This is a genomic window from Caballeronia glebae, from assembly GCF_001545035.1.
Lineage (GTDB): Bacteria > Pseudomonadota > Gammaproteobacteria > Burkholderiales > Burkholderiaceae > Caballeronia > Caballeronia glebae.
On record NZ_FCOJ02000060.1, the window covers coordinates 1 to 44,790 of the forward strand.

Genomic DNA, 44,790 nt, shown 5'->3' on the forward strand with positions numbered 1-44,790 from the left:
GCTGGTATGAAGTAGTTTTGTCGGGCATTGCAACACCTTATACGAGATAAGTGTTGCACCTCGCTTTTGAGGCCGCCCATCGTTATGCTGCAAGTCGATGCTCGTAGTACGGCCTGTCTCTATCATCTAAAATTGCATACATCGCTTCTAAGTCCGATACACCGGGATTCAGCCACGATTCGATATTCTCCACCTTGATGGGCACAATGCAACGGTCGTGGCCTGCGGCCTCAACCTCCGGTGGGGGCTCATCTGTGATTGCGGCAAAAGAAAGTAAGTCGGGTTCTCCAGGCGCGCGCCAGCGCGACCATAAGCAGGCGACGTGCATCAGCTGACCGTTGCTTGGCCGGAATTCCAGAACGACGTTTTCGTCATCGTCGTGTCTCTCGAGCAGCGTATTCTCGTACTTCGCTTTCTTGACGTTTTCGTAAAACACATCAACGAGCATCACTGCATGCGTGTAACCGAAGCATGGCTTCCAGAAGCCCTCAAGGTTGTCGCGTCGCGCGTTATGGGTCCCCGGATACTTGACATCATAGTTGGCTGGCTTCCCAGCGATTCTGCACTGATAGCGCATCGGCTTGACCACATATTCGCCGTTTTCCATGACGAGCACAGGCGCATAGGCGCCAGGGAAAATCCGAGAGTCGCGTGGTTGGGGGTCCGTTCGGTTGATGTCCTCAAGGCGACGCAGCGAGGCTTCGATTTTGTCCGTCGCGATGCGCTTGCTTTCAGTTGCGGCCTTGGTCACCTTTGATTGCAGCGTACGCTCGGCATCCGAGAGACGAGTGCGTTGTTTGAAAAGCTCTTGCTCGAGCTTCGTCGCCTGTTCCGCGTTGAATCGGTCGATGGACGCCTTTATCTGCCGCTCAGTGTCAGTCTGCGGGTCGCGGAAACTGTCGTCGACGGCCTTCGGAATCTTCGCTTTGCTGCCGTCGGCTCGTTCGAAGTAGAGTCGTGCAAATTCCTCGATGTCCATGTGCGCACCGAAGGTTTTCACGTACTTGCGATAGTCCGCCTGGATTTGCGCCGAGTAGCACATGCAATGTCTCCGTTCATCTTTCGGTGGATGGACAGGTCAGAGCGATTCCTTGCACAACTTCATCATCTTCTGGACCACGGTGCTCGCGTGGTTCAGCGTCATCTCGCCAGTGAAGAGAGCTTGCACATCGCTCTGCCGAACGGCGATGCCGGCGTCTTTCAGCTCGCGCTTCGCAATCTTCAGCGCAAGCTGCCCGAGGAGCACTCGGTCGAGCCAGTCCATCGAAACGGCGTTTCGCGCGAGCCAGATTCGAAAGCTCTCAACGAGATGGTCAACCCGCCACTCGTATGTGAGTGTATGAGACGCAACGACAGTCGCGACCAGGAAACACAGCAGGTCGGCGCGTGAGCCCGGGACTTTGTCAATATCGAGTTTGTGCATCGTTATGGCTGCTCGTTCCGCTTGATTATTTCAGGCTTCATTCCATCTGAACGGAGGTGCGGACGAGGCGGCGAGAATCAACCGTCGGGGCCGTCCAATCACGTTCGCTGGCTGCAGCGCATGCCCGTTCCAACACATGAGCCATCGCATCCCTTGCAATAATGCCGGTTGCGCACGGGGCGGTCGGCGACCCAGCGGTTGAAATCGTCATTCGACCTCGTGCCGACCGTTCGGTCGCTTTCCTGCGCGAAAAAGGTCTGCTCTCCGGCCCTGCCGCGCGCGATAGCCTCGTCAATGGTCGCATCGCCGAATGCGTCACGCAGCTTTGCGACGAAATCCGCAATCTCCGGCATCGGATGCTTCCGCACAAGCATATCCATTCGCATCTCCAGTAGCCACCTAAAAGGGGCAATTCACTGCTTCAGATTTTGAGTTACGATACTGTACATCCATACAGTATTTTGCGAAATGACCGCCTTGCCTCACCACATCGAGTCGATTCATCCGAGCCTCTGGCGCGGGTCTCAGCTCGCCCGAGCCTATGGAAAGACAGTCGACACGGGATATGCGGCGCTGAGCGCCGAGCTGCCTGGCGGGGGCTGGCCATTGGGAACACTGGTGGAGTTGCTCGTCCAGCAACCAGGGATTGGCGAGATGCGACTTTTGAGGCCCGCGCTCTCGGAATTGAGTGCGCGACCAGTGGTGCTTTTGCAGGCGCCGCACGTTCCCAACGCGTTGGCGTTTTCGTATCTCGGGCTGCCGATGAACAAACTGCTGAGGCTGCGGGCGCCGAAGACAGCGGACGCCCTCTGGTGCGCCGAGCGCGTACTTCAGGCCAAAACCTGCGGCGCCCTCGTGTTCTGGCAACAGCACATCCGGGCTGAGGCACTGCGACGGCTTCACCTTGCCGCGCAGGCGACGGAAACGCTACTGGTGCTTATCAGACCACTGGCCAGTGCCCAAGATGCTTCGCCTGCGGTTCTCCGACTGGGAGTCAGACCGGCTGACGGCGGCCTCGTCGTCGATGTTTTAAAGCGACGAGGCCCGACACGAACCGAAACATTGTCCGTCGCCCTGCAACCGTCACCAATTTTGCTCAGCCCTTATGGCCGTGTTCGTCGCCATCTTCCTGCCCCGGCTTTCGCTGGAGGTATTCCGTCCGCGGTGGTCACCGCCGACTGAGCACGGGTGCGTTGTGCTGGAGCGCGACAAGGTGATTGTGATGGACGCAGTAGCGCGGGAAGCTGGTGTCCTGCCGGAAATGAAGCGGGGCGGCGTGACGACGCTGTTGCCTGACGCGGCGGTCTATGACCGTAGTTTGGAACGCGAGCGGGAGGTGCAGCGCGAGGTCGCCTTCGGCTTACTGCGCTTCTCGCCGCAGGTTGCTGTCTGCGACGAAGAGACCATCGTCGTGGACGTGACCGCAAGTCTGCGTCTGTTCGGCGGCGTCCGTTGTATCTGTTCGCAGTTGCGAGGCGTCGTCAACTCGATAGGCGTGACGGCCCGCATGAGCGTTGCACCAACCGGGCAAGGCGCATGGCTGCTGGCCAAGCGAGGCCGATGCCGCGTACTGAAGATGCGTTCGCTCGAACGAAATCTCGATGCTCTTCCTTTCATGGTCGTGCAAGAGGTCCGAGCGTTCGCGGATTGGTTTCAAGGTCTCGGTTGCCGAGCATTGAGTGACATCCGGCGCCTCCCGCGTGCTGGGCTGAAGAAGAGGTGCGGTGTGGATTTGCTTGACTCTCTTGACCGTGCCTATGGCCTCTCGCCCGAGCTCTATCAGTGGCTCGAGGTACCGCCAACCTTCAGCGCCCGAACTGAACTGCCTGACCGCGTCGAACACGCCGAAGCCGTGCTTTTCTCTGCCCGACGCCTCATCGTGCAGCTTTGCGGTTGGTTAAGCGCGCAGCAACTCGCGCTGACTCACGCCACCATATCCCTCGAGCACGAACGCGGCCGACAAGCCGTCGAGCCCACCGTCCTTGAAATCGCTCTTGCCGAGCCGAGCTGGCATGAGGAACACCTCGTGCGTTTGCTCAAGGAGCGGCTCGGACGCACGGAACTGCCGGCTGCAGTGCTTGCCGTTCGACTGACGGCTTCCAAAGTCGAGCCGGCCGAGCCGCCGAGCGACTCGCTGTTTCCCGACCCTGGCGGGTCTACCGAAGACCACAATCGCCTCATCGAACTCCTCGTTGCGCGACTTGGTGCGGAGAACGTGTTGCGGCCGGCGCCGACCTCTGACCACAGGCCTGAACAGGCGAATCGATGGGTACCGGTGCAGGACGAGGCGAAGCCGACGGTCCCGCCGGCGGGTTTGCCGCGGCCGACCTGGTTGCTCGACGAGCCCGTTCGCCTCATGGTGAAGAACCATCGACCGTTCTACGGTTCGCCGCTCAAGCTGGTTTCAACTGGCGAGCGCATCGAGGCTGGTTGGCATGACGGCGATGTAGTCACGCGCGATTACTACGTCGCGGAGGCAACCGACAAAAGCTGCTATTGGATTTACCGTGAACGCCCGAGCGTGAAGACGGAGGAAGTACGGTGGTTCCTCCACGGCCTCTTCGGATAACAAGGTGTCGTCGTGGACTTCCCCTCGTCGGCGTTGCCGGATTACGCGGAGCTATTCGCGTTCACAAACTTCTCTTTTCTCCGCGGCGCCTCCCATGGCGAGGAACTGGTGTTGCGTGCTTCGCAGCTTGGATATTCGGGACTTGCCGTCGCCGATGAGTGTTCGTTGGCCGGCGTAGTCCGCGCTCATGTACAGGCGAAAGAGGAGAAGCTTCCGCTCATCATCGGGTCGTTCTTTCAACTCGTAAATGCGGACAAGAGTCCGGCGTTCGGTCTTATTCTGCTCGCTCAAAATCGCAACGGGTACGGCAACCTATCCGAGTTCATCACGTTGGGACGCATGCGGGCGGCGAAGGGCGAATACCTGCTGACGCCGCATGACATCTCAAAGCCCGAGAGAGGCTACGCGCATCTCAGAGGCATGCCCGACTGCCTTGCCATTCTAGTACCAAATTTCCCTGCGAAAGAAGACGCCCTGGCTGCCCAGCTCGAGTGGATGAATGATGTGTTTGCGGAGCGCGCATGGGTGGGACTGACCTTGCACCAGCGCGCGATGGATGACATTCATCGCGGGGCTGTCGAATACGTAGCTGACCGGTATCGCGTCCCAGTTGTGGCGACCGGAAACGTCGTCATGCATGTACGGTCAAGAAAGCCACTACAAGATACGATGACCGCCATTCGCCTTGGAAAACCGGTCGCGGAATGTGGCTATGACCTCGCACCCAACGCGGAAGGCCATCTACGTTCGCGACTGCGGCTGGCGAACCTGTACCCTGCGCATACGCTGTCCGAGACGCTCAATATCCTCGAGCGCTGCAACTTCTCCTTGGACGAGCTTCGATACGAGTACCCGGACGAGCTGGTGCCGGACGGCTTCACACACGAGGCGTATTTAAGACAGGAGACTTATATCGGCGCGCATCGACGTTTCCCGACCGGCATCCCACACGCGGTTCAGGAGCAAATCGAGCACGAGTTGCACCTCATTCGTGAGCTCCGATACGAAGCTTACTTTCTGACGGTGTACGACATCGTGCGCTTCGCACGCAGTCAGCACATTCTGTGTCAAGGCCGAGGCTCAGCCGCGAATAGCGCGGTGTGCTACTGCCTCGGCGTTACGGAGGTCGACCCGTCTCGAGGAAATATGCTGTTCGAGCGTTTCATTTCAAAGGAGCGCGGCGAACCGCCCGACATCGACGTTGACTTCGAGCACCAGCGACGCGAAGAGGTCATCCAATACATCTATCGCAAGTACGGGCGAGACCGGGCTGCCATCGCCGCTGCGGTCTCAACCTATCGTCCGCGTGGCGCGCTTCGAGAGACTGGGAAAGCGCTCGGCATTGACCCGCAAATCGTCGATAAGGTTGCGAAGTCGCACCAGTGGTTCGACCATTCGCAGGACCTGTTGCGTCGGTTCGCCGAATCGGGCCTGGACCCTGAGAATCCACTTATCGATTTGTGGGCAAAGTTGGCGGCTCAAATTCTTAACTTTCCCCGACACCTGTCGCAGCACTCCGGTGGCTTCGTTATCAGTCGAGGCAAGCTGACGCGCTTGGTGCCCGTCGAGAACGCAGCTATGGTCGACCGAAGTGCAATCCAGTGGGACAAGGATGACCTCGAGGCCTTAGGCCTATTGAAGATAGATGTACTTGCTCTCGGCATGCTGTCCGCTATCCGTCGCACGCTGGACATCGTTTCTGAACAGCGCGGCGAGCGGTTTGAGATGCAGGACATTCCCGCGGAGGACAATGCGACATACGACATGATTTCGCGCGCCGATACAGTCGGCGTCTTTCAAATCGAGTCGCGCGCGCAGATGAGCATGCTGCCTCGCATGAAGCCGCGCGAGTTCTACGACCTGGTCATCGAGGTGGCCATCGTACGGCCAGGGCCAATTCAAGGTGGCGCTGTCCATCCGTATTTGAGGCGGCGGCAAGGCTTCGAGCCGGTGACTTACCCCAGCGATGCCTTGAAGACTGCACTCGGGCGAACGCTTGGCGTGCCAATCTTTCAAGAGCAGGTCATGCAGGTCGCCATCCTGGCTGCTGGTTTTACGCCAGGCGAAGCGGACCAACTCCGTCGCGCCATGGCCGCATGGAAGCGCAAAGGCGGACTCGAGAAATACTACGACCGCATCGTCCTCGGAATGCAGGAGCGTGGATATGAGAAGGACTTCGCAGAAGCCATTTTTGAGCAAATCAAAGGCTTCGGCGAGTACGGCTTTCCGGAGAGCCACGCGGCGAGTTTCGCGCTGCTCGTGTATGCAAGCAGTTGGCTCAAATGCCACGAGCCGGCCGCATTCCTCGCTGCGATGCTGAATAGTCAGCCGATGGGCTTCTATTCACCGTCGCAGCTGTTGCAGGACGCGACGCGTCACGGAGTGAAGGTCGTTCCCGTAGATGTCACCATCAGCGGATGGGATTCGGTGCTCGAGAAGCAAACAAATTCAGAGATGGCGGTTCGCCTTGGCCTGTCACTGCTGAAAGGGATGAAGGACGGCGCGGCAGAACGTATTGAAGCAGCTCGAGCCGTCAAGCCATTCTCGAGTGTCAGTGACCTCGCGAGACGCGCGCAACTCGACCGTCGCGACTTGCAGGTCCTTGCTGCAGCAAATGCGCTTTCGTCGCTGGCGGGAAATCGGCGGGAAGCGCTTTGGCAATCCGTTGCGGCGGTCCCGGACCGCGACATCCTTGCCGAAGCTCGTATTGACGACGAGACGCCGGTGCTCGGCGCGCCGTTGGAGGCTGAGACTATCGTTGCTGACTACAACTCGACGGGACTCACGCTTGGGCGCCATCCGCTTTCTTTGCTGCGCCCGGCACTGCTCGAGCAACGACTGATGCCAGCCTCAACGCTGATGACCTATCGAAATGGTCGACTCGCTCGCGGATGCGGACTGGTTACGGTGCGTCAGCGACCAGGCACTGCGAAAGGCGTCATGTTCGTCACCATCGAAGATGAGACCGGGAACGTGAACGTCATCATATGGCCGTCATTGCTGGAACGGCAGCGACGGGAAGCACTTGGAGCAGCCTTGTTGGGCGTCTATGGGACGTGGCAGTGCGAAGGCGAAGTTCGCCATCTGGTTGCACAACGGCTGGTCGATATGTCGCACCTACTGGGCGGACTGAACACAGTAAGTCGTAACTTCTGCTGAGACACGTGGTGATGGCCGAACGAGGTGCGGCCGACCGCTGCCTGCGGCCCATCAACGTTACAGTTCGGTCCTGCGCGAATCACCGGGTCTTTTGTAGCATCATTGAGAACATGTTGCGACGAACGACGCGCATCTATTTGAGCAGAACAATGAATCGAAGCGAAGGAAAGCGTGACGAGACTGCAGACGCAGCACGGGTGGGGGAGGCCGCTCGCGAGGTGCAGTCCGCTTCCGTTGCTCTTGAAGAGCATTACAACAGGGAGCCGGGCGACGCTCCGCCTACCTTGCTGCTAGCCCGTTTCGCGGTTGCGATGTCGGAGCTTCAGCAAGCTAGGGAGTCGTTCGACAAAATACTCGGCTCAGCAGGAACCAGCTTGCCGCGCTGAGCATTGCGAGGAAGTCGATGAGGTCCGACGCCCATATCCGAAGCAAAAAGGGCTAACCTTCCTTCAACCAAGTGGGCGCGCGATTCCCGATTCCGGTCGGCGGTTGGGTGGCTGTAATTCTGTCCCGAGGATTGAAACTCTGCCGCGCTGCCTAGGTCCGAGAGGTAGTCACTTCTGGAGGCCATATGCTCGAACTCTCTGGCGATGCCGTGCTAATAGTAGTCGAAGTGGACACTCAGGAAGAGGAGCGCATTGTCTTGACGGCAAAGGACTTCCATACAGAGAAGCGCTCGATGCTGGACGATGACCTTATGCGCGACGACGACGGTGAATACGTCGCCGACGTGAGTGCCCTCGGGTACGATTTCAGGGTTGTCGCTACGCCACCGAATACTCTTGAATTCGAGGACGACCCAGAAGAAATCCGCGTCGAGATTGCTGAGAATCACATGGAGTTTGTCGAACCAGCCGACGACGAACACGAAATCGAAGACTGAGCCCTAGCTCCATGTGAGGGCTGTCGTCTACCAGCTGCGGAACTCTATATTGCCCGTTGTTCTGTGCACGGAATGCGTCCTCATCTAGGCCCGTCGCACGCGACGGGCCTAGATGGGTGGCCTCCGCTCAGGTCGGCGGACGCGCGAAGGGGTTGATTGGCTGAACCTTGTCTCGGTCATCGACGCGCTCGAGCATCTGGACCTTGCCCCAGATGGCGCGAAGGCGGACGCACCGTCGCGACGGCGGACTCATTTCCACCGACGCCCGAGTTCGGGCTACAAGGGAAGCGGTCGATTCTCAAAGATGCTCTTCGGGCCGATTTACGCTCGCCGGCGTCAACTTCGACAGATGGACCGGAGCGACTGCGCCTGAGTTCTGAATGGTATCGCCTAAAGACCTCTGAGGTTTTTCGCGAGCTCTGTGATGAAGTCGCGCTCGGACGTCGAAATCTGCCCGCCGGCCATCGTGTTCGGTACGGCCTGCCTGTTATCTCTGCCGACCCTTGTCTTGGCGTTACTCTGGGTTTTCGTCGGGGCGGTCCATGGGGCACCGCGACCTGAAGAGCTTTCCGACCGAGGGAGTTCCTCGGCGTTGCCAGACCGGTGCCTGCGGCTGGTTTCTTTGGTTTTACCACTTCGCGTGGTGGTCGTGGTACATGCGAGTGGAGCCGGCCCATCTCGTCCGGACCGCAACGGCGCGCCGGTCGAAGTCCTCGCGGCGCACGAAGTCCGAAATGGCGCCCGGCGACAACCGAGTCGCGCTAGGGAAGCAACCGTGACATCCATTCAATCGTGCATGGCGGTCGGCGTCAGTGTGCTCGGCTGAATTCGCCGCCGCGCTCTCCACCGCTTATCCAAAAAGGGTCATCAGCGATGCTTCCTTATGCGCCAGCATCGCGGTTGCCTTTGGGATTCCGGATGTTGCGCCAGGCGAAGGGTTAAATTCTTAGAAGCGCGTCCAGCGTCTCGAAACCGTTGTAACTGACCCGCCCCTGCCACGCTCGGGCCGGATGTCCCAAATGAGAGCGCCGCGTCTCATTTGCCATCTCATCTCCGTTGATTGCGCAGCTTCGCAGAGGCTGCCTTCAGTTCGACCGATAGGCTCGGCTAATGCTTCGCGGTCTTGTCGACGGCAGGGTCTCGTGCACGATTGGGTTTCAGCTTCTTTTTCATGCAGACAGCGGTACTTGGACAGAGTTGAGCAAACTGCGTGCTGGACTGAAGTCCGGTCGGCGCGCTCGGGCGAGCGACTGGTAAGTAGCCAGCCCGCCGAAAAAAGTCTGTGGCCGTCGTCGTGACCAGCCATAAATCCGATACGCCCAAGGTCAGCGCCATGTATTCCGCATGGAGGAGCAGTTTGGTTCCCAGCCCGGCGCTGCGTTCAGGCTTTGCAACCGCCAGTGACCGCAGCAACGCCTCAGCTCCAAACCCCTCTAGGCCAACGCTGCCGACTACTGGCCCGTGGGCATCTTCTGCGACGGCAAAATCGCGCAACTGGTCGGGGGTTACATCGGAAGCCGACAACCCGTTCTCTGCGAGCAATGCCGCAATGGCATCGAGGTCTTCGGTTCGCGCGGCACGTATGTTCATAGTCGGTGTTGTCTTTTACGATTTGGAAGCGGCATCAGGCGGTTCTAGTTGCCGTGTGACGGCTGACCCGAACTGCCACGAAGAATGCGATTGCTGACAGCATCGAAACAAGGAACACGGTCTACTCAACAGCTCGATAACCGTGGGTAAAGCTCCAGATGCTGGCCGCGGCAATCGGGGCTATTCCCTTGGCGACATTCGACGGAAACGAAAGCATGCCGCTGACTGCACCGTAGCCTTCGGTCCACATCAGGTCCTGCACGATGGTGCCGCGGAGGATGGCATCATGCCATTCGCAGCGCCGTAGCAAAGCGCGAATAACCAAAGCATTGCGGCCGAATGACCTGCACCTATCAGAATAACGGTCGAGAGCGGGAATAGCGTCACGATGATGATGCCCACGGTACTAACATGAACCGTGCGACCGAAGGTGAACCAGACGGCCCGTGCGGCAACCTGTGCGGGTCCGATGAGCGCCATTGTGGTTACCAGCACGGCGTTCGATACGCCGCGCTCGACCATGAGCGGCACCAGATGAAATGTGAGTGCCGCGAACGTCGCGTAGTAGGCAGTGAAGCAGACAGCGAGCGCCCAGAAAATTGGCGAACGAAGCGCGCGGCGCGTAGCCGCATCATTCGCCAGTTTGACCTCGGCACTGGTCCGCCGTACTCCCGCGTCAGCTTTCGAAGAACGGATTGCCACCACGTGGATAGGAAGGCAGACGAGGAGGTCCAATGCAGCCAGGACAACAAGCGACGTGCGCCACCCGACTGAGCCAACGAGGAACTGGGTCAACGGAATAAAAACCGTACTGGCGAACCCAGCCACCAGCGCAATGAGCGTGATTTTGTTTCGGAAGCTTCGTGGATACCGGTGCGTTACAACGGCAAAGACGGGGTCGTAGAAGGTGGCAGCCATTGAAATCCCGAGGCCTATCCATACAACGAAGAGGACCGTCAGCGAATGCGCGCCTGCCCAGAGCAACAACATGGCCGCGGCGATTACCGACCCGACGGACATGATGCGGCGCCCCAATCCATGGTCAATCCAGCGCCCGATGGGATAGGCAGCGAATCCTGAAACCAGTAACCCTACCGAGAGCGCGGCGTTCATTGCCGTCCGGCTCCAGCCCATGGTCTGCTCCATGGGCACAACCAATAGGGAAAAGGAATAGTAGACAGAACCCCAGGAAACAAGTTGAGCCACCGCCAAGGCCCACGTCACAAGCGTGTCCTGACTTTCCGTTGGTGCGGTCTCACCACTTGCGGTCTCGTCCTGACTCGAAATCGTGCTCAATTTCTTCAGCCTCTCATCTCGCTCAGTGTGTTGCCGCCGGCAGCGCCGGTGCGAAACGCGTCGCAGCAAAAGAATGTAGTTGAAGCGAGCCTGTGGGCGATTACAGTGCCGACGCGCTCTTGGAGGGGGCCGCTACGGTGCGTCGCAGCCAGTGGCGGAATCGTCAGGACGGCGCCGAGAAAGCCGATTCCTTCCCGTTCGCAATACCGCTGAACGCGTAGCGCGATGAGCCCGTCTCTCAGGCGCGCAATCGTCGCAGTGACATCGCCTTTCTCATGACGCGTGGTCAATGCGACAAAAAACTTAGACCCTTCGTCGGCGAGGCGATTGCGGACCCGCAGCAACGGTGTCTTCCAGTCACACAGCGGCCACACACGGCTCAAGACTTGTGCATCCATGACAAGGACAGCAGCGGCCGAGCCATTCGCAGACAGGAATCGCGCAAGCTCGAGCTTGCCATCAACCGCCGCTGGCAGTGCAATCGCTGAGGTCGCGTATCCGGTCTGCAACTCAAACGCCATTGCCACGTCTGTTGAGAGCGACTCGCACCATGACTTGGCCGTGCCGCGACCGCCGGCAGGATGTGTCGTTGCGCGAGCGGTTCGCCCGTGGGCCATCAACATGATGAATCCCTGCATGGAACGGCAATGCCATCCTCCCGATGCTGGCAAGAGCGAACCGGTCGATACCTGGTCTACGCAGTCCATGGCTGCCTCCCAAGATTTCATATTTCTAGAATACCGGAAATGTTGTAGAATGCAAGCAACGAAGCGAGGAAGGTCGTATTGGCTAAGCGCCGCAAAGCGCCCTGAATGGGCCGAATGCCTCCATATAATTGGAAATGTCAAATAGCAGAGTGATGAGATGACAGTTCATGCAATCAATGGCGACCGGAGCTTTCCGGCCGCCAAGACAGATTTTTTCGACACGGATATTGCTGCACGCCTTGATATGGAGGGGCAACCGCCGGTCAGGATTTTGCTGCTCTACGGTTCGCTCCGTGAGCGCTCGTACTCGCGATTGCTCGTCGAGGAAGCCGCTCGCCTGTTGCAGACGTTCGGCGCGGAAACGCGAATTTTCGACCCGCGGGGTCTGCCCCACGCGGACGACATCGACGTGAAGAACCATCCCAAGGTGAAGGAACTGCTCGAGCTGTCGCTCTGGTCAGAGGGGCACGTTTGGTGCAGCCCGGAGCGCCACGGCACCATCACCGGTCTGATAAAGACGCAGATTGACCATCTGCCGCTGGTCAGCGGCGGCATCCGTCCGACGCAGGGACGCACGCTTGCCGTCATGCAGGTTAGTGGCGGTTCGCAGTCGTTCAACTCTGTCAATCAACTGCGGCAGCTCGGACGATGGATGCGTATGTTCACCATCCCCAATCAGTCGTCGGTTGCCAAGGCGTTCGAAGAGTTCGAAGAGGATGGCCGCATGAAACCGTCGTCCTACTACGACCGCCTGGTCGACGTGATGGAAGAACTCGTGAAGTTCACGCTGCTGCTTCGCGGTCGTGCCGACTATCTCGTAGACCGGTACAGCGAACGCGTGAAGGAAGACCGTCCGCTCGACCCTGCGACAGACTTGGCTTCCCGGGCAATCGCTGACCGTTCCCGCAAAGAAGTGCAGACGAGCAACCAATAAAGGCACGTCATGACAACCCTCGATTCGAAGCTCGCAGTCAAGGCGCTGGCAGCGCTCGCACATGAAACCCGTCTCGCGGTCTTCCGCCTTCTGGTCACAGCGGGACGCTCGGGTATGAGTCCGGGCGCCATTGCCGAAAAGCTGGGGCTCCCCGCGCCGACGCTGTCATTCCATCTGAAGGAGCTGGCACACGCGGAGCTCATCGAGGGCAAGAGCCAGGGCCGGTTCATCATCTATTGCGCCAGCTATGACCACATGCAGACGCTCATGGATTTCCTGATGGAAAACTGCTGCGCGGCGGAGCAAGCAGAACAATGCGGCTGCGCGACCAACGAAACGGAGGCGTAAATGAAGCGATTTCACGTGCACGTTGTTGTCCCGAGGCTTGACGAAAGCGTGCGTTTCTATAGCAGCATGTTCGGCGCGGAACCGTCAGTGCTCAAGGACGATTACGCGAAGTGGATGCTTGAGGACCCGCGCATGAACTTCGCCATTTCGGCGCGTGGCGGAGAAGTAGGTGTCAATCACTTGGGGTTTCAAGTCGACAGCGACGAGGAGTTGACCGCTCTTCGCGAGCAGGTTGTCGCCGGCAGCGTCGTGGTACAGGACCAGCCCGGCGCGCAGTGCTGCTACGCAAATTCGAACAAATACTGGGCGCAGGACCCGGCGGGCGTGCCGTGGGAAACGTATCACACGCTCGGCGGCATCCCGATGTTCGGAGCGGACAGCCGGGAGTCGGCCGCTCCTGACGCTGGCGGGGCCTGCTGTGCCCCGGTTACGTCGATTCCAGCTGTGATTGAGAAAAAAGTCGGCTGCTGCTGATTCGCGGCGACAAAAGCAAACGGCCGCCCGAGGTTACGAGGCGGCCGTTGCAGTTGGATATTGTTGCGGATGATGGAAGTGTATTCCTGCCCGGCCTACCGTATTAAGCGCCTGTTCATGCGGTCACGGGCTTGCACTTCACTCTCTTGGCGGACTTGCATGCAACCGAGTCTACTCCCTGGCAGCAGTTCTCGGTCAGGAAGCCAACCAGGTCGTTCATGTGCTCGATTTCGGGTCCGTAGTACACGAAGCGCCCCTCCTGGCGAGACGTTACGAGGCCAGCGTGCGTCAGCTCCTTCAGATGGAAGGAGAGCGTCGCGCTAGCCAGGTCCAAGTGCTCTTGGATGACTCCGACGTTGAGACCCTCCGGCCCGGCGGTGACCAGCAGGCGAAAAATAGCCAGGCGCGTCGGCTGTGCGAGCGCGGCCAAAGCTTTGATGGCGTCTTTTTCCTTCATAAGGCTCTGTCTTTCAAGGTTATGTGCCGATTCTAACGCGGCGCCGCCGGCGCCGGGCGGTACCGCAGTCGACGGATGGCACGGCTGCTTGTGACGAACGCACATTGCACCCGCGCTTGCTGCGTTACAACGGTTCCATTATATTGGAGATATAGAGCTAACAATCCCACCGCGGCCACGCGTCGTCAGGAGAAGTCTGTGACAGAACACCGCAAGTACAACGTCTTATTCCTCTGTACTCACAATTCCGCACGCTCCATTCTGGCGGAAGCGGCACTGAATGAACTCGCGAGCGACCGCTTCGTGGGCTATAGCGCCGGCAGCCATCCCGGGACGGCTCCGAACCCTTTTGCGCTTGACCTGCTGCGTTCACAGGGGATTTCGACCGAAGGGCTGCGCAGCAAGAGCTGGGACGAATTCGCTGAAGACGGCGCACCGCAAGTCGATTTCATTTTTACTGTCTGCGACAACGCAGCCGGCGAGGTATGCCCGATTTGGCCCGGTCACCCTGCGAAAGCACACTGGGGCGTACCCGACCCCTCGACGGTCGAAGGCTCTGACGACGCCAAGCGCAAGGCATTCCTGCAGGCCTACGTGCAGATGAAGAAGCGCATCGACCTCTTCGCGAATCTGCCACTCGAAAAACTGGACCGTGTTGCCGTCCAGCAGGAAATGCAGAACATCGGGACGTCGCTGCGCGAGAAGGGAGAGTACCAATGGCAGACAGTCAAACGGCCGCGAAGGCCGCTCGCCGGGCACCGAGCGGCATCGGTTTTTTCGAGCGCTATCTGTCCGTGTGGGTCGCGCTGTGCATTGTGGTCGGCATCGTTCTCGGCAAGTTGTTGCCCGGCGCTGTCCACACCGTATCTACGCTGGAATTCGCCCACGTCAACATCCCCGTCGGGATTCTGATTTGGGTCATGATTATTCCGATGCTGTTGCGCATTGACTTCGCATCGCTCGGCAAGGTTCGAACGCAGCTGAAAGGCATTGGCGTAACGCTGGTCATCAACTGGGCGGTCAAGCCGTTCACGATGGCGTTTCTGGCATGGGTCTTCGTGCGGCACGTATTCGCGTCGCTGCTGCCTGCTGACCAGCTCGACAGCTACGTCGCCGGCCTGATTCTTTTGGCTGCAGCGCCTTGCACAGCGATGGTCTTCGTCTGGAGTCAACTGACGAAAGGCGACCCGTACTTCACGCTGTCCCAAGTTGCGTTGAACGACCTGATTATGGTGTTCGCGTTTGACCCGGTCGTGGGTCTGCTGCTCGGCATCTCGAACATTGTGGTGCCTTGGGATACATTGCTGACCTCGGTGGTGCTCTACATCGTCATCCCCGTCATCATTGCCCAGATTGTCCGCAAGGCTCTGCTGCGTCAGGGCGAGCAGGCCTTCCAGCAGGCCCTGTCGAAGATTGGCCCGTTCTCCATCGCCGCGCTCCTGTTGACGCTCGTGCTGCTCTTTGCGTTCCAGGGCGAGCAAATCATTGCGCAGCCGGTGGTCATCCTGCTTCTCGCTGTGCCCATCCTGATTCAGGTGGTCGTCAACTCGACGCTCGCGTACTTGGCGAACCGGAGATTGGGCGTCCCCCATGACGTTGCTGCTCCATCATGTCTGATTGGCGCGTCGAATTTCTTCGAGCTCGCAGTCGCGACCGCGATAAGCTTGTTTGGCCTGAAGTCGGGCGCGGCCCTGGCCACAGTGGTGGGTGTGCTCATCGAAGTGCCGGTGATGCTAGCCGTGGTGAAGGTCGTCAACTCGTCTCGGCGCTGGTACCAACGAGAGACGTAAATATTCCTCAGATGACCGCCTCGGGACGGCCGACTTCCTTCGCGAGAGGATGCACACTCTGGCATTCGACAGCGTGTGTTGCACTCATAGCTGTGCTGCCCGGAAATATTTGCTCGAGAATCTTTCTAGCCGACAGGCAGTTTTTCGAAATGCCCACCTCGCTGCCAAGTCATGGCCGTTCACGCAACGTATACTCAAGGCAGGCCACTTCCTTGGTGGACTGCCGCATGACTGTTCGGACATCAATGGCAGCGGTCATGGGACAACCGGTACTGTGGGATAGTCTTGAGATACCGGACAGGGTGGCGAAGTTAGCGCCCTGAGACGAACGGCTGACGGGCGACGCTGGCTCCGAGGGGCATCTCACGATGCTTTGGAACGTGTCTGAAGGCCCCGCATAGGATAAGGCGAGGCTCAACTTCACCGAAGGGCATTCACAAGAACAAGGCAAGTACGCGAACGAGAGGTGCTTAACCTGAAGAAGAAGCAAGAGTGTCTCGGCCCGCGCACCTATGGCAGGCGCTTGATTGCCGCTGCGAGCGAATGCCCGGTAGACCAGAATTCCATCCATGGGTCGGTCGACTGAAAGCTCAAATACTCACGCGCAGTCTGAACGTTCCACTGAGCACCGCTTTTAAGGTCGCTAAGCTGCTCCCAAGCGACCGGCATCGAAACGCCCATTCCAGGCCGAGCCCGAGCAGAGAACGCCGAAGCGGTTGTTTGTCCTTTCCCATTGCGCAGGTAGTCGACAAAGATTTTGCCGATTCGATTGGATGGCCCAGACACCGCCGAAAAGCGTTCAGGAATAGTCTTGGCAAGATGTCGAACGAACGATTGCGAGAAAGCCTTCACCTTCGCATAGTCCATTCGCGGAGCCAGCGGGACGACGACATGCAACCCTTTGCCGCCACTTGTCTTGAGCCAAGCCTTGATACCTAACTCGAACAGCAGGGTGCGAACGAGCATTGCCGCCTCCTGGACGTGATTCCACTTCACGCCTTCACCGGGGTCTAAGTCGAAGATGACCCTGTCAGGCGCATCAAGCCGACGGACCACCGAGTTCCAAGTATGGAATTCGACAGTGTTCATCTGAGCCGCGCTCAGCAATGCCTCCGCCGTATCGACCGTCAGTAACGGCGGATGCTTTGGCCACAAATCGCGACTGTGAGCAGTCAGGCCAGGCATCGCTGTGCGCTCGGCATGCTTTTGGAAAAAGAGGTTACCAGCAACACCGTCCGGCGCGCGAACAAGCGCGACAGGCCGGTCTTTGAGGTGAGGTAGCATCCGCTCCGCAACACTCGCGTAATATCGAACAAGGTCGGCCTTTGTGATAGACGCCGACGAATCGATAACGCGCTCGGGATGGGTAATCTTCGGTTGCGGCGGCGGCTCGGGGGCTTGTGTCTTTCCACCCTCACGGACGACGCTACGAGCAGTCTTGTCTAGACGTAACCCGATAAATGATGCTTGCCTTACTACACCTTCCGCCGTCCATTCTGCAAACTCTACCTCTGCGACCAAAGTTGGTTGAACCCACCTCTCGCTGCCGGCTGCACGCCTAGACCATCGTCCGGGCTTCTTGACACGTGTGTCAAACGGCGTCGCGTCAACCTCGAGAGGCGCGAGGCGGTGCCAAAGGTCTCGTGCGGTTTTAGAATTCCATCCAGTCCCGACGCTTCCTGCATCATGAAGCTTGCTGCCGACGTAATAACCGAGCAACAAGCTGCCGACTTCCCCATCGTTGCCGCCACGTGCGGTCATGCCGCAAATAACGAGCTCCTGTCTCAAGCGTGTCTTCGCTTTGAGCCACGTTTGCGTCCGTCCCGACTCATAGAGCGCATCGCGCCTTTTGAGCATCAGGCCCTCCAAGCCCAGTCCTGCAGCAGCCTGAAAGACCTGTGCGGGCGGCGCGTCGAAATTTTGACTGAACAACAGGTGTTCGCCCGAGTCTTCAAGAAGCTGTGCTAGTCGTGCTCGCCTTGCCCAGAGCGGCACTTTTCTAAGGTCGTCCCCGTCGATATACATCAGGTCAAAAAGGAAGAAGATAATTTCCTGATTCTTGGCGCCGTCAATGGCATCCTGGAGTGCTGAGAAGCTGGGAATGCCATCCTTGAGCACGACAATCTCGCCGTCAATCCAGGCACTTGAAAGCGGGAGCTCCAACAGCTCGGCAGCGAGCGTCGCAAACTTTGCAGTCCAGTCGTGGCCGTTTCGCGTGAACATTTTCACGCGCTTCTTATCAATCCGGGCAAGGAGGCGATAGCCGTCCAGCTTCGTTTCAGTTATCCAGTCGCCCACGGCAGGGAGAGAGTCAGCAAGCGTGGCCAGCTGTGGCTCCAGCTTTGCAGGCAGCGGCGCTCGTATTGCGGCAGACAGGTCAATCTCGGATTCGGCCGCGCGCGAGCGTCGCGCTGCCCTCGGCTCACGTACTTCAATGAGCCCGAGCGGATTCGCGATTACGCTATCCGGAAGCGCCTTAATGACGTCGTATTCTGCGAGTGGCCGAGCCCACTCGTCGCGCTTTTTGAAGAGCATCCACTGGTCTTGCTTGTCGCCGGCCTTCGATATGCGCACCAGCTCCCATAGGCCGGCGAGCTTTTCACCGTGCAGGCGAAAGACTAGCTTGCCTGTTTCCATCCATCTGGCCACGTCGCCTACCGGCTCCCACGTTCCTCGGTCCCACACGATTACAGTGCCGGCACCGTATTGCTTTGGAGGGATGGTGCCTTCGAAGGCAGCGTAATCGACGGGATGGTCCTCTACATGCACCGCCATCTGCTTCTTCCCAGGGTCGTAGGATGGACCTTTGGGTACCGCCCACGACAACAGCACGCCATCGAACTCGAGTCGAAAGTCGTAGTGCAGACGGCTCGCCCAGTGCTTCTGGATAACGAATCTGAGGCTACCAGTACCATAACTCGTGTCGCTGGTCCGGGCGGACGGCTCGGGCGTGCGGCTGAAATCCCGTTTCTTCCCGTAGCGGGCCAGCGGCGGCGAGTTCGTGTCACGAGTAGAAATCATGATGGCGGTCCGTCAGCAGAGCGGTGACCAAGCCCAACGCGCCACCTCGCGCAAGTTTTCAACGAGCCGGCGCAGCAAGCGACATGCCGGACACCTTTGCGTGACCCCGATAGGCAGAATGGCCCTCATCGCGGCTGCTGGTCCAGCTGCGGCACACCGGGTGCTATCCTGTTTGCACGCCCTAGCGGCCGTGGGCGACGATTTCATCCTTTTCGTCCGGCGAAAGGCTCACAGCCGGCTGCGAGAAGCTCATGGTTGCTCGCTCGATTGCGTCGCTTTCCCTGTCCTTTGGACTGGTCTCTATTCCGGTTCGACTGTACTCCGCGACGGAAAGCTCGTCTGACATTCGGTTCAACCTACTGGGCCCCGACGGCTCGCGTGTGAAACAGCAGTACGTCTCGGAGTCCACTGGGCAGGTCGTCGAGCGGGCATCCATGCAGAAGGGCTATCAGTTCGAGAAAGACCGGTACGTCGTGTTCACCGGCGACGAATTGAAGGCGCTGGAGGAAGGCGCAAGTCATGTCGTTGAGATAGTCTCATTCGTCCCAGAAAAGTCAGTCGACCCCGTGTTTTACGACAAAGCGTATTTCATTGCGCCTGATAAACGCGGTGGGAAGCCATACAGCCTCCTGCAGCAGGCGCTTGCCGAGACCGGAAGATGTGCTCTCGCAAAATGGTCGTACAAAGGCAAGACGCGAATTGTTCAGGCCATTGACCTCATGGAGGCCTTGCGAGCAAGTCTCTCCCAAGGCACTGACAAAGCGAAGACAGCGCCGAAGCGATAGACAGCAGCCAAGGCTGTCGAAGCGGTCGAGGAGCCTGCAGTTCCTAAAACGCGGAAACCAGCCGCCCGAGCGCCGAAGGTAGGCCCGAAGCCCCGGCGAGAGTGCGTGCTCGCAAGTGAGTAAGCGCGAAGTATCGCATCACGTCTCACTTGCGAAACTCCAGTCTATGCTGGGCGTGTCGAGGGGCGTGGTGGACGGTCTCATCGAGCTCGGCGTCGTAACACCGACTCGAGGGCCCCGCAATGCGTTGCGCTTTTCGTTCCAAGACGTCGTTCTTCTGCGAACGGCGCTCCAATTGCGTACCACGAAGGCGACACCGCGTAAGCTGCGCGAGGCGCTCGCACGACTCAAGCGCGACCTTCCTGATGAGCTGCCCTTGTCCGGCATCCGCATCGCCGCCGAAGGCGACGCCATTGTTGTTAAGACCGGGCCGACGCGGTGGGATGCGGTGACAGGTCAGATGCTGTTGGACTTCGAGGTCGCAGAGGTCGCGGGCGACGTCGTACTGTTGGACGCAACCCCTGCGCACAAGGGCCTTGCAACCGCCCAAGCGCAAGAGCGTTACGAACTGGCCGAAAAGCTAGTGAGGACAGAGCCAGATGTGGCTGAGCGCAACTACCGACGAGCGATTGAGCTATCGCCCGAGCCGTTTTACGCGGCTTACGTTGATTTGGGCGCTCTGCGTTGCGAGCAGGAGCATCAATGCGGAGAAGCGTTGCGCGTTTTCGACGAAGCGCTCAAGCACTTTCCGGGCGATGCAATCTTGCACTTCAATCGAGCGGTGGCTCTCGACACCATGGGGCGGTTTGATGAGGCAAAGCAAAGCTATGAGCAGTGCCTCGCGCTCGACCCGGAATACGCAGATGCACATCACAACCTCGCGATTCTCCTCGACAAGCGCGGCGACCGACGCGGCCTTATCCGGCATTTGAGCGCATACCGACGATTAAACAACTGAGCGAGTCTTTGCCATGCTAATTCACACCATCGGGCATCCGTCTAGAGAGCATCGCAAATGCTACTCGCCGTCAGTGCGCTTAGTTCTAGCTGACGGTGATGAGGCTGCGCTTGCATCGGTTTGTCGGCAGCGGGCCGGGCGGCGATTGTTCTTGCGATTGACTCGGGGCATATAACTGGCAAAACCGTGACATCATCGTAAGGAGTTTGCGAGCAGCGCACTTTCCGACTCCATGGGAGCCGGCTGACTGGAGGCATTAGGATGAAAGTGTCGATTAACTGAGCGACCCTCATGAGGGGAGTTCCCTTATGGAACTTAGGAAGGCTGTACCTAGCGACATAAACGCGGTCCGCACACTGTTACATCGGCGCGGACTTCCAGTATCAGATTTGGAGCCGGAGCATCTCGAGGGTTTCCTGATTGCTGTCGACGAAGAACAACACGTTCTGGGCTGTGTCGGCGTCCAACGCTTCGGCAACACAGGTCTGGTTCGGTCGTTCGCGTTCAGAGAAGCTAACGCGAACGTCGGCGTCGGTCGCAGGCTTTTGAGCGATTTGGAGCGCTCGTGCTTCCTGGGGGGACGACCGAACTCTGGCTTTTAACGGTGGACGCCGGATGGCTTCTCGAACGCCAGTTATCAACGCACCCAACGAGATATGGCACCTGATGAAGTCCGGGCTACAGTTCAGTTTTCCTCGTTGTGTTCGGTTAGTGCTCAGTGTTTCAGGAAGCGACTTGAAATTGAACTCGAGTAGCCCGCACTGGTGCCCGCTCCACGCAAAGAAACGAGATAGGCAGTTTGCATCGCAACAGCCCAGGTTGCGCGACGGGAATGGCGGGTACGCCCCCACCGGGTCTAAAAGGAAAACGCCGCGCAAACCGAGCAACGGCCCGCTTTGGAAAGGCCGGTCCGCGAAAAGCAACTCCTCATGGGGCGACAAGAACTCGATTCGTAGGACCGTCGGAGTGTTGTTCGGCCGCCGTGGCCCATTTGCTTGGTGATAACCGCTCCAGACACGCATTTCACTCGCCTGGTCGCGGCAGGTTGTCGCCTCGTCCTACTGCTTCAGCCGCCCGGGCCACGAATCGTCATCCAGGGTTCGAACGCCGTTGCCGATTTCTTACGATACTGCCACCCCGAGTGCCCGGCCAACGCCAAAGGTGAATGCAGCCGCGACAAGGCCAATCAGTATCTGTTGCACGGCCGAGAAGCCGGCGCTGCGGCCGTTGAAAAGCGAGGTGAATACGCCGATTGCCGCGAGCGCCAGCACGCTGCAACCGATGCACTGAACGATGGCAGGCATCCCCGATGACCATAGGAACGGCATGGCGGGGAAGATTGCGCCAATCGCGAACAAGCGAAACGATACGCCGGCCGCAGACCATGGATTTCCACTGAGTTCGGCGGGGTCAAGGCCCAACTCCTCCCGAACGAGCGCATCTAAGGCCTTGTCCTTGTCCTGCATGAGTTGTGATGCCACCGCTTCGCCTCGCCTGCGCTCAATCCTTTGGCCTTTTAGATAAGCGCGACTTCATGCTCTTCCGATTCGGAGCTATGCTCAAGCTCGTTCTGTTCCTTCGAGACCTGCGCCTGCGCGAGTTCCCGCGCGTTGGTCACAGACAGCCATTCACCAAGCGCCATCGAGCACGCTCCGGCAATGAGACCGGCGAGCGCAACCTTTTACCGCCACAGTGCACCACGAGCATTGTTAGTGCGACAAGCCGAAACATGGAGCCTTCAAAGATTGCGTCAGGCACATGGAAGAATAAAGCAGCAGTGACGATTGCGCCGTCCATACACATGGCCAACAACGAAGCGGTCATCAGATAGGCGCGCAGCATTTCGACGGTAGTGCGACTCATGCTCAATTGGCTCCTTTCGCCAACTCATGTCGCGACAAAGGACGTTCGCCGAATGAATGCTAGAGAATCGAACCTGAAGCAAACCTTAAACATGCGACCATATTGCGCTGGCGTACGCGTCATTCGGCGCGTTGTGGCGTCCGAGTCAGTAGCTGCTTGGTTGCCGAGCGCTCTGGCGCATCGACCGGTTTGCAAAAGTTCGCGCGCCGAACATCGAGCCGGGTAGGGTGATAGAAGAACACATCCGATGTGGCGCATTGAGTGGGTACCCTACGCGGCGTCGAGAAAGTAACAGCGCTGCTAACGGCGCACTTCTCCGAACGTTTGCGGTCGTGCGGAGAATTTGCCTGCAAGTCCAAATCCCGGATGGCTGGGACTTCTCTCTGCCTGCCGGCAAAGTCGCGGATGTGGGAAAGCAACTCACTGTCTATACTGAGGAAGTTCGAGCCTTTGCATTGAACCAGTCGGATTTCAAAGTCGTGGCACTGATGCAGGCGACTATTGCGGTTGTTAATCCTCAGCGGTAGCCGCGATAACGCGGAGTTTTTGTCACGCAGTTGGGGATGGACGCCCATCGTCGCCTCCGGTCGTCGGTCTCAGTTTCAGCTACGCTGCCACGGTGTCAATCGCTTCTATGAGCGCAACGCGATGGCTGGTCCGCGCCTGCCTCAGGAGAATCTCCGCAATCCCCTTGGTGGAAATGCTCGCTTCAATGCGGCGCAACTCCTGCAGACGGCACCATTTGCACCGTGCGATTTCGTTGGCGGGCACCGGCTCGGCCTCAGGCCCAACGCTAGCGATGAAAACAAAGTGTCGAGTTCGTAAACCACGGAACTGAAACGCATAGTGGACTCGCTCGGCTTCGAGCTGAGTCTCCTCTCTCAGTTCGCGGACCGCCGCGTCGGCGAGCTCCTCACCGGTCCTCACTCGGCCACCAGGAAGGGCCCACCGCCCTCGTGTTCGTGCGACGAGAAGAACTCGTCCGTCTCGTTCACAAATGACTGTTGCTCGACGTTTCATGGGCTCAGCGTTAGTTAGACCTGCGGGCCGGTTTTCGGTCCTCGGCGTCGACTTCGACAACTGGACGGGAGCGATGCGCGCCTGAATCCTGGATGGTATAGCCTAATGACCTCGGAGGCTTTTCGCGAGCTCTACAATGAAGCCACGCTCGGGCGTCGAAATGTGCCTACCAGCAATCGTGCTCGGGGCGGCCTGCCTATTATCTCTGCCGACTCTTGTCTTGGCGTTACTCTGGCTCCTTATCGGAGCGGTCCGCATCGGACACCTCGACCTCAAGAGCTTTCCTACCGACGGAGTTCCTCGGCGTTGGCAGGCCGGTCCCCGCGCTTCGTTTCTTTGGTTTTACCACCTCGCGTGGTGGCCGTGGCAAATGCGAGTGGAACTGGCCGGTCTCGTCCGAACCGCAAAGGCTCGCCCTGTCGAAGTCCTCGCGGCGAGCGAAGTCCGAAAAAGCGCCCCACGACGAATCCGAATCGCGCTAGGGGAGCAGCCGTAATGTCCGTTCAACCGCGCGCGGCGGTCGGTGTCAGTGTTCGGCTGAGGCTCGCCGTGACGCTATCCACCGCTTATCCCGAAGGTCAGCAGCGATTCGGTCGGCAGAAGCGATACCTGCGGATAGGGCCTCGGCTTCACTATCGAACGCGTTGCCGCCGTCGTCACTCAACATCAAACGGAGGAGGCCGGCACGGCGGACCGAGAAGCAAAGGCAAACGGTGTCGAACAACCTTGAAGGTCGAATCGGACAAGCTCCTTGGACGACAGAGTACCGCGTCCTACAATGAAGGTCATCGCGACCAGGTCATGTAATCTCGAGATGACACTTTCCGTTCGCGCCGATTTGCAGGCACAGGCCGAAATGATGACCTTCCTCGTTATCTCCCATCTAGCGACGAAGTTCGCCACAGGCGGCTGGATGTCTGTCGAAAACGCGGTCGAGTCTTCGATTTACTGGTCGAAGTCAATGCAGCGCGACGAAGATATAGTGCGCCGAGTTATGCTGGGGAATCGCGCGCTGTCCATTGCGGAAGCTATCGAAGTCGAGACGGGCCTAACACTCAATGGCAGTGCTTTGGCGTCCATATTCGATAGCAACCTGCGTCTGGACTTCTCGTCTGTCGTGACTCGCGATATTTACGACCGGTGTTACGCGTATCTGCTCACGGTTAAGCAGGTCCGAGACGCCACTCCAAACACGAGTCGTCACCACGGAGGGAACAGTGAGGCGCGATGCGCAAAGAACCCGGCAGCGCACAAACTATAATCACAAGACCATTCCCTGGATGCGCTCGGGGCGAACTTCGACAATCTTTTTCCCGAACGGTTCACAAAGTCAACTGGAAATGAACGTTGACGAGCGGCTCGCACGCGGCAACGCCGCCGACGCCGAGCGTCGGGGATGAAGGCGAAGGGGTCCTTGGTTTTTATGCGGATAGTTCGTCCGTTAACGCGCCCTTCGCTTTCAGCCAAACACGCTGAGAAAGCTGGCGTGCAGCAGCGCCTCAACTCGCGCCGGCCTATCGCTGCCGGTGTCAAATGATTTCATGATGCGTTTCCATCTCGACAAACGCCTCCCTCCACGTTCGTTGCCTGTTCACGTCTGACCAGATGGTCTAAAAGCCGACCTGTAGTCGTAAGCTGAGCGTCATGTACACGAGTGCGGGGAGCACTGCGCAACTGAGCGTCATAGACGACGAACGCTTTACGCAACGCTTCGTATTGGGCTCCGGCTGCTTTCCAATCGCCGTTCAAGGCTACCTCACGGTCGAGCCGTACGAGCGCAGCATGAGCATCTTGCACCGCGCCCAACCGTGCACTTTGATAGCCGGACAGACAGAGTTCCTCGGATATCAAGAGTTGTTGCGCCAGCAACGTCAATAAGGCAGTTGTTCCCTTGCCTCGATGTAACGCGTCTAACGCGACCAAACTCCTCAGCAGAAGTGGATTCGAACTGCCAGCCTTGGCAGCCTGCATGAGTGACCCGAGCAGCGGAGAGATAGACGGTCTGACTTTCTTGTGCGCAGTGGATTTCGTGCTCATTTATCTCGAGCCAAAGCAAAGATTCCGGAAGCGTCGCACTGGCACTGGCACGTGCGCGCGCACGCCCATTCTCAGTGTCGTTTTGGGGCGCTCGTAGCAAAAGATGCGGTTCACGGTTGTGAGGGGCCCAGAGGGACAAAATCAGGATATCGATTCGCCGGATGAGCAGGAGCGGGGTAACGGTTTGAACGTCGGACGCTCAGTCGTTACCGGTTAGTTGTACACCGAAGCCGACCATTTCCACAGACTGTTGTCGACGCCACGGGCCTGCACATAACCTGGCAAAGCGTTGAAAGTCATTCGTTCTTGCTTTACATCCTGCTGCATTAGCTAAGGCAGCAAGGTTAGGTCACGCTCCAGTGCGATATAGGGAATCACCGGACCGGTAAGAACCGTGGAGCTTGTGGTCGTCCGCAACCGAGGCCGTCAATCCTAGCCTCCGGATAGTCGCCTACGGAAGGCCGGTCAGCCCTCACGGAATGCGATAATTTCCAGTCTTTTTGCCAATGTAGTTGTAGGCCCCCTTTTCGGCAGGGAGGACTTGCACTTGTTGCCAGTCGAACTGACCTTCGATGCCTTTATACTTTCCTGTGCCAGAACTCAAGGTGGCCTTGCCCGAAGACGACCCCCTAGCATAATTGTATGCTTCTACGAACTTGTCCCCATCTTTATCGGTATAAACGCAATAACCGCTTCCCGCCTGCGCGCTGAAACCGGACTCAAGACAATGAGCCGAAACATTCTGCATAAGCGGCGTCTTGCTGTTGTTTCCCATCAAGAGATTAAATTCGGTCAGGTACACCACATCGTCGCCGCTCACCACAATCTCTTTCACACCTGTCCCAGCGGCAGTGTAGGTCGCGTCGACCAATCCCTTTTTGGGAACGGACTGCGCCCAACCACCTGAAGGCGCGACGAGGGCTGCCGACGAAAACGCGACGATACCCCTCGCAATATGGCTGAAGTAACTGTTCATCTGGCGCCCCTCATGCTCAAGGTCCATGAAATAATGCTGGTCCGGGCTGTTAATTTTGCTATGGGATACGACGGTTCCTTGGTCGACATTTTTAGCACCGAGTGCGTTGCGTCAGCAGCTGGTTCGAAAGGCTTGCTTAAGGTTATAGAAGGTTTTCAGAAAATTTCAAATCGTCCACCCGACACTCGAAAAGACGAGGCTTTTTCATTTCTGTAGACTAAAGCGGAGACGTACCAACACATGGGCCGGCTTTTAAGCGTTATCGGGCTTTTCTTTAGTTAGGCGGTCATCCTCCGGCTCCGCGACGCCTGACTGTAATAACATGGTCTGTCTATCTCAATCGACCAGTCGAAGTACAGTCTTCCGCCTAGCACTTGCATTTTTCGGCGTCCAAGTCTTCAACAACCTCTCAGACTCCGCTCGATATGCTGCTACGCGGCGTGTGACGAGATGTTCACGTTCGACGCGCGCCGCTTCGTCCTTGATGAGCACCTCGGCCTTTCATATTCGGTCTTTGGCGGATTATGCGCGCTAGCGGGAGCCTAATCCGTCTACACGGAAGTAATTCACTTTGAACGTTCGTCAGCAGACGACGTTCGTGGGTCTTGGAGGGCGAAGTCGGTCCCGCGCTGGCACAACCTCACTAGCCGCGTGAGTCGCGCGCGCTCGCTTTGCTGAAAAGCATCAACGCATGCTGCGCAAAACATTGCGCCGACAACGGGTTCTCGACTAGGCGCGAAACAGTTACGAACATTGTCTCGCTATCGACCGAGTTATGCGGACGCGCATCACAACCTCGCTATCCTGCTAGACAAACGCGGCAACCGTTGCGGGGTTATTCGACATCTTAACGCTGACCGAAAATTGAGTAGCTGAGCCAGTCCGGATAGTGAAGGTGTGTTCGAGGTGAAAAATCAGCCTTGTGAAGTCAGTGAGATACAGGTTTTCCCTAGGAGGCGACAGTTGGCCCGGTTGGCGGTCGCAGATAGGCTAGCAACATATCGACATGCATGGCGGAGATGGACTCTAGCGCTCGCTCATCCATGTAGTTGCGCCTAAGAAATTCTTGGAGGGTAAATCGACCAGAGACAATGTAATAGCCCATGCCGACAAGCGTTACGTAGAAATCCAGTGCGTCGACATCTCGCCGAAACTCGCCGGTCGCGACCCCTCGGGCGAGGATTGTACGAATCGTCTCGACGACCGGGGAGATTGTCTCCCCGAAACTTAGTCGAGCTTTTAACGTGCCGGCCTTGATGTAGATTCTCGTTATTGACGAGGCATAACCCATTTGATTACACACAAGTCATTCGCCGAGTTCTCGGGCGTACTTGAGGCCGGCGGCGAAATCCGTCACTCGCTGCAGGCCTTGCCAGATGGTTTTGACTCCGGGTTCGCCGTCGCCTTTGCGCGCCAGGAAGCCGCCGAGCATGGCGACCAAGCGCACGACCTCATTCAGACGCGGTGAGTGCTTCGGCGGTTTCTTCTTGTTGAGAATGAATGCCGCGCGCCATTCATCTCGCTCGAACAAGAGCGCTGCATCCAGGTCCGGGCAAGTTCGACCGAGTCGCATCAACCGAGCAATGCGCCATGCCACCACCATGAACAGCGCCAAGGCACGTTCAAGCCGTGCCATCGATGCGAGTTGCAATGCCTCGACCCGACAGCCGTTCTTGAGCACGTGAAAGAAAAGCTCAACCTCCCAGCGCGCGCGGTACCAGTCAATAAGCTGCGCTGCGGCATCAAGGTCGTGCGCCTCGCGGTTACTCAGCAGTCGCCATTCAATCGGCTTGGCGCCCGCCGGCGGGTCGACCTCCCGGGCGACGATGCAAGTGGCACTCACCACGCCGCCTGCAGCATCGGGCAACGCGACACGCTGCGCCCACACCTGCTGTCGTACCGCGCGCGCAGGCTGAGCCTGACGGGCTGCCAGCGTAAATTGAATCCTACCCACTGGCTCACCCGCAGTCACTTTGTCCCATAGCTTGCCGCCGTCAGGCAAGGTGCGATTGTGCTGCGAGCGCAGTAACCAATCCGCCGGATGGCCCAACTCCTTCGCTTTGACCATCGGTGCCATGATGTCCGATTCCCGGTCAGCCACATAGACCAGTCGTGTGGCGGGCAGTGCCGCCGCTTGTTCGGCAATCCGTTCATATCCTTCGGTCCAGCGGGTACTTTCCTTGATGCCGGGGCGCACCCCATCCGCACCCTTGGGCTCGCGTGCCCACATGTAGGCATCAAGCACGCCCAGCGGTTCGCGCGATGGCGTCACCGCGTAAGTCGGGTGCAAATACAGCCCGCGTTCAGCTTCATACGACAGCGGACCCAAGCCGGTGATGGTCTGGCCGTTAAAGTCCAACTCCGTAGTATCCTGGATACATAGCACTACTTCGCAAGCCCGCATCCGTTCGGCCGAGTTCTGCCAATGTGGTGCCATGATGTCGCGCCAGTCCAGCTCCTCTTGCGCCAGGAAGCGGTACGCTGCTGCCGTTTCCGCCCAGCCGCCGCATGCGTTGGGTATGCTTGCCGTCGGCTTCTGCGCAAGCCGCTCAGCCAGTAGCACCGCGCGCTTGTTCAGCCGTTGGTCGCCCAAATCAATATCCTTGAATTCTGCTTCTGCCCAGCTCGATTTCTCTTGCGTCATGTGCCGTCCAAAATGCAAGAGTTAACGCCAGTCCGAGAGAGTTTACAACCCCGTCCGCTATGTCATTGACCGTAAACGACTTTTCGCGGCTCGCCACCGCTACGACTTGTGTGTAATGAGGTGGGTTAGGACGGGGCCCGGGACTTGAAGGGTAGCCCAGTTGCGTGACTATTCAAGGGAAAAACGCTTACGAACAGATGTGCATCGGCGCGAGGGCACCTTTCTTCGCGCCGACCGACGCCGCACCTATGGGTCCCATTCACATATGTGAAGCGTCTGCGGGCCAGCGGGATGAGTGGCCATGAACTGTATTACACTGCTTACCAGCACATGCGACTACCTTCGACTTTCAGAAGCCCGGACATGCTGAGGCGACGTCGGGCAGCGCAATTCCGGCATGGCTAGCCGCAAACCCGTAATTCAATGCGACAACCCGATGCGCGAGTCTGCAGGTCCAATCGTTGACGAGGAGTTCCTTGGTACTCTCCCACCATCGCGAGATTTCGCTACGACTCGCATGGTTCTGTTAGCCATCTTGGTAGCGTCTATCGTTTTACCAACAGCGTGCATCTCACTTTACGCCTACTTCGACTATCAACGCCGACAGGCGGATGCGCTCGACACGGTGGCCCGACTCGTGCGGGTTGCGGAAGAGAACGCTGTCAAAGTTCTGGACCTGAACACTGAAATGAGTTCGAGAATCGTCGAAATTCTCGGCGACCTCGATGAAACTGCCACACGGGAGCAGCAGGCCACGTTACACGCTCGTTTGAACGCGATGGCAGGACGACTGCCTCAGGTGGCCGCCGTATCGGTCTTTTCCGCAGACGGAGATTTGGTCGCAAATAGCCGGTGGTACCCAGCACCCGATATATCTATTTTGCAGCGCGCCGATTTCCAGGCGGCGCGGGACCATCGCCCGACAACGTACTTTTCGCTGCCGATGTTCGGTGCGGTCGCGCAGACGGACGTATTCAATACGGCAACGAGCAGGACTGGCAGCAACGGCGAGTTCTTGGGAGTAGTCGCGGTGGCCCTCCGCAGGGCGTATTTTCGCGACTTCTATCGTCAACTGGTTGGAAATAACCCGGACCTGACCGTTGGGCTATACCGTTCCGACGCCAACCTGCTTGTCCGGTATCCGGAAGCCGGTGACGGCATTGTCATCCCGGCTGACAATCCCTTTGTTTCCATCTTCAGGCAAAAGCTTCAACAGGGCCACGTTAGAACGACGTCCGCCATTGACGGGCGCGACAAGACGGTTGCATTCCGGAAGCTTGCGGATTATCCGCTTTACGTGACCGTTAGCTTTGATGTCTCGTCCGTCTTCGCCGGTTGGTGGAGACATGACTTGCTCGTCGCGCTGCTGGCACTTGTACCGTGCACGGGAATCTGGCTTCTCGTAGGCTTTTCTCTCTACCGGTTGAAACTAGAGCAGGTGGCTTGGGAAAGTTGGAAAAGCGAGGCGGCTTTGCGGGAAGACGCAGAGGCAACAACTCGCCAGCTGCGTCGCATCGGTGCACTCGGAAATCTCGTGGCCAGCGTCGCCCATGACTTCAACAATCTTCTGATGGTCGTCTTCTCCAACATGGAACTGGCGCGTCAGAAGGGGTTCTCTGGGGTCCAAGCCGAAGTACAAGCAGTGGAACATGCGGCAGGCACGGCTTCCGAACTGTCCCGCAAGCTGTTGAGCGTGGCGCGTAAAAAGCCACTGCAAAAGCAGCGAATTGGGGTTCAGGAATGGCTCATTGACACTATGCCGCTGGTCCGTGCCGCCGCTGGTCCGCGCGTGTCGGGCTCTCTTGAAGCACCTGACGGTCTGTGGGATATTGTGATTGATAAAGCAGAGCTCGAATCGTCACTCATCAACATCGCGGTCAATGCAAGAGATGCAATGCCGGAGGGCGGCGAGTTTACAGTGAGATGTCAAAACGTGTCGGTGCCGGAAGGGGAAACGGTACCGGCCGGCGACTATGTCGTCATGACGTGCTCGGATGACGGTGTCGGTATGCGCGACACCGTCGTCCAGCGGGCATTCGAGACGCTGTTCACGACGAAAGAGGCGGGCTCGGGGACGGGCTTGGGACTGGCTCAGGTCCTCGCAACGTGCGAGCAGGCCGGAGGTACTGCCCGCTTACGTAGTGAGCCAGGTAAGGGCACCGACGTCTCGCTCTACCTACCGCGCGCCGATGCGCCAGAGATTGCGCTCGCGCCGACAGTGGCGACCTCGCTTGGCGTTCAAGAATCGAAGCCGTTGCACAGCGTGCTCCTAGTAGAAGACAATGAAGAGGTGGCAGCGGGTCTGGCTGCTGTTTTGCAGCTCCTGGGATACGAAGTGAGTTGCGCGACAAGTGGCGACAATGCGCTCGCGGTGCTCCAGCAAGGCCGTATGTTCGACCTCATACTGTCTGACGTCCAGATGCCTGGCGCGCGCAACGGGTTCGACTTGGCCGAGCTCGTGAAGAGAGAATCGCCGTCTCAGTTGGTGGTCCTAATGACAGGCTACGCAGGTGAACTCGAGCGAGGGAAGCAGCTTGGTGTTCCGGTTCTGCTTAAACCGTTCTCTCCGACTGACCTAGAGAGCTTAATGAGCGGCACGGTGCTCTCGGACTCCGAGTAGGTCGAGCAATGACTGGCTGCTGTTCGGGACGACAAGTGACCGGGCCGAATTCACTCGGTTGCCGCTTCTCACGCCGACGGTCCCGACGAATCAATGTAGTTTCTTTCCACTTTCTTTGCGCTCTTGGGCGAGGGTGAGGACCGCTTCCAGCGCCCGCAGGTCCACGGGCTTGGTGAGATGTGCGTCGAATCCTGCCGCGCTGGTACGTGCTTTATCCGCTTCAAGCCCGTAGCCCGTCATCGCTGCGACTAGCAAGTGGTCGTTACGGACAGCATCGCGCAAGAGCGGGATGGCTTCGTAGCCTGTCATCAACGGCATGGAAAGGTCGAGCAAGATGAGCTCGGGTTGGAAGGCAGCCGCAATGTCGACGGCCTGAGTTCCGCCGTAGGCCGTTTTGACGGTGTGCCCATCGACTTCGAGGAGCATCGCCATGCTGTCGGCAGAATCTTCATTGTCGTCCACGACCAGCACCTTCAGAACGCTCGCTCCGTAGTGTTGTAACGGATAAGCTCCTTGCTCGGGCGGTGACGTCCTTTCGAGCACGGGTAGGCTAACTGTGAAGGTGCTCCCGAGGCCTCGGCCTGGACTGTGGGCCTGAATGCGGCCGCCGTGGAGTTCGACGAGCGAGCGCGCCAGCGTGAGGCCTATCCCCAAGCCGCCCTCATCTTTGGCCGAAGTCGGGTCCTTTTCCTGAACGAAAAGGTCGAAGACAGAATCGAGAGATTGCGCTTCGATACCTCGCCCATTGTCCTTGACACGGATGGAGACAAATCGGTCTTCGGAAAGAACTTCAAGCTGGATGCGCCCCCCGGCCGGAGTGTACTTGAACGCGTTGTCGAGCAAGTTTTGGAACACCTGAACCAAACGGGCATGGTCCGCCTGAACGTGCAACGGTTCGTCGGGCATCCGGACGTCCAGTGCTTGGCCCTTGCTTTCCGCCTGCGTCTGGAGACCTTCGACGGCGCGGTCGACCACGTCCTGAATCCTGATAGGTGCGGTATGCACTTTGACTTTTCCCGTTGTGATACGGCCCGCTTCGAGCAGGTCGTCGACGAGCCGCGTGACGTGTGTCAACTGCCGGTCAATAACGGTTTTAGTTCGCTCGAGTATTTCAGGACCCGGTGACGCGACCCTTTGCAAAACACCCACCGCGTTGCGGATGGGCGCGAGCGGGTTTCGCAACTCATGGCTCAAAAGTGCAAGGAACTCGTTCATGCGCCGGCTGGAGGCTTCGAGTTCTTCGAGTCTGCGGCGCTCGGTCATGTCGCGGGTGACTTTCGCGAAACCAGTGACTTCTCCTGCTGAGTTTCTGATAGCCGAAATGACGACGCTGGCCCAGAACAAGGAGCCGTCTTTTTTGACGCGCCAGCCTTCCTCGGCATATTGCCCGGTGGCAATTGCACGACGGAGTTCTTCCTCCGGCCAGCCCATTTCAATCTTGTCGCTAGGGTAAAAGACGGAGAAGTGCTTGCCGATGATTTCACCTGCGCTGTAGCCCTTAAGCCGTTGAGCTCCCGTATTCCAAGTGGTGACGATACCTGTCTCGGTTAGTTTGAAAATCGCATAGTCGCGAACTGCGTCGAGCATCAGCTTGAAGTTGTCGTCGTCCGCTGCCTGAGGTCGCGCAGGCTTATGTCTGGTCGCTTTTCGACGGACGGACCGGTTGAAGGTCATAGTTGGTTTGGTAGCGTGCAGCGTGGATAGGAAAAGCAAGCGTCATTGTTCGAAGAGCGGTCCGGGCCGCGGGTGATTTCACTGGCAGGGAGCCGCCCGCGACCAGCATAGAACCCTGCTCCAAGCCCATGCTTAAATAAGCACGCGCGTTCATGCGGATACGCCGCAGTTAGCAATTCGCGTGCCTGCCACGATGCAAGGATGAAGGCGCCAGTGGCTAGCCGAGAGGGGCGGTCCGAATCGGGTCATTCGCCCGGCGCAATTTGGGCCCGCGTGTGATGCTTACTTGCCCGTTGCGCTCCAGGATGGCCGACTCCACGTCGTCGAGTCCGGCGGTATGAAGTTGCTGTCTTGCGGTCTCCCAGACATCGGTCTTCGTGATGAGCGCGGCCGACATTTGTATATCGTCGACTTTCCCACGCGGCTTTGCTTTCGTGAGCTCCGTCGCAACGCAGAGGCAACAAGCGTAGCGAGATACTTTGTCGACCCCGCACACATGCACATCCATTTCACTGTAACCGCGGGGCTGCACCGACTTTTCCGCGAGCTTCTCCCGTAGACGCCGAACTGCGATTCAGCTTCCTCCTAGGCTACGTTCTAGACATGAACGTTCATCTTCTCGGGCGGCAGTCCTACGACCGTCGCTATGGCTGCTTCGTGTTTTGCGCGCAAAAGTGCAGTGTTTCGGCGACGCCGAACTGACAGTGATGCCATAGGTCTTCTATTCGCGTGAGGCGATGTGCCGGTGCGCCTCGCCATTGAATCGAACTACGCGGAGGCGGGTCACGGCCTCGCTACCGTCTTAGACAGGCGCGGATACAGACCTCGCGCCAAAACTCGCCGCGGTGGCGGCACCGCATGCCCGCCTAAACCGTCCGCTTCGGTGGCACAAAGCACGGTCGACGAGCGAGGCCACCGCGGTATGAGGATTGCTGAAACATGCGAGCCTCCTGCTCCTTTACATCTCCTGTCATGGCAACCATCACATCCCGACGAGCGAAGGTAGTCTTGTTTCCTCCGAGTCGGGTTGTCGCTGCCAAGGCCGCGCAGTCCGCCGACGACTACGCCGTTTATGCGTCGTATCGACCGCACGTTAGCGGGAGTTTCGTAGGAACGCTCAAGGTTGTTCGGCTAACTGACGCGAAACTTCTGTACCCGTTTGACGGGGCGGCGGAGTTAGGCCCTTTCCCGACAAAAGATGCTGCTCGAGAAGCGGCCGTTCAACGTGGCGAGGAGACAGTGCGCGCCGACTTGCAAAGTCCGGAGTTTTAGCGGGCCAGCGTCCCAAGGTCAGCGATGCACGCGCTTGAATCCCAGTCGAAGAGCCATGACCTCGAAGTATTGAGCGGCATTCGGCGGACAGGACCGCAGAAGGTGTGCGCTGCATGAGATTCGCCTCGCCTGATGTGAGTGCGGGAGGTTGCAATGCGCAAGAGATAATGCCGAATACGCAGAAATCATTGTGCGTGAGCGCAGTAGAAAGTCCGTCAGAACAGAAGTTTCGCAGGGCTGTTGTTGCCGAGCGGGGCGAGGCATCGATGCTCGAAAACGTGTCAAGCTTCCTAACGAACTGCATACATCATGATTGTCGGCGTAAGCGCGACGGTCTTCGGGCGTACGAAACTGCGGCGCCATGCGCCTAATCGAGATGTAGCGACAAAGAGTGTCGAACGAGTTTTTTGTTCGGCGCATAGATTAGAGCGTACCGCCGGCAGCAGCATCCCCAGAAAACTGTGCCTCGCTGTCGGAAAACAACAGTTCCAACAGCGACTCACTTTTCGGCGCCTGGTCCCGGATGCGCTCGGGAAGCTCTTTTCATGCTTCTCATGCGCCGGGACATTGCTCACTCGGCGAAGTAAGCGGTCGCCCCAAACCTGTGATGGATACGGGTGCTTTCGAAAGCCGGAGTCTTCGTTGTAGGCATCGTTCGTGCGGCTACGCTTCCACATAGTTGGCCCTCAAGGCAGTTCGTCGCGGCGAGTCGTTGAACTGTCCAGCACAGCCCCGGGGGACCTGGTGATGAAACCTGCCTACGAGGAATTCCTGATTGGCGCGTACCCGACCATCTATCATGCGCTCAAGCCGCGCTTGCCTGACGGCGAGCGCTTCGAGTGCGGCGACGGGTGGTATGGGATTGTAGAGGAACTCTCGGCGGAGCTTGAGGTGATTGCCAGAGCGGGCGGCCGAAATCGCTTCAATGTATTGCAGGTAAAAGAGAAATTGGCCGCGCTTCGGGTTTACTTCGACCGACCGGCTCCTCAGAAAGCGATAGCGCTAGTCGACGCGGCAATCGATAGAAGCCGCGTCACTTGCGAGTTGTGCGGTGCTCCGGGAGAGCTGAGTCGGTACCGCGAGGGGTGGTTGAAAACGCTTTGCGGAAAATGCGCAACAGAAGCCCGGACGCAAGCGAAGGCGCGAAGCCCTTCTAAGGCGGGTCTCTAAGTCTTCACGACGTGGCTCTTGCTGAGCGCTGCGAATGCCCGGCGCCCTGCGCGGTTCGTGAGCGTGACCGGCGGATAGCGAGTCGGCAGCGCGGGAAAAAGTTATTACTCGGTGCGCCTCGCATTTTTCATCCGTTGCGCCAAGAGAAATCTGCCTCGGGAGGGACCGGCTTTTTCGATTCTATCGCCCGACGACTTTCTTACAAGCACACATCACTGTGGTCTGACCTTGGAGCCCCCTCGCGGGAACTCATCGAAAAAGCGTCACGGCCGGAACACGTCGGCGGCGCGACTTTGAGACGCAGCACTTAGCGCTGCGGCTCTGCGCGTACTACAACAATTGGCCCGGGAAGAAGCCGGGAGTATCGCTCGAACTTAGGCGGTTTGCTTAAAGAATGGACGCAGTTATCCGACGGACTTGTCGGCACTGTTATGCACTTGACGACCTAATTTCTATTCACTTTCGCTAGACTTGCCTCCCACGAAGTTTGCCAGCGTCTCCTCGCGGCTGCGCGTTTCGAGTTCGCTTGGTCGACTACACGCCGAAAATTCAACGAACGATTCTTGACGGACTGAGTCATCGCATTCTCCGGAACGCCTTGGATGCCACAAATCGTCGTTGCGCAACGTCAACTAGGACAGTCTCGCAAGCGACCGTCGCGATATGACTGCCTTTGACGAAACAGAATTTAGTAACGGCGAAAGGCGGCGTCAATAAGCGTCCTGCAATAGTCGGCGCGCACGTCCATAAACGCAGTTATATGTCACTGTATAGGCGGCACCGCGCCAAACTTTTCCGCCAGCATCCTCTCGTAGACCCCAAAGTGCAAGTCAACTTCCTCCTGCGCTACGGTCTGCACAAAGACGTTCACCTTCTCGGGTGGCAAGCCCATGACTGTCGCCACGGCTGCTTCCAGTTGTGGCGCGCAAATTCGGTCCTCGGGTAGCGTCGACCCGACCGTGATGTCGGATATGTTTTCCTGGCGCAAGACGATGTCCACAATCCGTGCACGCGCACTCATGTTGTTGTCAACGGCAAGCCGCGTCACTTCGGCGAGTTGATGCATTACCTCTGTTGGGAAGCCCTTAGTCGAGCGAAGGCGAATGCGGTGCTTACCAAGCGTACGCCAATCCGTATCGAATTGCATGATGATGTCCTCCAGTCACAACAGGTGCGCGGAGGATATGGACGAAGCGCATCTTTTCAAGCCTCAGAAAAAATTTTGGCTGAGACTCTTGAAAGCGCTGATGCCGCTTCTATCTCACGCGTTGCAAGGCAGCGGCTCGCAGTTCGCGCGCGCTGCGTGGTTCAACTTGATTGTCCGCGGCATGGGGCAGCTGGGCTGATTCGCGTACGCAGCTCCCCCTTACCGCCGCGGGAGGAGAGCGAAAATGAGTGATGCATTCAATACACCCGACCTCTTCAGTGAACTGGACCGTCTGCAGCGCCAGATGTCCAGCCTGTTTGGCGGGTTCCCCACCAGCCTTCGTTCGACGCGCGTCGGAACGTTTCCGCAAATCAACGTAGGGTCGACTGTAGATTCAGTCGAAATCGTCGCGTTCGCGCCAGGCCTGGACACGAGCAAATTGGACGTGTCCGTCGACAAGGGATTACTCACGATTGCTGGTGAAAGAGCCACAGGCTATGACCAGCTACCCGAGGGCGCTCGACAGTATGCGCAGGAGCGTTTCAGGGGGGCCTTTCGCCGAGTTATCGAACTTCCCCAGCAAGCGGACCCGGACGAGGTACAGGCCAGGTACATCGATGGCTGCCTTTTGATTTCAGTCGGCAAGCGCGAAACGTCGAAGCCGCGCTCAATTACTGTGCAGTGAGGTGACACCATGAGCGACTACAACACACAAATTGCCGAGCGCGACCAGGGCACCGTGACCCGTCAAGAAGCAACTGAGGCGCGTCGTCGGCAAACATCGACACCAAGCGTCGATATTGTTGAAGACCCTCACAAAGTTACGCTTTGGGCCGACCTACCTGGCGTTTCGAGAGACAAGCTTGACGTGAAGGTCCATGACGGCAGCCTGACCATTGAGGCTGAATCGGTGGTTCCAGTGACGTCGAAGCTGCAGCTAGTACATACCGAAGTTCGGGCGCCATACTTCGCTCGCACCTTCACGGTCAGCGAGGACTTCGATACGTCTAAGGTCGAAGCGTCACTGAAGGACGGTGTACTAACGCTGACGATTCCGCGCCGGGAAGAGGCGAAGCCACGACGGATTGAGGTGTCGGCAGGTTAATGAGGAAGGTAGCAACGAGCGTTGCGCGCCGCTGCTACGGAATTCGAAAAGAGGGCTAACGGTGTTCGGCGCAGGGACCTCAGACTCACTTGCGCGCCCGTAGGAGCGGTCGCACGGGCGCGCGTCGATGCCGCGACTGTCCTGTAGCCCTCAATAACGGCTACGCGCGTGTCGTCCACCTGTTCTGTCTCTCTGTCTGATAGACACACGCTGCGCGGCAGACGCCGGCTTGCCACGTTTCTCAAAATGAAAAAGGCACTGTTTGGGCGCCGGCAATTCGTGAGGGGGAGGCGCGCCATGTGCGGCCGAACGATGGCGTTCGCAGAGATGCCTGCTCTTGTCGGGGGATTGGCGTTGGAGCAGTCCGATGACCTGAGGTCTCTCAGTCGCAGCTAGGAGAGGCAACGTGGCGACGGGAGGCTTGACCAGGTGGGGCCCTTCAGCGGAAGGCGAACCATTCGATGCGGGAGATAGCCTCGGCCGCCCGGCGGACCTTCGAGATTATTGCCGTTGCACTGGTGTCACGCTTAGCCGGAAAACTGAGCCTTTTCGTGAAACCACGTGCAGCGCTAGGCAACATGAGCGCGCTCGGCGTGACAGCGCGCGGCACGGACGAACTCGTTATCGAAGTTGCGAAGCGCTTCGTTGAAGGGCAGTTACCAGAGAGCCGCTAGCAATGTGCCTAAAGCTTCGGGGATTAGCCTTCGGCGGGCATTGGCCATGAATTGATGGCGGGACGGCTAATCAGTGTGAACTTTGCAGCCTGCTATGCCGGCTTTTCGGCAGAGCTCTAAAAGGTCAATGTTCGTGCGGCGCGCAACGAGCCATGGGATTCCTGCGTAGACTAATATCGGTTCTTTTATCCGATACTCGAACAACCGTGGTCCCACGCGTTTGAATAGCACGATGTCCTCCGCGTGCTGCAGGGCATATTTTTCGGTAACCAATCCGTCCGCGGCCGCCAAACGCATCGTCAATGAACCGTCGGATGAAGACCGGAGGCTAATATTGGACAGAATGCAGTATCCAACCGAAATAATGATTATTGGCATTATGACCACGCTCGCATAAGCGAGTACGCGTGCTTTTACTTGCAACGAGAGGTAAGTGCAGCAACCGGCATTGCAACCATTCCCCACGGTTTACGTGCAGCGCATATTACCCAGTACCGTCGGCTAACAATGCAGAGATGCTCGTGTAGCGCGACGACAAAACGTGCCGAACGTCGTAAACCATGCGATTGTCTAGAACAGACGGGGTACTGCGTATCCGCGGACCTCGTTCGCGGGGACAGTCGGCGAATCAATTTCAGAGCTCGGCGGGACGCACAAGTTCAGTCAACGCGCATATGACGATGTGATATGTGCGCTTGTCTCCTTGACAAAGGCCGACTGCGCATAAAGGATGGCGCCGTTGTCGACGACGGTCCTCCTCCGAATCAAGGGTGGCCATCGTGCTTACGCTGTCAACGACGGTGAACGAGCTGACCGTCGGAACAGGTTTTTTGACATGGGTGCTGGCGAACTACAGGATGCGCCGGGGTAACGCCTTCGAGTCCGCGTCGGATGCGAACGCTTGTGCGATAAAGCACGTCGCATGTCCCCGCAAGTGCTCAAAGCGTTCGGATTTTCGAAACTGCGGTGCCGGAGGATAACCTCGAATTTCATAGGGCATTTCGTTTTACGGTAGTTGCCACTTTGTCTTCGGATTAAAGAATAGCCGCTTCGCAGATGTTTGGGTTTATTCAGCCGCCATCAACTACTCTTAATCAACGGTACCCAAGTCGTGATGTTTTTAACAACGTAACGAGTAAGCGCTTCGGAAAACTGTCATGAAACCGTTCATTTACGCTGTAGTTACAACGTCCATGCTCGTAGCCCCTGCGGTGGCCTTTGCCCAATCGGATTCGCCTATAAGTCGAGCGCAGGTGCGCTCGGAGCTCATGCAACTGGAAGCGGCGGGGTACAAGCCAGCCAGCGGTGATGAACCGAATTACCCGACGAACATTCAAGCAGCCGAGGCGCGGGTCTCCGCGCACGGTCAAACTGATTACGGCGGCGCACTTGGCGGGTCATCGGCGTCCGGCGGTCGAGCGGCGGTGAGCCCCGCGTCTGCAACGGACTTGAACAAGATTTATTTCGGGGGTCAATAGACTCGGGAGCGAGTGCCTTGACGCCAGGACGCCACCGCTGCCGGGACAGACTTATGAGAGAGATTGGAATAGCGGCGATGATGTTGCTTGCTTGTACGAACTGACTCTCTTGATGAGCAGTGACAACAAGGCGCCCCGCACGCACAACATCACCGCGCGAAGCGTAGAACCAGGTTTTGTGCCGGCCTGGAAGTAGGCACTGCGTGGATTCGGACGAAGATTGCAGATAAGTTCGTCGAAGCGCTCCCACCGTTGTAGCTTGAGACCGCCATACGGGACCGCTCTATATCCTGTCGGGCGCTCTTTATTCAGCGCGTCCTCATCTTGCCCCGCCGTTCGCGTGGGAACGTTCTAACCGAAGGCCGAGCCCTAAAGTCAGGCGTCGGCTGGCATAAGCACTATCTCCCTGCGAACTTAGCTATCGACAATGCGCTGGCGCCGTTGCCCATGGACGTCGGTGGCGCTATCGCTATCAAGACTCAACGAAAAACGAGCCCGTCCGGGCTAGACGCCTGGCCTGAGATGGAGAAACGAACTCGCGCGCCTTGCATTCAACTCACGCAGTCTGAACGCTTCATTGAGCGCCGCTTTCAAGGCTGGCGTTTCCCCTAGGAGGCGACGCCTGGGCCGGATGGTAGACGCAGATAACCAAGCAGCATATCCAGATGCATGGCAGTTATGGACTCTTGCGCAGGCTGCTCCATGTAGTTGCGACCAAGAAATGCATCGAGGGTAAATCGACTGGAGACGATGTAATAGCCCATGCCCGCGAGTGTGACGTAGAAATCGAGCGCGTCGACATCTTGCCGAAATTCGCCGGTCGCGACGCCTCGGGCCAGGGCTGTACGCAGCATCTCAACGATTGGGGAAATCGTCTCGCGAAACTTGCTCGAGCTTTTAACATACCGACCTTCGTGCAGATTCTCGTTGTTGATGAGGCACAACCACCCTGGATTCTCGCGCACATGTGTCCAGATGGTGTGCGCGAGCAGCCGAATTGCATCCGACGGTGCACATTCGGTTAAGTCGAGCCTTTCCTCACGATGCGTGTCGTCGACGTACATTCCCTCGAGCACCGCGACGTACAGGCCTTCTTTGCTACCGTAGTAGTAGTAGAGCATCCGCTCGTTTGTGTTGGCGGCGCGAGCAATCGCATCAATCCGCGCACCGGCGAGCCCATGAGTGGTGAACTGGTCGGTGGCAGCCGCAAGAATTCGCCGGCGTGTGCCCTCGGCGTCGCGCTTGACTGGATGTGGAGCAGGTTGGCTCATGCTTTTTCTCCAGTGCTCGCGAAGTAAGTCTAGGAATTACCTCGGACGTTTATTAAGAGAACTACTCGGCGAAAACCAGTTTGCGCCGACATGCCTGAAATTACTACATGTTCTTCGAGCCCGAGTCGGCTAGGTGGAAAGGTACGAGACCGCGCGGATTTGCGATGCAAACGCTAAGCCGGGGTTTCGTCCAGAACCACAGGTTTCGTCGACCTCAGGAACGGGATTGTCAGCGGTGCACACAGATTTCAAGGTCAACATGTATCACCCAGCGCACAGTCCCCAGGCTGAGCTTTCCTCAGGAGAGAGGGGCAATTGGCTATCTTCTTCGCGGAACGGGTGTCGATGATGGTTGGCGGTGGGAATCATGGCCATCAATACAGTAATCAGGCGGCTGAAACTGTTGCGGGCTCCGCGCACCCGATGCGCCTGTTGGGCCTTCTCGCACGGGAAGCATTTCGCTCCGGTAAATATACCCGTCGCCTTGCACTTTGGTCGGCACGCCTTTTAGAAGTCGGTGGACATCCTTGTGAATAGGTTTATCGTTGAAACAGGCGGTTTCCTTCGCTCGTTCGAGAGAGCTCCGCCCCACGGCTCGACACTGCATTACAGAGCGCGACCAGACACTCAGTCATGTGCGCGAGCGTCGCGCCAATGCAGACTTATCGAAGCTTTTGGCAGGAGTCAAACATGAAGATATCTATTATGGCCGCTGCGGTCGCAGCCGCGCTTTCGCTCGCAGGCTCGGTCCAAGCCCAAGAGTCCCCCGACACGTTGCAGTCGACGCCGTCGCAGGCCCAACAAAATGGACAGGCGGCGCCTGGAGACCCAGCGTATGGCGGCACACCCTCTTCGCAACAAGCGAGCGGAAGGTCGTCGATGCCGGGGGCGCGCAACGGGAACAATTGCACGCCGCTACCGTTTTGCAACGTCTACATGGGCGGTCAGTAACCCAAACGAGCGGTTCGCTCGCCTTCATATGTCTGCCGCGCCCCAGAGGAAGAGTCCAGCGCGGGCTTGAGCGCGAAGAGACCGCGTGGGTCGTCGACCTGCGCGCTCTAATATGACAGCCCTGTCCTTCAATTGCAGCCGCGACCTTATCAAGTGGACGCATAAGCTGAAGTCCTGCGCGGTGTGCGTTGAGTCGGTTATCTTCCCGCCCTGCAGCGACACGGTCCGGCTCAGCGGGCGGCCGCTTGTCTGACAGACCAAGAACAAAAGAGGAGAGGCAAATGGCCGCGACAATTAGAACGGCGGTGTTGTTATCTGCATGGGCCATGGCGTTCGGCAGCGGTGCGGCGGGGGCGCAAGACACTGGCCCAACGCCAAAGATGGCCGAGAGAGTGCTTGTTGATAACGAAAGAGTGAAGGTGGCGGAAAACATTTTCGCGCCGGGAGCTGAAAGTCCAAGCATCGAACGCCCATATCGAGTCGTGCGTGCTCTCAAGGGTGGAAAATTTCAGCGGATTTACCCAGATGGGAAGAAAGAAAGCGGCGAATATCAGACCGGCCAAGTCGGGGCCTTTGGAGCCAGCCCCGCATACATCTTTAAAAACACGGGAGACAGGGAGCTTGTGCTGTATGTCGTGTACATTAAAAAGTGACACGAAAGTATCCCTCATCGGCTTTTAGAGTAAATTGCTGGAACTGGTCGGTCGGGCAACGGTTCGGCTGCCTGAAGACTCTAAATTTGCTGCCGCTTCGGCCGCTCTTCTCTGCGGCCGGGGCGGTCCGCTTTCCCGCTTTGACGGCCGAACCGCTCGCAGATTCAGATTCGCACATGTAAGCGCACCTTTACCTTCGCCGACAACACAGCATCAACCTTATGTGCGGTCAGACTCTCTCAGCAGTCGGTTTCCGGTCTATTTGGACGCGGCTCCGCCCGCAGGACTTCGCGAGATAAAGAGCACGGTCCGCGCGAGCAAGCAAGTCGTTTCGCGATTCGCCAGCATCGCTTTCTGCGATACCGGCTGAGAAGGAGAGACTGATAGTGACCTGTGCGGGTAGCCGAGAGGAAATGGGCGGAATCGACCCAAGCAAATCGTCGAGCACGGATTTGGCTTCTTGGGAGCCCGTGGCAGGGAACACGAGCAGGATTCTTCCCCGCCTAGGCGGCCAAAGAGGCAACGACTCGGCAGTGATGCAACGCAGTATTGCGCGAAGTGACGTAGGGCGACGTCGCCGGTCTCGTGGCCGAATGTGTCGTTGATTGATTTGAAATGGTCGAGGTCTAGCAAAGCAACGCTGACGGGACAACTCCCTAGCGGCCGGTCCAGCAGAACGGAGTCGAGCCATGCCGTCGTGAAACGTCGATTGGGAACACCGGTCAGTTCGTCGACGCCGCTGAGCCGCAATGCATCGTCGCGTTGCGCCGATAACAATCTCTCTGTCCGTTTGAGCGATGTGATGTCTGCCCCGGTCAGAACAATCCATCCGTTCGGCAACAGTGTCTCGGTGCACCAGAACCATTGGTCGTTCACAAAATCTACTGGAAACGAGCGTTGAGGAGCGTCCCGCACATGGCAACGCCTCCTACTCTGAGCGTCGGCGACGAATACCAAAGGGTCGCTGGCTTCAATTCGAACGGTGCGCCCGCTATGGGCCGCATTGATGATAATATCCGAGAACGTGACGACCTGACCCGCTTCCAGTTCAAACATGCGGAGAAAGCTCTCGTTCGCATAGCGAAGATAATCGTTTTCGTCGTAGACCCCGAGAAGCGCGCCTCCATGAGAAAAGGCGTGCAGCAGCGTCGTAAATAGCGCCGGCCTATCGCTGGCGGCGTCCACGCGAATAATTTCACGATGTGCTTCCATCTCGATTAGCGCCTCCTTCCGCCTTCATTCCTTAGTCAGGTCTGTCCAGACAGTCGGAAAGCCGCCGGGCCGTCGCAAGCTGAGCGTCACGGACCTGGGTGCGGGTAGCGCTGCGCAACTGAGCGTCGTAGACAACCAACGCTATACGCAACGCTTCATACTCGGCTCCCGCTGCTTTGAGACCGTCGTTTCCGGGTACATCCCGGTCGAGCCTTACAAGTGCCGCATGAGCCTCTTGCACCGCTCCGAGCTGCGCACGTTGATACCCCGCAAGACACAGCTCTTCGGATACCAGGAGTTGTTGCGCCAGCAACGTCAAAAAGTGAGTCGTTCCCTTCCCTCGATGTAGCGCATCTAAGGCAACCAGACTCCTTAACAAATGCGGGTTCGGGCTGCTGGCCTCGCCAGCTTGCATGAGTGACCCGAGCAGCGGCGAGATGGGCCATTTGGCAGGTTTTCGGAAGGTAGATTTCCTGCTCATCGTGATAAGAAATGCATCGAAGAATACCGGCGTGGTAGGGCGTCAGTCAACAAATGAAACTTGAGAGAAGGTCGGCGGTTTCAAGGTTGAAGTGCAACAGCGGTTTTAATGTTTAGAGCCATGAGGTTGAGCTGCCGAAGCGAGTGTT

Annotated in this window: 36 protein-coding genes and 4 pseudogenes; 21 read left to right on the forward strand and 19 right to left on the reverse strand. The window is 58.1% G+C overall.

What is annotated here, in order from left to right:
• Positions 1 to 82: 82 nt before the first annotated feature.
• The 3 genes from AWB82_RS29530 to AWB82_RS29540 form a co-directional block, all read right to left on the reverse strand.
• A complete protein-coding gene (locus tag AWB82_RS29530) occupies positions 83 to 1,042 on the reverse strand; it encodes an SOS response-associated peptidase family protein (protein ID WP_086972873.1) in 960 nt (319 codons plus the stop codon).
• A gap of 36 nt (positions 1,043 to 1,078) precedes the next feature.
• Entirely contained in the window at positions 1,079 to 1,423 is a 345-nt protein-coding gene (locus tag AWB82_RS29535) for a hypothetical protein (protein WP_086972874.1), read from the reverse strand.
• Positions 1,424 to 1,521: 98 nt separating this feature from the next.
• The gene (locus AWB82_RS29540; RefSeq protein ID WP_086972875.1) at positions 1,522 to 1,803 is read right to left on the reverse strand and encodes a hypothetical protein; all 282 of its coding nucleotides are present in this window, start codon (positions 1,801 to 1,803) and stop codon (positions 1,522 to 1,524) included.
• A gap of 88 nt (positions 1,804 to 1,891) precedes the next feature.
• Here AWB82_RS29540 and imuA point away from each other — a divergent pair, with 88 nt between their 5' ends.
• The 4 genes from imuA to AWB82_RS29565 all read left to right on the forward strand — a co-directional run bounded on the left by imuA (position 1,892) and on the right by AWB82_RS29565 (position 8,034).
• Positions 1,892 to 2,605 (forward strand): translesion DNA synthesis-associated protein ImuA, encoded by a 714-nt coding sequence (imuA, locus tag AWB82_RS29545; protein ID WP_086972876.1) that lies wholly within the window; start codon positions 1,892 to 1,894, stop codon positions 2,603 to 2,605.
• Positions 2,529 to 3,992 carry a Y-family DNA polymerase gene (locus AWB82_RS29550; protein ID WP_086972877.1) on the forward strand — a complete coding sequence of 488 codons (1,464 nt, stop codon included), beginning with the start codon at positions 2,529 to 2,531 and terminating at the stop codon, positions 3,990 to 3,992. The genes imuA and AWB82_RS29550 overlap by 77 nt, the downstream gene beginning before the upstream one ends.
• A gap of 12 nt (positions 3,993 to 4,004) precedes the next feature.
• Positions 4,005 to 7,151: an error-prone DNA polymerase gene (locus AWB82_RS29555; protein ID WP_086972878.1), complete on the forward strand. Its 3,147-nt coding sequence runs from the start codon at positions 4,005 to 4,007 to the stop codon at positions 7,149 to 7,151.
• 571 nt (positions 7,152 to 7,722) lie between these two features.
• Complete coding sequence (locus AWB82_RS29565) at positions 7,723 to 8,034, forward strand: hypothetical protein (RefSeq protein WP_086972880.1); 312 nt, start codon at positions 7,723 to 7,725, stop codon at positions 8,032 to 8,034.
• A 1,107-nt stretch (positions 8,035 to 9,141) separates the two neighbouring features.
• On the opposite strand, the gene arsN2 is transcribed toward AWB82_RS29565, so the two are convergent.
• From arsN2 to AWB82_RS29580, 3 genes and pseudogenes are all read right to left on the reverse strand, one after another.
• Positions 9,142 to 9,624, reverse strand: a complete 483-nt coding sequence (arsN2, locus tag AWB82_RS29570) for an arsenic resistance N-acetyltransferase ArsN2 (protein ID WP_086972881.1) — start codon at positions 9,622 to 9,624, stop codon at positions 9,142 to 9,144.
• Positions 9,625 to 9,658: 34 nt separating this feature from the next.
• Positions 9,659 to 10,911: pseudogene (locus AWB82_RS29575) on the reverse strand (MFS transporter).
• Positions 10,912 to 10,925: 14 nt separating this feature from the next.
• Positions 10,926 to 11,627: a hypothetical protein gene (locus tag AWB82_RS29580; RefSeq protein ID WP_143756913.1), complete on the reverse strand. Its 702-nt coding sequence runs from the start codon at positions 11,625 to 11,627 to the stop codon at positions 10,926 to 10,928.
• Positions 11,628 to 11,871: 244 nt separating this feature from the next.
• Between AWB82_RS29580 and arsH the strand changes: the two genes are divergently transcribed.
• The 3 genes from arsH to AWB82_RS29595 are packed head-to-tail and all read left to right on the forward strand — an operon-like array spanning position 11,872 to position 13,383.
• Positions 11,872 to 12,561, forward strand: coding sequence for an arsenical resistance protein ArsH (gene arsH / locus AWB82_RS29585; protein ID WP_456061743.1), 690 nt, complete (start codon positions 11,872 to 11,874; stop codon positions 12,559 to 12,561).
• A 9-nt stretch (positions 12,562 to 12,570) separates the two neighbouring features.
• The gene (locus AWB82_RS29590) at positions 12,571 to 12,909 is read left to right on the forward strand and encodes an ArsR/SmtB family transcription factor (protein ID WP_086972883.1); all 339 of its coding nucleotides are present in this window, start codon (positions 12,571 to 12,573) and stop codon (positions 12,907 to 12,909) included.
• Positions 12,910 to 13,383, forward strand: a complete 474-nt coding sequence (locus AWB82_RS29595) for an ArsI/CadI family heavy metal resistance metalloenzyme (protein WP_086972884.1) — start codon at positions 12,910 to 12,912, stop codon at positions 13,381 to 13,383.
• 115 nt (positions 13,384 to 13,498) lie between these two features.
• On the opposite strand, the gene AWB82_RS29600 is transcribed toward AWB82_RS29595, so the two are convergent.
• Entirely contained in the window at positions 13,499 to 13,840 is a 342-nt protein-coding gene (locus AWB82_RS29600; RefSeq protein WP_086972885.1) for an ArsR/SmtB family transcription factor, read from the reverse strand.
• A gap of 198 nt (positions 13,841 to 14,038) precedes the next feature.
• On the opposite strand from AWB82_RS29600, the pseudogene AWB82_RS29605 reads away from it, so the two are divergent.
• Positions 14,039 to 14,530: pseudogene (locus AWB82_RS29605) on the forward strand (arsenate reductase ArsC); the annotation flags it as partial.
• Positions 14,531 to 14,556: 26 nt separating this feature from the next.
• Positions 14,557 to 15,630, forward strand: coding sequence for an ACR3 family arsenite efflux transporter (arsB, locus tag AWB82_RS29610; RefSeq protein WP_086972886.1), 1,074 nt, complete (start codon positions 14,557 to 14,559; stop codon positions 15,628 to 15,630).
• Between the two features lie 510 nt (positions 15,631 to 16,140).
• Here the strand turns inward: arsB and ligD are convergent.
• Entirely contained in the window at positions 16,141 to 18,651 is a 2,511-nt protein-coding gene (gene ligD, locus AWB82_RS29615) for a DNA ligase D (protein ID WP_086972887.1), read from the reverse strand.
• 251 nt (positions 18,652 to 18,902) lie between these two features.
• On the opposite strand from ligD, the pseudogene ku reads away from it, so the two are divergent.
• Together ku and AWB82_RS29625 are read left to right on the forward strand one after the other, a co-directional pair.
• Positions 18,903 to 19,358, forward strand: a pseudogene (gene ku / locus AWB82_RS29620) (non-homologous end joining protein Ku); the annotation flags it as partial.
• A 193-nt stretch (positions 19,359 to 19,551) separates the two neighbouring features.
• Positions 19,552 to 20,394 carry a tetratricopeptide repeat protein gene (locus tag AWB82_RS29625; RefSeq protein WP_086972888.1) on the forward strand — a complete coding sequence of 281 codons (843 nt, stop codon included), beginning with the start codon at positions 19,552 to 19,554 and terminating at the stop codon, positions 20,392 to 20,394.
• A 1,121-nt stretch (positions 20,395 to 21,515) separates the two neighbouring features.
• On the opposite strand, the pseudogene AWB82_RS29630 reads toward AWB82_RS29625, so the two are convergent.
• From AWB82_RS29630 to AWB82_RS29635, 3 genes and pseudogenes are all read right to left on the reverse strand, one after another.
• A pseudogene (locus tag AWB82_RS29630) lies at positions 21,516 to 22,036 on the reverse strand (VIT1/CCC1 transporter family protein).
• Complete coding sequence (locus AWB82_RS37370; RefSeq protein WP_143756916.1) at positions 22,009 to 22,257, reverse strand: hypothetical protein; 249 nt, start codon at positions 22,255 to 22,257, stop codon at positions 22,009 to 22,011. Before AWB82_RS37370 ends, AWB82_RS29630 begins: the two are co-directional and overlap by 28 nt.
• Before the next feature lie 606 nt (positions 22,258 to 22,863).
• On the reverse strand, positions 22,864 to 23,277 hold the full coding sequence (locus tag AWB82_RS29635; protein ID WP_086972889.1) for an NUDIX hydrolase: 414 nt from the start codon (positions 23,275 to 23,277) through the stop codon (positions 22,864 to 22,866).
• A 778-nt stretch (positions 23,278 to 24,055) separates the two neighbouring features.
• On the opposite strand from AWB82_RS29635, the gene AWB82_RS29640 reads away from it, so the two are divergent.
• A complete protein-coding gene (locus AWB82_RS29640) occupies positions 24,056 to 24,538 on the forward strand; it encodes a hypothetical protein (RefSeq protein WP_086972890.1) in 483 nt (160 codons plus the stop codon).
• Between the two features lie 278 nt (positions 24,539 to 24,816).
• Here the strand turns inward: AWB82_RS29640 and AWB82_RS37375 are convergent, their stop codons facing one another.
• The 4 genes from AWB82_RS37375 to AWB82_RS29660 form a co-directional block, all read right to left on the reverse strand.
• Positions 24,817 to 25,314: a hypothetical protein gene (locus AWB82_RS37375; protein WP_143756917.1), complete on the reverse strand. Its 498-nt coding sequence runs from the start codon at positions 25,312 to 25,314 to the stop codon at positions 24,817 to 24,819.
• A gap of 472 nt (positions 25,315 to 25,786) precedes the next feature.
• The gene (locus tag AWB82_RS29650) at positions 25,787 to 26,317 is read right to left on the reverse strand and encodes a hypothetical protein (RefSeq protein WP_235023490.1); all 531 of its coding nucleotides are present in this window, start codon (positions 26,315 to 26,317) and stop codon (positions 25,787 to 25,789) included.
• A 922-nt stretch (positions 26,318 to 27,239) separates the two neighbouring features.
• Positions 27,240 to 27,581, reverse strand: a complete 342-nt coding sequence (locus AWB82_RS37765; RefSeq protein WP_086972892.1) for a hypothetical protein — start codon at positions 27,579 to 27,581, stop codon at positions 27,240 to 27,242.
• Between the two features lie 15 nt (positions 27,582 to 27,596).
• Positions 27,597 to 28,934, reverse strand: a complete 1,338-nt coding sequence (locus tag AWB82_RS29660; RefSeq protein ID WP_086972893.1) for an IS4 family transposase — start codon at positions 28,932 to 28,934, stop codon at positions 27,597 to 27,599.
• Between the two features lie 517 nt (positions 28,935 to 29,451).
• Between AWB82_RS29660 and AWB82_RS29665 the strand changes: the two genes are divergently transcribed.
• The gene (locus AWB82_RS29665) at positions 29,452 to 31,554 is read left to right on the forward strand and encodes a hybrid sensor histidine kinase/response regulator (protein ID WP_235023491.1); all 2,103 of its coding nucleotides are present in this window, start codon (positions 29,452 to 29,454) and stop codon (positions 31,552 to 31,554) included.
• A 90-nt stretch (positions 31,555 to 31,644) separates the two neighbouring features.
• Here AWB82_RS29665 and AWB82_RS29670 read toward each other — a convergent pair whose 3' ends face one another.
• The gene (locus AWB82_RS29670; protein ID WP_086972894.1) at positions 31,645 to 33,228 is read right to left on the reverse strand and encodes a hybrid sensor histidine kinase/response regulator; all 1,584 of its coding nucleotides are present in this window, start codon (positions 33,226 to 33,228) and stop codon (positions 31,645 to 31,647) included.
• A 972-nt stretch (positions 33,229 to 34,200) separates the two neighbouring features.
• On the opposite strand from AWB82_RS29670, the gene AWB82_RS39030 reads away from it, so the two are divergent.
• A complete protein-coding gene (locus AWB82_RS39030; protein ID WP_086972895.1) occupies positions 34,201 to 34,500 on the forward strand; it encodes a DUF6723 family protein in 300 nt (99 codons plus the stop codon).
• Positions 34,501 to 35,247: 747 nt separating this feature from the next.
• Positions 35,248 to 35,670, forward strand: coding sequence for a hypothetical protein (locus tag AWB82_RS29685; protein ID WP_086972896.1), 423 nt, complete (start codon positions 35,248 to 35,250; stop codon positions 35,668 to 35,670).
• 763 nt (positions 35,671 to 36,433) lie between these two features.
• Here AWB82_RS29685 and AWB82_RS29690 read toward each other — a convergent pair.
• Complete coding sequence (locus tag AWB82_RS29690; protein WP_086972897.1) at positions 36,434 to 36,817, reverse strand: hypothetical protein; 384 nt, start codon at positions 36,815 to 36,817, stop codon at positions 36,434 to 36,436.
• A 37-nt stretch (positions 36,818 to 36,854) separates the two neighbouring features.
• On the opposite strand from AWB82_RS29690, the gene AWB82_RS37770 reads away from it, so the two are divergent.
• From AWB82_RS37770 to AWB82_RS29710, 5 genes are all read left to right on the forward strand, one after another.
• A complete protein-coding gene (locus AWB82_RS37770; protein ID WP_159462637.1) occupies positions 36,855 to 37,016 on the forward strand; it encodes a hypothetical protein in 162 nt (53 codons plus the stop codon).
• 45 nt (positions 37,017 to 37,061) lie between these two features.
• A complete protein-coding gene (locus tag AWB82_RS29695; protein ID WP_086972898.1) occupies positions 37,062 to 37,502 on the forward strand; it encodes an Hsp20/alpha crystallin family protein in 441 nt (146 codons plus the stop codon).
• Between the two features lie 9 nt (positions 37,503 to 37,511).
• The gene (locus AWB82_RS29700) at positions 37,512 to 37,922 is read left to right on the forward strand and encodes an Hsp20/alpha crystallin family protein (RefSeq protein ID WP_086972899.1); all 411 of its coding nucleotides are present in this window, start codon (positions 37,512 to 37,514) and stop codon (positions 37,920 to 37,922) included.
• A gap of 461 nt (positions 37,923 to 38,383) precedes the next feature.
• Positions 38,384 to 38,596, forward strand: coding sequence for a hypothetical protein (locus AWB82_RS29705; RefSeq protein ID WP_086972900.1), 213 nt, complete (start codon positions 38,384 to 38,386; stop codon positions 38,594 to 38,596).
• A 1,157-nt stretch (positions 38,597 to 39,753) separates the two neighbouring features.
• Positions 39,754 to 40,074 carry a DUF4148 domain-containing protein gene (locus AWB82_RS29710; RefSeq protein WP_086972901.1) on the forward strand — a complete coding sequence of 107 codons (321 nt, stop codon included), beginning with the start codon at positions 39,754 to 39,756 and terminating at the stop codon, positions 40,072 to 40,074.
• A 608-nt stretch (positions 40,075 to 40,682) separates the two neighbouring features.
• Here the strand turns inward: AWB82_RS29710 and AWB82_RS29715 are convergent.
• Positions 40,683 to 41,345: a TetR family transcriptional regulator gene (locus AWB82_RS29715; protein ID WP_086972902.1), complete on the reverse strand. Its 663-nt coding sequence runs from the start codon at positions 41,343 to 41,345 to the stop codon at positions 40,683 to 40,685.
• A gap of 1,232 nt (positions 41,346 to 42,577) precedes the next feature.
• Here AWB82_RS29715 and AWB82_RS29720 point away from each other — a divergent pair.
• The gene (locus tag AWB82_RS29720) at positions 42,578 to 42,949 is read left to right on the forward strand and encodes a cupin domain-containing protein (protein WP_086972903.1); all 372 of its coding nucleotides are present in this window, start codon (positions 42,578 to 42,580) and stop codon (positions 42,947 to 42,949) included.
• A gap of 258 nt (positions 42,950 to 43,207) precedes the next feature.
• Here AWB82_RS29720 and AWB82_RS29725 read toward each other — a convergent pair whose 3' ends face one another.
• On the reverse strand, positions 43,208 to 44,161 hold the full coding sequence (locus tag AWB82_RS29725) for a sensor domain-containing diguanylate cyclase (protein ID WP_086972904.1): 954 nt from the start codon (positions 44,159 to 44,161) through the stop codon (positions 43,208 to 43,210).
• Positions 44,162 to 44,790 lie beyond the last annotated feature (629 nt).

Bases quoted from the DNA above. Each gene is read 5' to 3' on its own strand.
- AWB82_RS29650 (WP_235023490.1), bottom strand. From the start codon at position 26,317: ATGGACCTTGAGCATGAGGGGCGCCAGATGAACAGTTACTTCAGCCAT.
- AWB82_RS29580 (WP_143756913.1), bottom strand. From the start codon at position 11,627: ATGGACTGCGTAGACCAGGTATCGACCGGTTCGCTCTTGCCAGCATCG.
- AWB82_RS29640 (WP_086972890.1), top strand. From the start codon at position 24,056: ATGAAGGTCATCGCGACCAGGTCATGTAATCTCGAGATGACACTTTCC.
- AWB82_RS29535 (WP_086972874.1), bottom strand. From the start codon at position 1,423: ATGCACAAACTCGATATTGACAAAGTCCCGGGCTCACGCGCCGACCTG.
- AWB82_RS37770 (WP_159462637.1), top strand. From the start codon at position 36,855: ATGGACGAAGCGCATCTTTTCAAGCCTCAGAAAAAATTTTGGCTGAGA.
- arsB (WP_086972886.1), top strand. From the start codon at position 14,557: ATGGCAGACAGTCAAACGGCCGCGAAGGCCGCTCGCCGGGCACCGAGC.
- AWB82_RS29550 (WP_086972877.1), top strand. From the start codon at position 2,529: ATGGCCGTGTTCGTCGCCATCTTCCTGCCCCGGCTTTCGCTGGAGGTA.
- AWB82_RS37375 (WP_143756917.1), bottom strand. From the start codon at position 25,314: ATGAGCACGAAATCCACTGCGCACAAGAAAGTCAGACCGTCTATCTCT.
- arsN2 (WP_086972881.1), bottom strand. From the start codon at position 9,624: ATGAACATACGTGCCGCGCGAACCGAAGACCTCGATGCCATTGCGGCA.
- arsH (WP_456061743.1), top strand. From the start codon at position 11,872: ATGGAGGGGCAACCGCCGGTCAGGATTTTGCTGCTCTACGGTTCGCTC.
- AWB82_RS29635 (WP_086972889.1), bottom strand. From the start codon at position 23,277: ATGAAACGTCGAGCAACAGTCATTTGTGAACGAGACGGACGAGTTCTT.
- AWB82_RS39030 (WP_086972895.1), top strand. From the start codon at position 34,201: ATGGCAACCATCACATCCCGACGAGCGAAGGTAGTCTTGTTTCCTCCG.
- imuA (WP_086972876.1), top strand. From the start codon at position 1,892: ATGACCGCCTTGCCTCACCACATCGAGTCGATTCATCCGAGCCTCTGG.
- AWB82_RS29725 (WP_086972904.1), bottom strand. From the start codon at position 44,161: ATGGAAGCACATCGTGAAATTATTCGCGTGGACGCCGCCAGCGATAGG.
- AWB82_RS37765 (WP_086972892.1), bottom strand. From the start codon at position 27,581: ATGGGTTATGCCTCGTCAATAACGAGAATCTACATCAAGGCCGGCACG.
- AWB82_RS29660 (WP_086972893.1), bottom strand. From the start codon at position 28,934: ATGACGCAAGAGAAATCGAGCTGGGCAGAAGCAGAATTCAAGGATATT.
- AWB82_RS29670 (WP_086972894.1), bottom strand. From the start codon at position 33,228: ATGACCTTCAACCGGTCCGTCCGTCGAAAAGCGACCAGACATAAGCCT.
- AWB82_RS29720 (WP_086972903.1), top strand. From the start codon at position 42,578: ATGGCCGCGACAATTAGAACGGCGGTGTTGTTATCTGCATGGGCCATG.
- AWB82_RS29595 (WP_086972884.1), top strand. From the start codon at position 12,910: ATGAAGCGATTTCACGTGCACGTTGTTGTCCCGAGGCTTGACGAAAGC.
- AWB82_RS29540 (WP_086972875.1), bottom strand. From the start codon at position 1,803: ATGGATATGCTTGTGCGGAAGCATCCGATGCCGGAGATTGCGGATTTC.
- AWB82_RS29695 (WP_086972898.1), top strand. From the start codon at position 37,062: ATGAGTGATGCATTCAATACACCCGACCTCTTCAGTGAACTGGACCGT.
- AWB82_RS29715 (WP_086972902.1), bottom strand. From the start codon at position 41,345: ATGAGCCAACCTGCTCCACATCCAGTCAAGCGCGACGCCGAGGGCACA.
- AWB82_RS37370 (WP_143756916.1), bottom strand. From the start codon at position 22,257: ATGAGTCGCACTACCGTCGAAATGCTGCGCGCCTATCTGATGACCGCT.
- ligD (WP_086972887.1), bottom strand. From the start codon at position 18,651: ATGATTTCTACTCGTGACACGAACTCGCCGCCGCTGGCCCGCTACGGG.
- AWB82_RS29690 (WP_086972897.1), bottom strand. From the start codon at position 36,817: ATGCAATTCGATACGGATTGGCGTACGCTTGGTAAGCACCGCATTCGC.
- AWB82_RS29590 (WP_086972883.1), top strand. From the start codon at position 12,571: ATGACAACCCTCGATTCGAAGCTCGCAGTCAAGGCGCTGGCAGCGCTC.
- AWB82_RS29665 (WP_235023491.1), top strand. From the start codon at position 29,452: ATGGTTCTGTTAGCCATCTTGGTAGCGTCTATCGTTTTACCAACAGCG.
- AWB82_RS29700 (WP_086972899.1), top strand. From the start codon at position 37,512: ATGAGCGACTACAACACACAAATTGCCGAGCGCGACCAGGGCACCGTG.
- AWB82_RS29685 (WP_086972896.1), top strand. From the start codon at position 35,248: ATGAAACCTGCCTACGAGGAATTCCTGATTGGCGCGTACCCGACCATC.
- AWB82_RS29565 (WP_086972880.1), top strand. From the start codon at position 7,723: ATGCTCGAACTCTCTGGCGATGCCGTGCTAATAGTAGTCGAAGTGGAC.
- AWB82_RS29530 (WP_086972873.1), bottom strand. From the start codon at position 1,042: ATGTGCTACTCGGCGCAAATCCAGGCGGACTATCGCAAGTACGTGAAA.
- AWB82_RS29705 (WP_086972900.1), top strand. From the start codon at position 38,384: ATGCGGGAGATAGCCTCGGCCGCCCGGCGGACCTTCGAGATTATTGCC.
- AWB82_RS29710 (WP_086972901.1), top strand. From the start codon at position 39,754: ATGAAACCGTTCATTTACGCTGTAGTTACAACGTCCATGCTCGTAGCC.
- AWB82_RS29600 (WP_086972885.1), bottom strand. From the start codon at position 13,840: ATGAAGGAAAAAGACGCCATCAAAGCTTTGGCCGCGCTCGCACAGCCG.